This window comes from Pseudomonas sp. H2_D02 (assembly GCF_054677635.1).
This window is the reverse complement of the sequence record NZ_CP162816.1, coordinates 816,843-873,764: the sequence shown is the minus strand read 5'-3', so window position 1 is coordinate 873,764 and position 56,922 is coordinate 816,843. Positions and strand designations below refer to the sequence as shown.

Below are 56,922 nucleotides of genomic sequence, written 5' to 3'. Positions count from 1 at the left end.
TGAGCCATTACGTCGACTACGATTACCTGATCATCAACGACGATTTCGCCCATGCACTGGATGACTTGAAGGCGATTTTCCGCGCCAGCCAGCTCCAGCAAAAACGCCAACAGCAACGTTTCGGTAAATTATTGGCCGAACTGCTGGGCTGAACAGCCCTTCCCAAAACCGCTGCGACGGCTTTACATTGGTACTCGCAGCGCGCCGAGGGGTTTGATCAAAAAATCAGCGCTTCCCTAAACGCTGGTGTTTTTTTAAACTGTCGAGTCCGCTCGCCCAACCGGGCAGCGCGCATATTGCATTCGCTCCGAGGAATACCATGGCCCGCGTAACCGTTGAAGACTGCCTAGAACACGTGGAAAACCGCTTTGAGCTGGTCATGCTCTCTACCAAGCGTGCCCGTCAACTGGCCACCGGCGGCAAAGAGCCATTGGTCCAGTGGGAAAACGACAAGCCTACCGTGGTAGCGCTGCGTGAAATCGCCGAAGGCCTGATGAGCTACGAGTTCATCGCCAACGCTGAAATCGTTGAAGACGAACCGCTGTTCGCGGCGTTCGAGGACGAGTCCAACGAGGCGGTCTAAGCCTATGCCTGGTCGACGTAGCACGGCGCGGGGTCACAGCAGACGGCAGGAGTCATCATCATGCCGAGCATAGACGCCCTCGCCGATCGCTTATCGGCCTACCTCGGCACGGACCAGGTCAACCTGGTCCGCCGAGCCTATTTCTACGCCGAACAAGCCCACGACGGCCAGCGCCGCCGCAGCGGCGAGGCGTACGTCACGCACCCGCTCGCGGTGGCGAATATTCTTGCCGACATGCACATGGACCATCAGAGCCTGATGGCGGCCATGCTGCACGACGTGATCGAAGACACCGGCATTGCCAAGGAAGCGCTGCAAGCGCAGTTCGGCGAAACCGTGGCCGAACTGGTCGACGGGGTCAGCAAGCTGACCCAGATGAACTTCGAGACCAAGGCCGAGGCCCAGGCCGAGAACTTCCAGAAGATGGCCATGGCCATGGCCCGCGATATCCGCGTGATCCTGGTCAAGCTCGCCGACCGGTTGCACAACATGCGCACCCTGGAAGTGCTCTCCGGCGAAAAGCGCCGGCGCATCGCCAAGGAAACCCTGGAAATCTACGCGCCCATCGCCAATCGCCTGGGCATGCATGCGATCCGCATCGAGTTCGAGGACCTGGGCTTCAAGGCGATGCACCCGATGCGTTCGGCGCGGATCAACCAGGCCGTCAAGCGCGCCCGGGGCAACCGCAAGGAAATCGTCAACAAGATCGAAGAGTCCCTGAGCCACTGCCTGGCAATCGACGGCATCGAAGGCGAAGTCAGCGGACGGCAGAAACACCTCTACGGCATCTACAAGAAAATGCGCGGCAAGCGTCGGGCCTTCAACGAGATCATGGACGTCTATGCGTTCCGGATCATCGTCGACAAGGTCGATACCTGCTACCGCGTGCTGGGTGCCGTACATAATTTGTACAAACCGTTGCCGGGGCGCTTCAAGGATTACATCGCGATTCCCAAGGCCAACGGCTACCAGTCGCTGCACACCACGCTGTTCGGCATGCACGGCGTACCGATCGAGATCCAGATCCGCACCCGCGAAATGGAAGAGATGGCCAACAATGGCATCGCGGCCCATTGGCTGTACAAATCCAGCGGCGACGAGCAACCCAAGAGCACTCACGCCCGCGCGCGGCAGTGGGTCAAGGGTGTGCTGGAAATGCAGCAGCGCGCCGGTAACTCCCTGGAATTCATTGAAAGCGTAAAGATCGACCTGTTCCCGGACGAGGTCTACGTCTTCACGCCCAAAGGCAGGATCATGGAGCTGCCCAAGGGCTCCACGGCCGTGGACTTTGCCTACGCCGTGCACACCGATGTGGGCAATAGCTGCATCGCCTGCCGCATCAACCGCCGCCTGGCACCGTTGTCCGAACCGCTGCAAAGCGGCTCCACGGTGGAAATCGTCAGCGCCCCCGGCGCGCGCCCCAACCCGGCGTGGCTCAACTTCGTGGTCACCGGCAAGGCCCGCACGCACATCCGCCACGCGCTGAAGCTGCAACGTCGCTCCGAGTCCATCAGCCTCGGCGAACGCCTGCTGAACAAGGTCCTGAACGGTTTCGACAGCTCGCTGGACAAGATCCCGGCCGAGCGCGTGCAGGTCATGCTCCATGAATACCGTCTCGAATTGATCGAAGACCTGCTCGAGGACATCGGCCTGGGCAATCGCATGGCCTACGTCGTCGCCCGCCGCCTGCTTGGCGAAGGCGAACAGCTGCCAAGCCCTGAGGGCCCGCTGGCGATTCGTGGCACCGAAGGCCTGGTGCTCAGCTATGCCAAGTGCTGCACACCGATCCCGGGCGACCCGATTGTCGGCCACCTGTCCGCCGGCAAAGGGATGGTGGTGCACCTGGACAACTGCCGCAACATCAGTGAAATCCGCCACAACCCGGAAAAATGCATCCAGCTCTCCTGGGCCAAGGATGTCACCGGCGAATTCAATGTCGAGCTGCGGGTCGAGCTGGAGCACCAGCGCGGCCTGATTGCCCTGCTGGCCAGTAGCGTCAACGCCGCCGACGGCAACATCGAGAAAATCAGCATGGACGAACGCGATGGCCGCATCAGCGTCGTCCAACTGGTGGTCAGCGTGCACGACCGCGTGCACCTGGCCCGTGTGATCAAGAAACTGCGCGCCCTGACAGGGGTTATCCGCATCACGCGGATGCGTGCATAGCTCCGCAAACAGCGCCCTCATTACAAGGAGTCATGAATGACCAAGACCGTTATCTCCAGCGACAAGGCCCCGGCCGCCATCGGTACTTATTCCCAGGCGATCAAGGCGGGTAACACCGTGTACATGTCCGGCCAGATCCCACTGGACCCGAAAACCATGGAGCTGGTCGAGGGCTTCGAAGCCCAGACCGTGCAGGTCTTCGAGAACCTGAAAGCCGTGGCCGAGGCCGCTGGTGGTTCGTTCAAGGACATCGTCAAGCTCAACATCTTCCTCACCGACCTGAGCCACTTCGCCAAGGTCAACGAGATCATGGGCAAGTATTTCGACCAGCCTTACCCGGCCCGCGCAGCCATTGGCGTGGCTGCCTTGCCAAAGGGCGCCCAAGTCGAGATGGACGCCATCCTGGTCATCGAGTAAAAAACCCGGCGCAGCGTTTCCCCGCTGCGCCGTTTTCGTTTTGAAAGGATTCCTCCATGCGCAAAGCGCTTGCCTTCTCGCTGCTTGCCCTCCTTCTGAGCGGCTGCGCCAGCGACCCTGCCGACCGAGACATCAGCGGCACCTGGATCAACCAGGCCGCCATCGACGCTGCCGCCAAGGGCGGCCCGCTTCGCGAAGCACTGCAGGCCTATGGCCCTAACCTGGAATGGGACGTCAACACCCGAGCCGGCCAGGCGCGCTACACCAACGGTTTTGAAAATGTCGAAGGCAAGCTGCTCGGCGAACAGGACGGCGCGTGGAAGGTCGACTTCTACGGCAGCTCCGCCAGCGAACTCAAGCGCGACGGCGACCAGTTGAGCCAGGCCGCCACCGAAAACGAGCCGCAGCAGCTATTCGACCGCGCCCAGGTGCAGATACCTGAAGGCGCACCGATTGGCGCCAGCTTCGAGCGAGCGTTGTACACCGCCTACCTGGGTGGCAACTGGAACATCGTCGAGGGACCAGGCCAGGGCGCCACGGTGCAATTCCAACCCGACGGCCAGGTCAGCGGCCTGCCGGGTGCCGATCGCTACGCCTTGTGCCTGGCCGGCGACTGCGCCTCGATGAGCGGTGGCAACGACAACATCTGGCTGCAGCAGAACGGCCAGGGCAACACCTGGATCTTCGCCCGCGATGGCAAGAAACTGGAAATCTTCCAGACCGTGAATGCGGCGCTGGCGGATGAAATGCCGTCGTTCACGCCGGGTGCCCGCAAGTGGGTGCTTGAAAAACAATAGTAGCCCCGACGGGGTTCCCCTGTGGGAGCGAGCTTGCTCGCGATGAGGCCATAACGCCCAACATCGAGTTGACTGTTATACCGCTATCGCGAGCAAGCTCGCTCCCACAGTCGTTTTTTCGGCTGGCAGAAAAAATCAGCAGCGCCCTTCCAGAATCGCCGCATACCCCTCGCGATAACTCGGATAACGGGGCACCCAACCCAACGCTTTCGCCCGCGCATTGCTGCAACGCTTGCTACCCGTGCGGCGCACGCTGGCGTCATCAGCCCACTCGGTCACGCCCAGATATTCGCGCAGCCAACCCACCACTTCGGCCAACGGCGCGGGTGCATCGTCGACACCGATGTAGAAATCCTCCAGCTGTACGCCCTGCCGATCCTTTTCCAACAGAAACGCCAGCAACCCAGCAGCATCGTCCGCATGAATCCGGTTGCCATAGAGCGGCGGCTCCGTCGCCACGCGATAACCCCGACGCACTTGCGTCAGCAGCCATTCGCGGCCCGGGCCATAAATGCCCGTCAGGCGAAGGATACTTGCGCGAATACCGCTATTGAGTGCTACCTGCTCGGCTTCAAGCATCAAGCGTCCGGAATAGCCGGCAGCGACAGTCTCGGAGGTCTCATCGACCCATGCACCGTCCTGCTGGCCATACACGCTGCTGCTGGATACAAAAATCAGTCGATCGGGCACCTGCCCGTAGTCACCCAACCAACTCAGCACGTTCTGCAGTCCCTGGACGTATGCCTTCCGATAGCCATTCTCATCGTGGTCGGTGGCGGCGGCGCAATAAACCACACAATCAATAGCGCCTACCGGCCAAGTCATGGGGCAGTCCTCATTGAACAGGTCGCCGGCAACGCCAGTCACACCGTCCGGCAACCGCGAGACATCACGGCGCAGGCCATAAACATGCCAGCCAGCCGCCAGCAGTTTCGTGGCCAGACGACCGCCGACATCACCACAACCGGCAATCAAAACAGAAGGCGCGGGCATCAGGATCTCCTTTTGGAAAAGCCGCAGACTAGCTGCCAGAGGGATGAGCGGCTAGCCATGCGACAAAAAAAGTAACTGTATTACTTTTGTTAACAAGAATTACTTGCAATAATGCTTGCCACTTTTGTTCTCGGCCTCACGAGGCCTGGAAGAACATCAACCTTCTTTTTCCTCTCAGGTCCGGCCAGCATGACACGCTCTCTCTCTTCCGCTTCGCCAACCAACCGACCTCGCGCCTGGAGCGCGGTGGCAGCCCTGCTGCTCAGCCTGATGCTGGCGCCAAGCGCCGCCTTCGCTGATGCCCAGGCACCCGCCACGACTCCGGCCACCGCGCCTGCCGCCGCCCAGGCACCCGCCGACCCGGCCGCACCCGTTGCGACGCCCGTGGCCACCGATCCGACTCAGGCCGTCGAAGCCGACGCGCCTCAAGTGCTCGAAGCCGACAACACCCTGGGCATGGCCCACGACCTGTCGCCCTGGGGCATGTACAAGAACGCCGACGTGGTCGTCAAAGCCGTGATGATCGGCCTGGCCATCGCCTCGATCATCACCTGGACCATCTGGATCGCCAAGGGCTTCGAACTGCTGGGCGCCAAGCGTCGCCTGCGGGGTGAAATCGCCGCGCTGAAGAAGGCCGCCACCCTCAAGGAAGCCAGCGCCAGCGCCGCGAAGGAAGGCACCCTCGCCAATTTGCTGGTGCACGATGCGCTCGAAGAAATGCAGCTGTCGGCCAACAGCCGCGAGAAGGAAGGCATCAAGGAACGCGTCAGCTTCCGCCTCGAGCGCCTGGTGGCTGCCTGCGGTCGCAACATGAGCAGCGGCACCGGCGTGCTCGCCACCATCGGCTCCACCGCGCCATTCGTCGGCCTGTTCGGTACCGTGTGGGGGATCATGAACAGCTTCATCGGCATCGCCAAGACCCAGACCACCAACCTCGCCGTCGTCGCCCCCGGCATTGCCGAAGCCTTGCTGGCGACCGCATTGGGCCTGGTCGCGGCCATCCCGGCGGTGGTGATCTACAACGTCTTCGCTCGCTCCATCGCTGGCTACAAGGCCCAGGTTTCCGATGCTTCGGCCGAAGTCCTGCTGCTAGTCAGCCGCGACCTCGATCACCTGCCGCCCGAGCGTGGCTCGCAACCGCACATGGTGAAAGTGGGGTAATCGGCCATGGGCCTGCATTTGAAAGAAGGCGCAGACGACGATCTGGCCGAGAACCACGAAATCAACGTCACGCCGTTCATCGACGTGATGCTGGTGCTGTTGATCATCTTCATGGTGGCCGCCCCGCTCGCCACCGTGGACATCAAGGTTGATCTCCCCGCGTCCACGGCCAAGCCGTCGCCACGGCCGGAAAAACCGGTGTTCCTGAGCGTCAAGGCTGACCAGCGCCTGTTCCTGGGCGAAGAGGAAATCAAGGTCGAGAGCCTCGGCCCGACCCTGGACGCCAAGACCCAGGGCAAGAAAGACACGACGATCTTCTTCCAGGCCGACAAAGGCGTGGATTACGGCGACCTGATGAGCGTGATGGACGCCCTGCGCGGCGCCGGTTACCTGAAGGTCGGCCTGGTCGGACTCGAGACGGCGCCGAAAAAATGATCACGACGCGCCAAAAGCTGACGCGTTACAGCGGTAGCCTGGCCGTGGTGCTGGGCGTGCATGCGCTTGCCATCGCGCTGACGCTGAACTGGACGACACGTGCGCCCATCGAATTGCCGCCCCAGGCAATGATGGTCGAACTGGCCCCGGTTCCAGCGCCGCCACCGCCTGCCCCGCCAAAAGTCGTCACACCGCCGCAACCGCCCGAGCCGGTGGAAGAGCTGCCGCTGCCGAAACTGGCCGAAGCGCCGAAGGCGGAAATCGCCGTGCCCAAGCCGGTCAAGCCCAAGCCGAAGCCTCAACCGCCCAAGCCCAAGCCGGTGGAGAAAAAGCCGGAGCCGCCGAAGGAAACGCCGTCGGAGCAGAAGCCCGCCGACACTCAGCCCACCCAGGCGCCGACCGAGAAGTCCGCGCAGCCGGCCCCAGGCCCTTCGCCCGCGCAAATGGCAGCCAAGGCGAGCTGGCAAGGCACGCTGCTGGCGCACCTGGGCAAATACAAGAAGTACCCGGCCAGCGCCCAGGCACGCGGCAAGGAAGGCATGAACCGCTTGCGGTTCGTGGTGGATGCCGAAGGCAACGTGTTGTCCTTCGAACTGGTGGGCAAGTCAGGCAACGCCGATCTGGACCGGGCCACCCTGGAAATGATCCGCCGCGCCCAACCGCTGCCCAAGCCACCGGCCGACCTGCTGACCAACGGCACGGTCGAACTGACGGCGCCGTTCCTGTATTCCATCGACAAGCGTCGGCGCTGACTCAATCCGGCAACCCGATGGCAGGTTGAATCCTGTGGCGAGGGAGCTTGCTCCCGCTGGGCCGCGAAGCGGCCCCAAAACCAGCGAATGTGCTGCATCAGGCAGACCGCGTTCGCCGCACCAGAGGCCTGCTGCGCAGGCCAGCGGGAGCAAGCTCCCTCGCCACAATGAGCACATCCGACCTAAAGGCATCGAAAGATGCTTTTTTCATATCCGGCAACGACCACACAGACATTCGCCAGTGTCGCACCGCGCCTCCAGTCTGATAACGTGCGTCTATCGATTGCAGCCGGTATGCTTGGCTCGCAACTTCACGGACGTTTCGCCATGACCCTCACAGAATTACGCTACATCGTGACCCTCGCCCAAGAGCAGCATTTCGGCCACGCGGCCGAGCGTTGCCATGTCAGCCAGCCGACGCTGTCGGTGGGTGTGAAAAAGCTTGAAGACGAACTCGGTGTGCTGATTTTCGAGCGCAGCAAAAGCGCCGTGCGCCTGACCCCGGTGGGCGAAGGCATCGTCGCCCAGGCGCAAAAGGTCCTGGAACAGGCCCAGGGCATTCGCGAACTGGCCCAGGCCGGCAAGAACCAGCTGACCGCCCCGCTGAAAGTCGGCGCGATCTACACCGTCGGGCCGTATCTGTTCCCGCACCTGATTCCACAACTGCACCGGGTGGCCCCGCAGATGCCGTTGTACATCGAAGAAAACTTCACCCACGTGCTGCGCGACAAGCTGCGCAACGGCGAACTGGACGCGATCATCATCGCCTTGCCGTTCAACGAAGCCGACGTCCTGACCCTGCCGCTCTATGACGAACCGTTCTACGTCCTGATGCCGGCCCAGCACCCCTGGACCCAGAAAAAAACCATCGACGCGGCCCTGCTCAACGACAAGAGCCTGTTGTTGCTCGGCGAAGGCCACTGCTTCCGCGACCAGGTGCTCGAAGCCTGCCCGACCCTGACCAAGGGCAGCGAAGGCGCCAAGCACACCACGGTGGAATCCAGCTCCCTGGAAACCATTCGCCACATGGTCGCCTCCGGCCTGGGCATTTCGATCCTGCCGTTGTCGGCGGTGGACAGCCATCATTACTCCCCCGGCGTGATCGAAGTCCGCCCGCTGACGGCCCCCGTGCCGTTCCGCACCGTTGCCATCGCCTGGCGCGCCAGCTTCCCGCGACCCAAGGCCATCGAGATCCTCGCCGACTCGATCCGCTTGTGCTCCGTGGCCAAGCCGCCTGCCGCCAAGTAAGTCGTAGCCATGACTGAGCTGTCGAAAGTGCCGGTGACGACACTCAAGGGTGTCGGTGAAGCCATGGCCGAGAAACTGGCCAAGGTCGGCCTGGAAAACCTCCAGGACGTGCTGTTTCACCTGCCGTTGCGCTATCAGGATCGCACCCGCGTGGTGCCCATCGGTCATTTGCGGCCCGGGCAGGATGCGGTGGTGGAAGGCACCGTCAGCGGCGCCGACGTGGTCATGGGCCGGCGTCGCAGCCTGGTGGTGCGCCTGCAGGACGGCACCGGCGGGTTGAGCCTGCGTTTCTATCACTTCAGCAATGCACAAAAGGAAGGCCTCAAGCGTGGCACCCGCGTGCGCTGCTACGGCGAGGCGCGGCCCGGTGCCTCGGGGCTGGAGATCTATCATCCGGAATACCGCGCCATCACCGGCGACGAGCCGCCGCCCGTCGCGGAAACCCTGACGCCGGTCTACCCGCTCACCGAAGGCCTGACCCAACAGCGCCTGCGCCAACTCTGCCAGCAAACCCTGACAATGCTCGGCCCCACCAGCCTGCCGGACTGGCTGCCCAAGGAATTGGCCCGGGATTATCAGCTTGCGCCGCTGGCCGACGCGATTCGCTACCTGCATCACCCGCCTGCCGACGCGGATGTGGAAGAGCTCGCCCTCGGACACCACTGGGCCCAGCATCGCCTCGCCTTCGAAGAGCTGCTGACTCATCAACTGTCCCAGCAACGCCTGCGCGAAAGCCTGCGCTCGCTGCGCGCCCCCGCCATGCCCAAGGCGACGAAGCTGCCGGCTCGCTACCTGGCCAATCTCGGTTTTACCCCCACCGGCGCGCAGCAGCGGGTCGGCAACGAAATCGCCTACGACCTGAGCCAGCCCGAGCCAATGCTGCGGCTGATCCAGGGCGACGTGGGCGCGGGCAAGACCGTGGTCGCTGCCCTCGCCGCCCTGCAAGCGCTGGAAGCCGGGTATCAGGTGGCGTTGATGGCGCCCACCGAGATCCTCGCCGAGCAACACTTCATCACCTTCCAGCGCTGGCTCGAACCCCTGGGCATCGAAGTCGCCTGGCTGGCCGGCAAGCTCAAGGGCAAGAACCGCGCCGCCGCCCTCGCGCAGATCGCCGAGGGCGCGCCGATGGTGGTCGGCACCCACGCCTTGTTCCAGGACGAAGTGCAGTTCAAGAACCTGGCCCTGGTGATCATCGACGAACAGCACCGCTTCGGCGTCCAACAGCGCCTGGCCCTGCGGCAGAAAGGCGTCGGCGGGCGGATGTGCCCGCACCAGCTGATCATGACCGCGACACCGATCCCGCGGACCCTGGCGATGAGTGCCTACGCCGACCTCGACACCTCGATCCTCGACGAACTGCCGCCCGGTCGAACGCCGGTCAACACCGTGCTGGTCACCGATACCCGACGAGTGGAAGTGATCGAGCGCGTGCGCGGCGCCTGCGCCGAAGGACGGCAGGCCTATTGGGTCTGCACGCTGATCGAAGAATCGGAAGAACTAACCTGCCAGGCGGCCGAAACCACCTATGAAGACCTCACCGCCGCCCTCGGCGAATTGAAGGTCGGGTTGATCCACGGCCGCATGAAGCCCGCCGAAAAAGCCGCAGTGATGGCCGAATTCAAGGCCGGCGCCCTGCAACTGCTGGTCGCCACCACCGTGATCGAGGTCGGCGTCGACGTACCCAACGCCAGCCTGATGATCATCGAGAACCCCGAGCGCCTGGGTCTGGCGCAGCTGCACCAGTTGCGTGGCCGCGTCGGTCGGGGCAGCGCCGCGAGCCATTGCGTCTTGCTCTATCATCCGCCATTGTCGCAGATCGGGCGCCAGCGCCTGGGGATCATGCGCGAAACCAACGACGGTTTCGTCATCGCCGAAAAAGACCTCGAACTGCGCGGCCCGGGCGAAATGCTCGGCACGCGCCAGACGGGTCTGCTTCAATTCAAGGTGGCCGACCTGATGCGCGACGCCGACCTGCTCCCGGCAGTACGCGACGCTGCCCAGGCGCTGCTGGAGCGCTGGCCCGACCATGTCAGCCCGCTGCTGGACCGCTGGCTGCGCCATGGGCAGCAATACGGCCAAGTGTGAGCACGCGCTCAGTTTTCTGGACGCGCCTTCTAGACAAGCTGGTTATACTGACCCACTTGTAGGAAAACGGATACAGACCATGACTGAAGCTGCCCTCGTCCCCGAAACCCCGCACGCTCCGTCTGTGATTCGGCAGTTGCTCGAGAAATTGGGCATCGCCTTTGACGAAGTCATCGAACGACCGGGCCTCAACCCCGCTCGCAAAGTGCAGGCCGTGTTGCTGCACGATGCCGTTGGCGCGCTCATGGTGCTGTTTCCGCAAAGCCAATTGCTGGACCTCAACCGCCTCGCCGAACTGACTGGCCGAAAGCTCACGGCGGTGCCGACCGAGCGCCTGGAGCGCATGCTCGGCAAACACAGCCTGAGCCTGTTGCCAGGCCTGCCCGCGCTGACCAGTTCGCCGTGCCTGTACGAAGAAGGCCTGCTGCGCGAACCCAAGCTGCTGATCAACTCGGGCGAGCCGGGGTTGCTGCTGGAGGTCTCCAGCGAAGCCTTCAAGACCATGCTCACCAAGGCCAGCGCCGCGACGTTCGGCGAACCTGTGAGCAACATCACCCCGAACCTGGACCGCCCGGACGACGACCGCAAGGAAATCACCCAAGCGGTACAGGCATTCACCGCCCGGCGCATCCAGCAACGGCTGGAAGAGACCATCGAGATCCCGCCGCTGGCTGAAACCGCGCAGAAAATCATCAAGCTGCGGGTCGACCCCGACGCCACCATCGACGACATCACCGGCGTGGTCGAAACCGACCCGGCCTTGGCCGCACAAGTGGTGAGCTGGGCCGCATCGCCGTACTACGCGTCGCCGGGCAAGATTCGCTCGGTGGAAGACGCCATCGTCCGCGTGCTGGGCTTCGACCTGGTGATAAACCTGGCGCTGGGGCTGGCCCTGGGCAAGACCCTGAGCCTGCCCAAGGACCATCCGCAACACACCACGCCGTACTGGCAGCAATCGATCTACACCGCCGCCGTCATCGAAGGCCTGACCCGCGCCATGCCCCGCGCCCAGCGCCCGGAAGGCGGCCTGACTTACCTGTCGGGCCTGTTGCACAACTTCGGCTACCTGCTGCTGGCCCACGTCTTCCCGCCGCATTTTTCATTGATCTGCCGGCACCTGGAGGTCAACCCGCACCTGTGCCACAGCTACGTGGAGCAACATCTGCTGGGCATCAGCCGCGAGCAGATCGGCGCCTGGCTGATGCGCTACTGGGACATGCCCGACGAACTGGCCACCGCCCTGCGCTTCCAGCACGACCCCCACTACGACGGCGAATACGCCGCCTACCCGAACCTGGTGTGCCTGGCCGTGCGCCTGCTGCGCTCGCGCAGCATCGGCTCCGGTCCGGACGAAGAGATCCCGGATGCACTGCTCGATCGCGTAGGGCTGACTCGGGAAAAGGCCGATGATGTGGTGAGCAAGGTGCTTGAGGCTGAAGTGCTGCTGCGGGAGCTGGCTTCGCAGTTCAGCCACTAATGAATGCGGCAGATGGGCTGTTGTGGCGAGGGGATTTATCCCCGCTGGGCTGCGAAGCAGCCCTAAAACCTAGCCCCCCGGTTAAGCAGGCTCACCGCACTTAGCTTTTTGGGGCCTGCTGCGCAGTCCAGCGGGGATAAATCCCCTCGCCACAGAAGCCTCTCTCAGAACAGTGACTCACTGGGCTCAAGCCTTCTTCGCCTTCCTCGGCTTCAAATACTTCATCAACCCCTGAAACCAGATCACCAGCGCCGGGTTGCCCTTGATCTGGATCGATTTGTCCTGGATCCCCGTCATGAATGCCAACTGCTTGTTCTTCGCCTGCATCGTGGCGAAGCCATAGCCTGCATCCTTGAACGCGATGGCGAAGGCCGGCGTCGGATAAACACCCGACTGGCTGGTGATGCGCTGGTTCTTCACGGTGAAGTGCCGGGCAACCTTGCCGTCCAGGGTTTGCAGCTGGAACACCAGCTCCTTGTCGCCCAACTGCTGCTGGAACGCCGGATTGGTGCGGCTGGCCTTGCCCATCAACCACCCCAGCAGCCACAACAGGAAACGAAATTTCATCGGCACAGCCTCGTGAGAAAAATGAACGGCTGGCGCAGTTTAGCGATTCTTCAGAAGAACGCCATCATCGAATCCAGTTTGCGGAAGATCGGCCATCTTTTGCGCATGATGACCGCCAAGTCACGTTTAGAAGCGTCATTCGTTGGCCTTCAGACTCGTCGGACATTTCCTTCAAAACGGCGAGCTGTTCATGAACTAGGCAGCGGTACCGAGGGCCGCTAACCTCTGTTCGTCATCGCAAAAAACGGTGACACGGACGTGCAAGTCCGGATTGGTACGCAATTGGTTATGGCTATTGATCGAGCATTTTTTTATGCTCGCGTCCGTTATGGCAATTGTGCGTGGGAGGCCTTCGGGTCTGCCGGGAGTACCAGCCGGTCTTGCACACCTACGTACAGTTGCCACCTCTTCGAATGCAAGCGAAAGGATGTCGACCCCAACTCTGGTACTATGGTCAAGCATTCACCGAATCCACCGAAAAACGAACACAAGTCCCGCGCCGAAAAACTCGAAGAAAAACGCCTCGAAGACGCCACCAACCGCGCCCTCGACTACTACCTCAAGCCCCACCCCGCCTCACCGCCGGAACCCGATAAAGACCAGCTCTTCATCGTCTCCCCGCACATCGACACCGAAACCCTGCTCGCCAACGCCTCCGAAGACCTGCTCTCCATCAGCACCATCGCCGCCGACCTGGCCGACGACATCGACGAATCACGCCGTTGCGTCGCCCTGGCGATCAGTCGCATGGCCGATGGGGTGCAGTTGTTGGTCGAGCGGGCGTTGGATCATTTGGAGACGAAGGGGGTGGCGGCGTCTGCAGCCAAGGGATAGGACGGACATAGAGGCAAGCTGAACCGACGCCTTCGTCGGATCGCCGCCCGGAGCAAGCTCGCTCCCACAGGGAAACGCGGTCCCACCTAGAACCAGGTCGGCTATCAGGCCGCCTCGGCTTGGCTTTTGATCTGGAGGCCCCGTTAACCACGATGGCCGAACGCAGGTATTGCGCAGTGGGCAACCCGGCATGGATGCCGGGTTAGCCGCGCTGGGTCATGGATGACCCTTCGCGGCGGCCCACGGAGCAATGCCTGCGTTCGGGCACACCGAGCCTAGGCGAGGTGCCGAGTGGTGGGGCAAGACCTTTTGGTTACTTTTGGGGCGTTTGCCAAAAGTGACACGCCGTAAGGGCGTAACCGCCAGCCGCCATCATCGCAGCAACGGATATGCACCCGATCAAACATTCGGGCAAGGCACCGGAGCCCAGTCACCCAAGTCCGGATTCTTGCACATGCTGTTCACCTGAGTAGTACCCGCGCTAGCAACCTGTTTGCTTTCATCCTGCTTGGCCTTGGCGGTCTGCAAAGTCTTCTCGGTAGCGACCGCTTCTTTCGGCACCACTGGAAGTTCTTTCTTCTTCGCCGGCGTCACTTTCTTCTTGGTCTTGGTGCTGGTCTGCGCCGCCACAACCTGCGTGGTGTCAGCAGTGGCCACGGTCACCACGTCAGTGCGCTGCACGCCCACTTGTTGCAGGTCTTTCTCGTAAGCCTGGGTGTAGTTGTTCAGGTCTTCGGACGCCTTGCCGTTCACCGCGACGATCAGGTCGTTGGACTCTTTCAGGCCGGCAACGATTTCCGCCAGGCGCTTGCGGCCCTCGGTGTCGTTGACCGTCTTGGCCTTGCGGTCGGCAACCAGTTTGCTGAACGCGTTCTGGTAGCACTGTTGCGAAGCCTTGGCGTACGCGGTGCTGCGGTCGATGTCCGAAGCGCTCTTGCTGACGTCGGCAGCGTAGGAAGCGATGCGCATGTTGTCATCGGCGATCTGCTTCTGGCGCTCGGTGTAGTAACCGGCTGCACCACCGGCCAGGGCGCCGCCCGCGGCACCGATGGCGGCGTTGCGACCACGGTCTTCCTTGTCGGCGGTCAGGGCGCCCAGCAGCGCACCACCGACGGCACCGACGGCTGCGCCAGTGACGACCGACTTGGTCATGTTGCCTTCGGTGGAGCGCAGGTGCTGCACCGGCTCGTAGCAATTCGGGTAGTACTCGACCTTGGTGCTCGAAGCGACCTTGGAGGTCGGCGACGAAGCGCAGCCGGTCAGTACGGTGCTGAAGCCAACAGCGACCAGCAGCAAATGACGCTTGGAAACCGAAGCAAAAGGTTTACGGGAGAAAAGCATAGTTGTGTTCTCGTTTAAGTTTTGACCAGCTCAGCGCAGCCCTATCGCCGCCTGAGTCCCTTCCAAGCTCGCTGACAACGAACACTCAAGACCGCTGAGCATTCGATGCGAGCAATTCCTTCAATATCGCCGCCGGGTCGGCTCGTTTCTGCTGACGATAATCCCCGACATGACGAACGAATAACGTTGCACGCGCCACCAGGCTCTTGCCCAGTACCGGTTTGCGCTCAAGCTCTTCCTTGATGCGCTGGAACTGCGCCTGGATCACGGCATCGGTGTAGCGCGTGCCGGTTGCCAGGTTGTCGATGTAGATCGCCACCGCGCCGTCCAGCGCACTGCGGCCGTTGTCGATGGCCGTGGCGAACAGCGTGGCGCTGGCCTCGTCCTTGGCATCCAAGGCCGCCTGCCGACTGTTCTGCAGATTGGTCAGGCGGATGTTGTAGTTGTTGATGGTCTCGGCCACCAGCGCCGAAGACTGGATCAGGTTACCCGCCGCTTCTTCGCGTTGCTGGGCGATGAGCGAGACGTTGCGCTTGAGCTCTTCGTTGACCAGGCCCAACTCGGCTTGCAGGCGCGGATCGGTGCTCGCGGAGATGATGCTGTCCAGGCGCTTGGTCGGGTCGTCGGCGTCGTCGATGGCATCGGTCAAGGACGCGAGTCGGCCCTCCTTCTGCCACTGGGCGAACAATTCCTTGTAGCGCGAACGCGGCGCAGACAACGCGCCGACGGCCACCCGAAAACCGGTGGTTTCGTTGCTTTGCTCAGTGCCGTCGGCAGCAAATAACGGGTACTCGCGGCGCATGCCGGTGAACAGCGTGCCCTCGCCTTCCAGATAATTACCGCCCTTGACCACGAAGCCGCCATAGGCGCCCTGGCGGCGACCGGCGTGCACCAACTGGAACGATTCCTGGACCATCTCGGCGGCGTTGCCGACCACATCGAACAGGCCGATGGGGTTCGGCAATTTGGTGCCGATGGGCATCAGCCGCGCGGCTTGGCCGGTGCCGCCGGCGACCTGGTTGAACACCGCCCAATCGGCCAGCGGCCCGTCGCTTTCGCTGCCTTCCAGGCGTCGTGGAAAGAGTCGGCCTTCCAGGTCCTGGCGGCTGACGGCTTGTCCGCCCCGGGCGGCGAATTCCCACTCCACTTCGGTGGGCAGGCGCACGAAGCCCAGGCCGCCGTCTTCGGCGGAAGTGCCGCGACCGCTCACCGGCAGCAGATCCTTGTGGTATTTCATCAGCCAGGCGCTGTACACCGCCGAGAAGCGCTCGGCCTCGAACTTCGACAGCTTCACCTTGGGCAAGCGCCCGGCCATGCCCTGGGGCAACTCGGCCAACAGCGCCTCGCAGGCCGGCGCCGCTTCGCCACTGGCCAGCGACTGCGCCTGCGCCATGACCTGGGCGTACTGGCGAGCGGTGACTTCGTACTTGCCGATGAAGTACAGCATCGGCTTAAGCGGCGTCTTGGCGTCGGTCTTGGGCATCAACGGCGTGATGGTCTTGTTCCAGTCCTTGGGCAGGTCCTTGAGGGTGAACTGGCCGTTGATGAAGTCGCGCCGGTAGCCGGAAATGAACGACTGTTGATAGCCCGCCTCGCCTTCGCTGAACGGGTAGCCGAGGCTGATCTCGCGGTCGTCCAGGGTGCCTTGGGCGAGGATATAGACGTAGCGGAACACCATCTGCCCTTCACACGGCAGCGGCAGGCTGACGTCGTCGGGCAACGGCTTGGGATTGTCCAGCTTGTCCGTGCCCTCATCCGCCCAGACCAGACTGGCCAGGCTCAGCGCCACGGCGGCGCCCAATAACTTATACATCGCGAATTCCTTCAGACGCTTGGATGCGCGCCACCCGCCAACCACCGCAAGCCGCCGCGACGGCGCTGACGCCGAGCACGGCCACCAGGGCCAAGGTGTAATGACGCACCAGCAGATGGCTGGCGTACTCGCCGGGCATCTGCGCAAATAAAAGATTCAGGCCCGACTGCGCCAGGCCATACAGGCCAGCGCTCAGCAGGGCCGCAAACGTGGCGCTGTAGAGCGCCTGCAACACCACGAACAACAACAGTGCCGCGGTGGAAACCCCCAACAGGCGCAGCACCGACAGCTCGCGGCGCTTGCGTTCGACCGCCGCCAGGGCACCGGCAAAGATCGCCGCGAAGGCGCCGGCCAACGCCAACCCGGCGATGATCCAGAACACGATCGACAGGTTGCGGCTCAACGATTGCACTTGTGCGATGGTCTGGGCCTGGGTCGACACCAACAGGTTCTGCCCGGCGAAGAACTGGCGCAGCGGCTCGACATCGCCCAAGTTGCGCGCGTACAAGCGAAACGCCGGATAGACCCGTTGCCCGGCCTCGCCCACCGCATCGCCCGGCCAACCGAACGCGGGCACGGCGCGACCGTCACGGTAATCTTCCGCGGCTTCGAGCAAGGCCAACGGTGCGAACAAACCGTCCCTCGCAAAGGCTTCCAGCGGCAGCACGTTCAACACCTGAACCCGCGTGCGCTGCGCCTCGCTGCGACCGGCCACCTGCCGACCGAAACTGGCCTGCAACCAATCACCGGCCTTGGCGCCGAGCTTTTCAGCAGCAGTCTGGCTGAGCACCACTTGATCCAAGCCTTGTGGCACCGGCAGGTGATCGAACAAAGGGTCGCCAGCGGCAGTGGGAATCATCTCGACCGTGACGGCGGCAGCCTCGCTGCTCAGGTCCGCCGTGGCCGCGATCTGTCGGGTGCGCGGCAAGGCAAACGCCACATCACTGCGCTGCGCCAACTGTTCAACGAATCCGGCACTGAAGCGGCCGCCGCCCAAGGGAATGATTTCCCGGGTGGCCGGGTCGTTTTGCAGGCGTTCGGTCAGGCTGCTGACCAGGCCGAACTTCAGGCCGAACAGCACCAGCAACGGCGCCACCACAGCCACCAACGCCAGCACCGAACACGCCGACAGCCAGGCGTCGTTGCGGTAATCCTGCCAGGCCAGGGAAGCCACCAGCGCGCCGCGCATCAGCAAGCCTCCCCGAGCGTGGCCGTCACGCCACCGTCGACATCGCGACGGCAACTGATGCGGCGCACCTGCAAGCCGCTGGCGCGGGCCAGCGCTTCGTCATGGGTGGCAACCACGCAGCACACGCCGTGCTCGCGGGCCTGGGTGACCAGCAATTGCATGACGCGTTCGGCGTTCAGCGGGTCGAGGGCGGCGGTCGGCTCATCGGCCAGCAGCAGGCGCGGGCCATGGGCCAACGCCCGGGCGCAACTGACCCGCTGGCGCTGGCCGACGGAAAGGTCCGCCGGTTTCTTGTCCAGTTGATCGGCAATGTCCAATTGTCCGGCCAGGCGCTTCACGCTGCCGTCATCCTTCAAGCCCAGCAATTTGCGCGACAACTCGATGTTGCCGCGTACGTCCAGGAAGCCCAGCAGGCCACCGGTTTGCAGAACATAGCCCAGGTGACGGCTGCGCAGCTCGGCCAAGGTGCCTTGTTGCGACGCACGCCACAGTTTGGCGATGTCCAGCGGCGCGTTGGCGGGCGTGAAGTCGAACTGCCCGGCCTGATCCGGCGCCAGCACCAGCGCCAGCAAGTCCAGCAAGGTGCTCTTGCCGCAGCCGCTGGGGCCGACCACCGCCAGTTGTTCACCGGCGCGCAGTTGCAGCCGGGGTATCACCAGGCTGTAGCGTTGGCCGTCGGCGCCCCGGCTTTTGTGCACCGCGCTCAGGTTCAGCATCACGGCAGCGTCGACAACGGAACGCGGTACAACGCATCGCCCGGCTCGGCATCGCCGAAGCGCACCCAGTTGGCGAGGTCATTGTGGAAGGTTTCGTAGAGGCGGATCTTCGACTCCAGCTCGTCGATGAAATCCTCCTGCTCGGCGACGCTCAACGACAGCCACAAGTCCTGGGTCATGTTCAGCGATTTGCTGCGGTACGGCAGCCCTTCCAGGTACTCGCCGAGAATCCCGCCGGTGGCGAGGTTGCCACCCTTGCGCAGGGCCGACGGGTCGCGGCTCATGTAGGCGCTGGCGCTGGCGATTTCCTGGAAGAAGTCCTTGGGTGAACTCTGGGTCTTGCGCGCCGCGTCGACGATCAGTTTCAGCGACTGTTGCAGATCGTTGAGTTGCAGCTTGGTCAGCATCACGCAGACCTGGAATGCCGGCAGCGCCGGGTTGGTCAGGTCACGGTCGGCGGTCCAGGCGCTGACCAGTTGCGGCGCCTGGCTGGCGGATTTGCGCCCCAGGAAATCCATGTGCATTGCGTAGCCGACCGCTGCCGATTTGTCGGTCAGGCTTGGCGCGGCGCTGAGCAACGGCACGCTCTGCGGCTTATTGCTGCGCACTTGATGGACGAGGTCGGCGAACACCGAACCGATCTCGTCGACGCGCTCGCCGAACTTGCGCACATCGGCGCCCGGCACCGGGATGTACAGGTCGCCGATCTGCGGGTTGGCGTCGGCGGTCAGCGTGCGGTATTGGCTCTGGGCGCCGGCGTGGGTCTTCTTGCCGGCGTCGCTGAGCAGGTGCAGCGCATAGATCTTGATCTGCTTGCCCAGCGCCGCCTGGCGCACTTCGGCCTCGTTCATTTGCGTGGCGGCGAACGGGTCGTTCTTGCGCAGCGCACCGGCATCGGTGACCAGCAGGATCAGGCGTCCGCCGTAGCCGGACCAGTCCATGCCTTCGACGGCTTCCATGACCCCGGCGAACGCATCTTCGTTGAACGAATGGCTCGACACCGTGGAGGCCTTGACCTGCCGCGCCATCTCCAGGAAGCGTTGCGGGTCGCGGCCCTGTTCCAGGGTGATCAAGGTCTTGGCGGTGTACTCCAGGCCCGGGGTTTTCTTGATGCTGCTGCGAAAACCGACCATGCCGAAACTGACGCTGTCGAGTTCGCCGCGTTCGCCGATGCGGGTCTGCAGCTGGTGCACCACGTCACGGACCTGATCGATGTAGGGCTGCATCGACACGGTGGTGTCCACCACCAGCACCACGGCGGTGCGGAACGCGTCGGCGTTGGCGGTGGTGATCGGTGTGTTGCCCGAAGCCTTGGGGATGTTGCCCGGGTCGATAGAGGCCACGTTCAACAACTGCACCGGCTGGCCGTTGTCGTCGAAGCTCTCGCGGGAATCGAAGATCGGCAAGAGGTAGAACTGGTTCTGCGGCACGGCGCTGGCGGCCGGTTCCAGGGCCAGCACTTGCTGGTCGTCCTGGGGACTCTGCTGGGCCTTGAGCAACACGTTCTTGGCCGCCGACGGATTGGCCAGCAGCTTCTCCACCTCGCCGGGCTGGCGCAGGAACATCACCGGCGCACGGCCGGAGCGCTCGGTGAACTTGAGCACCAGGCTCTGTTTCCAGTCGCTGACCTGGGCGGCGGGCAACCAGCCGTCGCTGCGTCCGTCGGTGGCCGCGCCGACGCGCACCCATCCGCTGCCATCCACGTCTTTGCGCTGGTAGACATACAACACGGAAAACGCCGGCAAAGCCTTGTCCGGCGCGGCGCCCGGTTCGGCGGCCAACTTCGCTCCCGGCTTGCTGAGCACGCGCTGGAACAGGGTTTTCTTGCCGGCCATCAGCAGCGGACGCTGGCCGCCGTCGGCCTCGGTCGCCACGGGCGGCTGGGCTGGAGGGGCGACGGGAGGCTTGACCGCAGGTACCTCGGGGGCTTTCGGTGGGGCGACCTCCGGAGGCTTGACCGATGTTGTCTTGGCCACCGGCGTCTTCACTTCCTTGCCATCGCCGCCAGCCAACCACCAATAACCCGCGCCGCCCAACGCCAGCGCCACGGCAACCGCGACAGCCGCCAGGGCGAACACCGGCCCCTTGCGCTGCTCCGACACGGTGGACTGCGGCGTCGGCTTGGCCGGCGGCGGAACAGGCTTGGGTTGTGGCTGCGACTGCGGTTGCGCGGGCCCGCTGGGAATGTCGATGGACATGGGCGTCAATCCCGCCAAGTCATCCACCGGAGGCGGCACGGCAGGCAGTTCAAACGACAACGGCCGGATCAGCGTCGCTTCCGACGATTCCTGGGGCAAATTGTCCAACGCCCGCAGCAACGCCGCCGCGTCCGGGAAGCGCTCCGCCGGATCCTTCGCCAGCAGCTTGCGCAACACGTCCTGGTAACGGCCGTGATGCACCGGCAGTTCCGGCAAGGGTTCGGTCAGGTGTGCCAGCGCCGTCGACAGCGCGTCACTGCCGGTGTATGGCAGCTTGCCGACGAGGATTTCGTAGAGCACCACACCCAGGGCGTACAGGTCGGCGCGGCCATCGATGTCTTGGCCTCGGGCCTGTTCCGGGCTCATGTAGCTCGGTGTGCCGACGGCGAAACCGGCCTGGGTGAATTGGGTGCGGTCGTCCAGGGACTTGGCGATGCCGAAGTCCGAGAGCACCGCCGTGCCGTCGGCACGAAACAGAATGTTGGCCGGCTTCACGTCGCGGTGGACCAGGCCCAAGCCGTGAGCGTAACCCAGGGCCGAGGCGATCTGGCGGATGTAGGTCAGGCCCTGCTCCGGCGTCAGGCCCGCGGCGATGCGCTCCTTGAGCGTGCCGTTGGGCAGGTATTCCATCGCCATGTAATACAACTCACCGACGTTGCCGATGTCATGGATGGTGACGGTGTGCGGGTGCGACAGGCGCGCCAGGGTCTTGCCTTCGCGCAGGAAACGTTCGCAAAACGTCGGGTCGGCGGCCAGGGCGGCGGCCATGACTTTCAGCGCCACCTTGCGTTCCAGCGAGCGCTGGGTCGCCAGGTACACGCTGGCCATCGCGCCTTCGCCGATCTCGCCGTCGATGTCGTATCCGGGGATGACAATGTTCAGGGTCAAGCTCATGACGGCACCTTCACGACGACCACGGTGATGTTGTCCGGCGCGCCGCGCATCAGGCCCAGGGACACCAGGCTGCTGGCGATCTCGCCGGGCTCGTCGTGGCTCAAGACTTCACGGATTTCCTCGTCCTCGACGGTCTTGGTCAGGCCGTCGCTGCACAACAGGTAGCTGTCGCCGGGCACCAGCAACAGCTCAGTCATCGCCAGGTTCAGTTGCGCCTCGACGCCGATGGCGCGGGTGACGATGTTGGCGCGCGGATGCACGCGGGCCTCGGCTTCACTGAGCAGGCCGCTGTCTTGCAAATCCTGGACGTAGCTGTGGTCCCGGGAAATGCTTTCGAGCACGCCGTCGCGCAAGCGATACAAGCGGCTGTCGCCGGCCCACAGGCACATGCCGCGCAGGTCGCGGGCGGCCAGCACCACCACGGTGCTGCCCATCATGGTCACGCCACGGTTGGCGGTTTCTTCGCGCACGGCGGCGTTCACCCGCAGCAGGTCGCTTTGCAGCGCCGCGACGTATTCGTCCAGCGAACGCCCCACGGCAATGCCGCGCAGGCTGTCGACGATCAGGCTGCTGACGTAGTCGCCCGCCGCGTGCCCGCCCATGCCGTCGGCCACGACCCAGAGGCCGTTTTCCGGCAGGTCCAGACAGGCGTCTTCGTTGACCTGGCGGACCATCCCGACATGGCTCTTGCTTGCAGACTTGATTGCTTTTCCGGCACTTGGACGCATCTACACAACACCTTCTTGGCCGAGCAAAAATTGCGCAAAATCAGCCGCCGCTGCGGCAATCCCTGGCAGCGCATCAAACCGGGCGCGATGCGCTCCGAACCCTGGCCCCACCACAGGCTCGCGCCTTCGCAGGCCGACTCGGCCAGGGCGCTCATGCGGCGCTGCGGGTCGGTGGCATCGAAGCGATGCAGGCTGGCGAAACGGCTGCTCGGGGTGCGCGGCAGGTACATCGGGCTACCCAGGTTTTCCAGCTGTTCGTTGAATGCCTCGAAACTGGCCTCGACGCTCAATGTGCTCAGCAAAAGGTTCTCGACCCGCTCGAACCAGTCGTCCGCGCCACCGACCACCGAGGCCGGGTCTGCATCCGGGTCCAGCAATACCGCGATGGTCAACGGGAAATAGCGCCCGACCCGGTCGATGCTCGGCATCACTACGCCAACGGCAGCGTCCGGCCCGCACACGCCGGGCGCGACCATGAAGCGCCACAGCGGGCTGACCAGATAGGCGTCCAGCCAACGCTCGCCGAGGCTGGTCTGGCTGGCGAGCAAACCCGCCGCCAGCCAGGAGTCCCACGGCCCGATAAAGCTCTGGGGCAAGCCGCGACTGACGAAGTCCCCGCGACTGGCCAACTTTCCATAGAAGCCCGGCGTACTCATAGACGCTCCGGCAGGCTGAAACCGCTGAGCACTCGGCTCTTGAACGGGTTGAACGCACTGTTGGCGCGCAACTCGTAAGAGGCGCTGGCGCCATCGACCCGCAGCCGCAGGTTGAAGCGGTCCGGCGAGTTGCCGGCGGTCAGGTCCGATTGCTCCAGCAGGCGGAACCAGGCCCACGGCCCGTCCAGGGTGATGCCGGAACGACCGCTGGACGACGGTGGCATGATCGAGATCCGCACTACGCCAATGCTGCCCGGGTTCGGCCACTGCATGGCGGTCGGGCGGCTCGGGCCGTGGTCGTAGCTCAACTGCTGGCCGTCGAGGTCGAGGAGGAATTGAGTGATGGTCGAATCCATCGCCACCGGCTTGAGCTCGAAGCGCACCATCGGCTGCGTGCCGCCGGAACGGAAGAACGCATCGCGGATGGTCGCCGCACGCTGGAAGGTCTGCAGCACACCCGGGGAAATCCCGAGCTTCTGCGCCGCGCCCGGCTGCCAGCGCCAAGTCTGCGTCGAGGTGTCCACGTACGGTTGCAGGTATTTGCGGAAGTAGTTGTCCATCACCCCGCCGACGCCGAAGAACTGGCCGAAGTCATCCAGGGTCGCGTCCCGCGCACTGCCCGGCGACATCGGATAACGCCCGGCCAGGGACTGGCGATAGATGTTCACCACTTCGCTGGTCCAGGCGGCGTTCAGTTGATTGCGCACCCCGCCCATCATGGTGTTGGTGGTGGAGTTGACCACCGACTTGACCAGGCCCTGCACCAGCGGCGGCTGGCGTTCGGCATTGAGACTGACGCGGGTCGCGGCGGCCGACGCCTGGTTCTTGGCCTCGCCGAGCAAGGCATCGCCGCTGGCACCGACCATGGCGCTGACTTGCACGTACAGCGCGTTCATGTCGGATAGCAGGCCGTCGATGGCCGCAGGTTCGCCTTCGTTCTTGTTGACGATGCTGTTGAGCTCGGCGAAATGCGCGGTGATCGGGTCATCGCTCGCCGCCGGCGCGTTCGACGTCGCCTGTTCCTGGCCGAGCAGGCTGCCCAGGCGTTCCTTGAGCTTGTCCACGCCACCTTCCACCGGCGCGCCTTGTGCGGCCAGCAGGCGTTCATCCTGTTGCAGGTCGGTTTCCTTCGCCACCGCCACCAGCAGCTTTTTCAACGGCGAGGTCGGGCCGGAAATCACCCGCAGCACGTCGGCGGCCTGGGCCACGCTAGTGATCGGCACAAAGTCGATGTCGGCCAGCAAGGCGTCCCATTGGCGCATGTAGTCCTGGAAGTACAAGCGACGCACATCGGCGGCCAGGCTGGCGACGTTCTGCTGGTCGGCCGCTTCGTGGCCCAGTACCCATTGCTCTTCAGCCAGGGTGCCGGTCTGGCTCAGGCTGCTGAGCAGGAAGCCCTGGCGGTAGCCCTTGACGGTGAAGAACCCGCTCAACGGTTCGCCCAATGGCTTGCCACTCTTGCGGCTGAACACCAACGCGGCGTCACGCCCGGCGGCTTCGTTGATGCGAAAGTCCGGGATGCCTTCGGGCAGCTTCTGGCGCTTGATGCGGTCGTAGACGCGTTGGGCCACCGGCAGTTGTTGCAGCTGGCGACGCAGGTCTTCGATCAGGCGCGGGTCGAGGCGCGCGGTCGGCGGACGCCGCTCGAACAGCGCCTGCAAATGCCCGGTCAAGGCCAGGCGCTGCTCGGCCGGCAAATCCCGTGGCAGGCTGCGGTCCCAATCCAGGGCGATCCAGGCCTTGATGAAGTCGGCGTCGTAATGCTCGTTATCAGCGAGCATCAGGTAAGCCTTCAAGCCTTCGTAGAGGAAGTCCGAATTGCCGCCGCTGTGCAGTTGCTCTTCGATGCGCGTCAGCAGGCGTGGCGCGAACACCGCGATCAACAGCTTGCGGTAGACGCTGCCGGACTCGGCTTCGAGCATGTCGCCCTGATACAGGCCCAGGCCTTCAGCCCAGTCGGGCGCGTCGCCGGCCAAATGCTTGACGGCATTGAGCAGTGGCAACACCGCAAGGACGTCGCGCTGGGCCGGGCTGAGGTTCTGCACGGTCTGGCCCAGCGGCGCGACTTTCTGATCGACCTGGGCGATGTAGGCCTGGTTGGCGCGGTAGCTGACCCACCACAACGTGCTGACCACCAACACCAGCACGACGGTGGACGCGAGCACACCACGGGCGATCCATTTGCGTCGACGCTCGACCTTCGGATCGACACCCACCAGTCCGCGCTCGGCAAACGCCACGGCGCTGAAGAGTTTTTCGATGAAGTAACTGCGCCCGGTGCCGGTCTGGCGCGCCAGGTGCTGGCGGTCCAGGTTCATGCTCTGGGCCATGGAGCCGATCAGGCGATCGATCGGGCTGCCTTCCTGGGTGCCGCTGGTGAAATACACACCGCGCAGCAACACCCGCTCTTCAAAGGCGTTGGGTTTGAACACGCCGTCGAGGAAGCTTTGCAGGCAGTCCTTCAACGCCCCGAACTGCTGCGGGAAGCCGTAGATCAGGTCGCGCCGCGCCGGGTCGCGTTCTTGTTGCAGGCGTTCCACCAGGCGGTCGTTGAGACGCTGCTCCAGCAAGGTGAATTCGCTTTGCAGGTGCGCCAACGGGCTGTCGTTGCTCTTGCCATCGTCCAGGGCGAAGGTCATGCCCCAGACCTGGGCGCGCTCTTCCTTGCTCAGGCTGTCGAAGTACTCCATGAAGCCCGGCACCAAGTCGAGCTTGGTCAGCATCAGGTAGACCGGGAAACGCACGCCTAGCTGGGTGTACAACTCCTGGATCCGCAGGCGAATCGCTGCGGCGTGGGCGGCGCGTTCGGCGTCGCTGCCCAACAGCAGGTCCGAAAGGCTGATGGCGATGAACGCGCCATCGATCGGCCGACGCGCCCGTTGCTTCTTCAACAGGCCAAGGAAACCCAGCCACGCCGCCTTGTCGACGGTCGCGTCGCTGTCTTGAGTGGTGTAGCGGCCAGCGGTGTCGAGCAGCACCGCCTGGTCGGTGAACCACCAATCGCAATTGCGCGTGCCGCCGACACCGCGCACGGCACCGGCACCGAGTTGCGCGGCCAACGGGAAATGCAGGCCGGAGTTGACCAGCGCTGTGGTCTTGCCCGAGCCCGGCGGGCCGATGATCACGTACCACGGCAGTTCGTAGAGGTTGCGACGCTCGTCGCCGCCGAGCTTGGCTTTCTTGAGCAAGGCCAAGGCTTCGTCCATGCGCTGGCGCAGGGTCTCGAGTTCTTCGGCGGTGGCGATGCTGGTCGGGTCGGGCGGGGTCTGCGCGGCCAGGCTGCGCATCACTTCTGCGGCCTGGCGGCGGGCCTGGATAATGCGGAACACCCGGTAGGCGATCCACACCGCGAACACCAGGATGATCAACGTCCAGCGCCGCCCTTCTGGCACCAGCCAATCGAGCAGCGGGCCAACGAACCAGATGATCAGGCTCAGGGCAATCAGCCCCAGCAATGGAATGACCCAGCGGATCATGAAACTGAAAAACGCCTTCACTCGACCCCCTCCGCCAACACTGTGATTTCAACCCGACGATTGCGCGCACGTCCCTCGGTCGTGGCGTTGGACGCCAACGGTTCGGTGTCGCTGCGGCCCTCGGCGCTGAAGCGCTCGGGTTGGCCGGTCTTGGCCGAAAGAATGTCCAGCACCGACCGCGCCCGTGCCTCGGACAAGGCCCAATTGGACGGGAACCTCAACGTGGCAATCGGACGATTGTCGCTGTGGCCGGTCACCAGCACCTGGCCCTTGACCTTGCGCACGGCATCGGCGATGCGCAGCATCAGCGGTTGGAAATCATCCTTGATGCTCGCGCTGCCGGAGGCGAACAGTTCATCGCCACGGATGGTCACCACCGAGCGATCGACGGCGTCTTCCACGGCGACCTTGCCGGAGCGGATTTCATCGGCAAGGAAACCGGCCAGGCGTGGGCGCTCGATCACTTTCGGCTGCACCACCGGACGGTCAATGGTCTGCACCGGGATTTCACCGAGGAAATGGATGTTCTTGAACACCGGCTCGGCATCGGCGGCCAGTTTCATGCGCAGGCCGAACAGCAGCGCCAGCAGCAAAGCCACACCGATGGCCACGGCAATCCACGGCGGCATGAATTGCGCCAGTCGATCGCGGGCCACGGTGACGCCGCGCCAGTGCGGCGACAACTCGCGCTCGTAGTCGCCACGGGCGCTACGGATGACGCCGGCGGTACGCTCGCGCAAGGCTTCCAGTTGACTGCGGCCATCATTCATTACCCGGTAACGGCCTTCGAAACCGAGGCACATGCACAGGTACAGCAGCTCCAGCAGATACAGGCGCTCGCGCGGGCTTTGCAGGCAATGTTCCAGCAGCTGGAACACCTTCTCGCCGCCCCAGGCCTCGTTGTGCACGGTGATCAACAGGCTTTGCTTGCCCCAGTCGCTGGTGCCGCCCCAGGGGGTGCTCAACACCGCCTCATCGAGCGCGGTGCACAAGGCGTAGCGGGCCAGCAACACGTCGTTGCGCACCACGCCGGCGGCCTCGGCGCGCTCTTCGAACTGGCGCAGGTACGCCAGCAGTTGCGCGCGCAAACTGGCCGGCGCCGGGTGGGCGATGGTGTTGCGCAGGCGCGTCAGCAGGGCCAGCAACGGGCCAGCGGCGCTTTCCAGCGGATTGAGGCCTTGGGCCTTGCCGGTCAGGACTGGCGCGGCCGGCATCGACAACGGCGCCGGCGCGGGTGCCGGCTGCTGGCGTGCCGGGTCCGGACGGAACGGATCCGCGCCACGGCCACCGGGCGTCGGCATGAACTGGGTACGATCGTCGTTGCTCATCGCGGTTTATCCTCGGATCGCCCAGAACGCCAGGTTCAACCCTGGGAACTGGCCGGCGATATGGAACGCAAAGCCACCGGAGTTGCTGAGTTGCTGCCAGTGGTCGCTGCCCCGGTCCAATTCGTAATAGGTGGAACCGGCGTGGTACGGCAGTTGCCGTGGCGCCACCGGCAACGGCAGCAGGCCGATGCCCGGCAGTTGCAGGTTGACCAGGTCGCGGATGTGCTCCACCGAACCGACCTTGCTCTGCTGGCCAAAGCGGCCGCGCAGGGTTTCGGCGGGCACATCGGCGCGCACCACGAGAATGAAGCTGGCGCTGTCGAGCAGGGTCTTGTCGGCCAGCATCGCCACGTGGATGCCGTAGGCTTTCTCGACAATCGGGATCGGCGTGGCCTTGCTGTCGATCAGCATCGACAAGGCTTCGCGCAGGGCCTGCATCACCGGCGCGTAGCTGAGCGCCAGGTCATCGTGCTGGTAAGGCGGATATTGCTGCGGTCGTCGGCCGGAGGCGGTGAAGGTGGAGAACTCGCCAGCCAGGCTGACCAGTTCGCTGTAGAAACGCTCGGGGTGCAGCGGGCTCAACTGGCTCAGGTGCTGGATCAGCGGCTGGGCGCGGTTGACCAGTTGCAGCAGCATGAAATCGGCGATCTCCGAGGCGCCACCGGCACCGGACGCCACCACCCGCCCGGCCAGGGCTTCGCCACGTTGATGCAGCAGGCCCAGCAGTTCACTGCGGAACGCCGCCAATGGCTTGGAGGCGATGACATCCAGCAGCGGCGGGATGTAGACATCGTCGAGCACCAACGCACGGTCGGCACGTTTTTCCTTGATGCGCACCACGCCGATGGCGGCGTAGTCGCCGATGCCATCCTGCTCGGTCAACAACCGCAGGGCCCGCGAGCCGAGGGCCACCGGCGCGCGGTTTTCGAACGGCGCGTTGTCGTCGCGCACTTCGCACACCTGGCTTACATAACGTGCAGCGCCGAGGTCCTCGCCTTCGTCCACGGTGTCGCGGGCACCGGCGCGCTTGAGCGGCAAGGCCAGGTAGACCAGGCCATCGCGCAGGTTGTCATCGACGTTCAGCGGCGTTGGCGCCAGGTCATCCTGGGGAATGTTGAACGGCGTGCCGTCCGGCAACAGGCCCCGCGCCGAAATGATCGCCAGCTTGCCCTGGGCCAGCAGGCCCTGGTCGATCAGCAATTCGGAAAAACCCCAGGCGCCGGCCGACAAGGGGCGGCTGCGTGCGTCGATGAGGTTTTCCAGGTAACGGTCATGCTGTTGGAAGTGCTGCGTTCCAATGAACATGCCTTCCGACCAGACCACGCGATTGTTCCAGGACATGGGGGCTCCGATTGCTTATTGGGCAGGGCTGGATGGGGTAACGACGACGGCGCTGCGCACGGCGCGCACGTCGAGGCTGATCTGGTATTCGGTGTATTCGCGCGGCGGGACATTCATCACCGTGCGCCACAGCGACTGGTCCAGCTCGCGATAGCCCACCAGGATTCCGATGTGCCGCGTTGAAGGGTCGAGGTCGCGTTGCAGGCTCAATTGCTGGCCGGGCTGGATCAGCACTTCGTCCTGGTCGATCAGGTCGGCGCCGAGGGTGGCCTGGGCTCGCTCGGCCAAGGCGAAATAATCCGAACGGCCAAAGGTCGCGGCATTCTTCAGTTCGAAAATGCGCACCCGGACCGGGGCCGGCTGGCCGGTGGCGCCGGGGTTGAGGCCGGCAATGGCATGGAAATGCAACTCGATGGCGGCGGTTTCGGCCTCAGCTTCTTCGGGCTGGGGTGGGGCCGCATCCTTGGCACACGCCGTCAGCAGAAGCGCTGCGGCGACTGCGAGTAAAAACCTGGGAATCATCCTGCGTCCTCAATGACGTTTGAGCTATCCGTTGTTGACTTGATCAGTATTGTTATAAGACGGCGGCGCTCAACGGCGTCGCTGTCGTGTGCTGTGTTCTTCGTAGGCGCGGCTGAATTCGCGACCGAACAGGTCCTGGAAATCCTCTTGGGCTTCCCGGGAAATGTTGCTGTAGAGCTCGGTGAATTGCTGCCAGTACTGGGCCTGTCGCGAGCCGCTGAAAATGCCCGACAGCCCGCCGGGCTTGCCCATGCGCTCTTCCAGTTGCGCCGGCTCGAAACGCGCCAGCAAATGCTTGATCGCCGCTTCCACACCGGCCATCACCGCCAGCTGGTGGGCGCGCAGATCATCGAAGCTGTCGCGCACCGCCGCATCCGGCGCCATGAACGCCTGGTTGCCATGGCGCAGCAGTAACAGCAGCGCTTCGTCGACATTGGGGGCGAACTTCAGCGGGTTGTTTTCCACCGGCTGGATCATCGTCTGCTGGATGCGGAATTCACCCTTGAGGCTGCTGCGGGCGCGCAGTACATCGATCAGGCCTTCGACCATCAACCGATAGCTGCGACCGATACTTTCCATCTGGGCTTCGGCGTTGGCCTTGTCCAGGCGCAGCTGATCCAGCCCGGCGCCACGCAGGAAGGCTTGCAGCAGGTCCGGTTGAGAGGTTTGCGCCGGGGTGGCTGTCGGCTCGACGCGGCTGACCGGCGCTTCTTGCTGTGGCGCGGATTCAATCGGCGCAACAACTTCAACCACAGGAATCGGCGGCGGGGGTACTGGTTCAAGCACCGGCAGCGCCGGCATGGAAACCGGCTCAGGCAGCGGCGCGACGGGCATCGGCGCCACCGCCACAGGCTTGTCGCTGAACGGGTCCCAGTCATCCGGGATGACCGGGGCGGACGTCACGGCCACCGGCTCGAACACTGGCTCAGCCACCGGTGGTGGGCTCGGGCGTGGAATCGGCGTAGGCGGACGGAAATCATGCTGCTCGGCCGGCACGTGGTCCGGCTGGGTGGCCGGCGGGACGCTGGTCGGCGCGAGAAAATCGAACAGGTCCGGCAGCGTGTCCATCGACGACACACCCTGGAAATGCGCCGGCGTACTCACGGGCATTGGCGAAGGCGTATGCACGGGGGCACTCTGGCGTCCCATCAAGGCTTCGAAACTGCTGGGGGCTTCGGCGAACGGGTTGCTGTCGGTCATCGGCAGGTCGAAGTCCACCCGCGCCTGGATCTCGTAGTCACCGATGCGGATCACTTCGCCGTCCTGCAACGGCTCGCTGTTGCCTTTGCGCAAGCGAATACCGGCCTTGACCAATTCCACACCGTTAGTGCTGTTATCGGTCAAGTAATAGCGCCCGTCCTTATATTGGATAACGCAATGTTTGCCCGAGACCAGGCGCTCCGGATCCGGTAATACCCAGTCATTATCGGAATTGCGGCCAATTGCCATCACTCCCTGGCCCAAGGTCTTTTCAGAGCACTGTCCGGGGGTAATCTTGTGATAACTAGTGATAGTCAAACACAGCGGCATCTCGCCTCCTTGCTGAATACTTCTTGTCGCCGACGATACATTGGGAGCGGCGCCGGCTATGCGCCACACACCTTGCAAACAACCCGAAACGGCTTTTTGCCAGCATGATTGCTGATCTTAACCGGCCCGCATGACAAAAACCCTGCATCGGTGCGCGCTTCGACCCATGGGTCGCGCGGGTTGTTAAGCACCTCACAACTGTCACATCGGCGAAATAGCTTACCTTGACAACGGATAAGTACTACACCAAAAATGCACAACTTCTTGAATATACATGATGGCGCTTTAAGATCATCTCGCACTTATAGCGCCATTATCATCAAGGAACATGTGGAGTTTCATCCGAAACTTGCGTGTGCACTGCCCGACTTCTTCAGCGGGTGATAGGGAGATCGATCCAAGTGGATGTGCCTTTGTTGCTCGCCGCCGTTTCCGCGAATTCGCCTTGCGGTGAAGACCTGGAATATGACGCGGATTTCTTGCGCCTGGAACGCGACTCTCGGGGCCAACCCGAGCGCAGCATGGGCGATTCGATCCTGCCTGCCGAACCTCCCGAGTGGCGCAGCATCCAGCAGCAGAGCCTGGACCTGCTGCAACGCAGCAAAGACCTGCGCATCACCCATTTCCTGCTGCAAAGCTCCCTGGCCCTGGAAGGCATTCCCGGCCTCGCCCGCGTACTGACGCTGATCAGCGAACTGCTCAAGCAGTATTGGGCTGATCTGCATCCGCGCCTGGACGCCGATGACGACAATGACCCCACCGTGCGCATCAACGCCCTCGCCGGCCTGACCTCGGACGTCACCATTCGCTTGCTGCGTGAAAGCATCCTGGCCCGCTCACGGACATTCGGTGCCGTCAGCCTGCGCGCCGCCGCCAATGCCAGCGGCTTGCAGAGTTTTGCCGATGAAAGCCTCGGTGCCGAACAGCTTGCCGGGGCCCTGCTCGACAGCGATCCCGAGCAGTTGGAAACCATCCGTGCCGCCCTGCTGGAAGCCCGCAGCGCCGCCGAAACCATCGAACAGCAAGTCAGCGACCAGGTCGGTTCCGCCCAGGGCGTGGACCTCGGCCCGTTGAAACAACCGCTGAAGATGGCCCTGCAGATTCTCGGTCAGTTCGCCCCACAGAGCGGCGACAGCGACCTCGCCGATCCCGTCGAACCCGACCACACCGCGCCGGCTGAACACCCCAGCGCACCGAGCGCGCCGCGCGGCAGTACCGTCCCGGGGGAAATCAACAACCGTGACGACGTGCTGCGCAGCCTGGACCGGATCCTGGCGTACTACACCCGCCACGAGCCCTCCAGCCCGCTGCCGGTGCTGTTGAACCGGGCGAAGAATCTGGTGCACGCCGACTTTGCGGCGATCGTGCGCAATCTGATTCCCGACGGCATGAGTCAATTTGAAAACCTGCGCGGCCCGGAAAGCGAATAAAAAGCGAGCGGATCACGCAGTCACGTCATAGGTACCCCCGATGACGCCAACACCGTCGCTCAAGCGACCAGGAGCAGCAACGTGGCGAAGCAAAGTTCTCAGAAATTCATCGCGCGCAACCGCGCGCCTCGAGTGCAGATCGAGTACGACGTCGAGCTCTACGGCGCCGAGAAAAAGGTCCAGTTGCCCTTCGTCATGGGCGTCATGGCCGACCTCGCCGGCAAGCCCGCCGAGCCTCTGGCACCGGTGGCCGATCGCAAGTTCCTCGAGATCGATGTCGACAATTTCGACTCGCGCCTCAAGGCCATGCAGCCGCGCGTGGCGTTCCATGTGCCTAACGAACTGACCGGCGAAGGCAACCTGAGCCTGGACCTGACCTTCGAAAGCATGGACGACTTCAGCCCGGCAGCCGTGGCGCGCAAGGTCGATTCGCTGAACAAGCTGCTCGAAGCGCGCACTCAGTTGGCCAACCTGCTGACCTACATGGACGGCAAGACCGGCGCCGAGGAAATCATCATGAAGGCGATCAAGGACCCAGCGCTGTTGCAGGCCCTGGCGAGCGCGCCGAAGCCCGCCGACGCAGAGCCCAAGGCTTAAGGACTAACGATCATGAACGATTTGGTACGCGACAATCAGCCCCAGAACCTGGGCGCCACCGAAGAAACCAGCGAGTTCGCCTCGCTGTTGCTGCAAGAATTCAAACCCAAGACCGAACGCGCCCGCGAAGCCGTCGAGACCGCCGTGCGCACCTTGGCCGAACAGGCCCTGGCGCAGACCGACCTGGTGTCCAACGACGCCATCAAGTCGATCGAGTCGATCATCGCCGCCATCGACGCCAAGCTCACCGCCCAGGTCAACCAGGTCATCCATCACCCGGATTTCCAGCAGTTGGAAAGCGCCTGGCGTGGCCTGCACTACCTGGTCAACAACACCGAGACCGATGAGCAGCTCAAGATCCGCGTGCTCAACATCTCCAAGCCTGACCTGCACAAGACCCTGAAGAAATTCAAGGGCACCGCGTGGGACCAGAGCCCGATCTTCAAGAAGATGTACGAAGAAGAATACGGCCAGTTCGGCGGCGAGCCTTACGGCTGCCTGGTGGGCGACTACTACTTCGACCAGTCGCCACCGGACGTGGAACTGCTGGGCGAGCTGTCGAAAGTCTGCGCCGCGATGCACGCACCGTTCATTGCCGCTGCTTCGCCAACCGTGATGGGCATGGGCTCCTGGCAGGAACTGTCGAACCCGCGCGACCTGACCAAGATCTTCACCACCCCGGAATACGCCGGCTGGCGTTCGCTGCGTGAATCGGAAGACTCGCGCTACATCGGCCTGACCATGCCACGTTTCCTGGCGCGCCTGCCGTATGGCGCCAAGACCGACCCGGTGGAAGCCTTCGCCTTCGAAGAAAACACCGACGGCGCCGACAGCTCCAAGTACACCTGGGCCAACGCTGCCTACGCGATGGCGGTGAACATCAACCGTTCCTTCAAACACTTCGGCTGGTGCTCGCGCATCCGTGGCGTGGAGTCGGGCGGTGAAGTGGAAAACCTGCCGGCCCACACGTTCCCGACCGACGACGGCGGTGTGGACATGAAGTGCCCGACCGAGATCGCCATTTCGGACCGCCGTGAAGCGGAACTGGCGAAGAACGGTTTCATGCCGCTGCTGCACAAGAAAAACACCGACTTCGCCGCGTTCATCGGCGCCCAGTCGCTGCAGAAACCGGCCGAATACGACGACCCGGACGCCACCGCCAACGCCAACCTGGCCGCGCGCCTGCCGTACCTGTTCGCCACCTGCCGTTTCGCCCATTACCTGAAGTGCATCGTGCGCGACAAGATCGGTTCCTTCAAAGAGAAGGACGAGATGCAGCGCTGGTTGCAGGACTGGATCCTCAACTACGTCGACGGTGACCCGGCGCACTCCACCGAGACCACCAAGGCCCAGCATCCACTGGCTGCCGCCGAAGTGATCGTCGAAGAAGTCGAAGGCAACCCGGGGTACTACAACTCCAAGTTCTACCTGCGCCCGCACTACCAGCTCGAAGGGCTGACCGTGTCGCTGCGCCTGGTATCGAAACTGCCTTCGGCCAAGGGCGCGTAAACAGAGGTTCTGTTGGAAAGGGCTCGCTCCTGTGTGGGAGCGGGCTCGCTCGCGAAGGCGGTCGATCAGCCAGCATCGATGTCGACTGACCCACCGCATTCGCGAGCAAGCCCGCTCCCACAGGTTCGGTGTCTTGACTGACATTCAAAGTAATTTCGCAAGGTCAGCGTCAACCAAACAATGTGGTAGAGACCACACAGGGAGAAAACATGGCTGTTGATATTTTCATCAAGATTGGCGACATCAAGGGCGAGTCCATGGACAAGGCCCACAAGGACGAGATCGACGTCCTGAATTGGAGCTGGGGCATGTCCCAGTCCGGCAACATGCACGTCGGCAGCGGCGGTGGCGCGGGCAAGGTCAACATCCAGGACCTGTCGCTGACCAAGTACGTCGACAAGGCTTCGCCGAACCTGATGATGCACTGCGCCAGCGGCAAGCACGTCGACAAGGTCAAGCTGACCGTGCGCAAGGCCGGTGGTGAAAGCCAGGTCGAGTACATGATCATCAACCTGGAAGAAGTGCTGATCACTTCCCTGAGCACCGGTGGCTCGGGCAGCGATGATCGCCTGACTGAAAACATCACCCTGAACTTCGCCAAGGTGCTGGTCGACTACCAGCCGCAGAAAGCCGACGGCACCAAGGAAGGCGGCCCGGTCAAGTTCGGCTGGAACATCCGTCAGAACGTCAAGGTGTAATCGAACACACCCCCGGTGCCTCGCGCCGGGGGTGTTTGGTGCTTGCTCGCATCCCATCCCTTTCTGTCCGGTGTCTGAGTCATGGCCAAGCCTTCGTTTATCAATTTGTGGAAAGCGTATTCCGATTTGCTGGTGACCTATCCCGACGCGAAACCTTGCGACGGCCATTGGGCAAACCAGTGCGCGATTCGCATGAGCATCACGCTCAATACTGAACTGACCATCAAGGTCAACAAGTCCACCTACACCGAACCCAAATGCGCCCATGGGCATGCACGTGGGGCCGAGTCATTGGCAAATTGGCTGTGGAAACATCATCTGGGCCGCCCGTTGATCCTTGGCGGAACGGCCGCGGACCGGCGCAAGCTGCAAGACAAGACTGGCCTGATTTTCTTCAAGGATTGTTTCCAGCAAGTGGGAGAAGCCTCGGAAGGTCGCACCGGAGATCATATCGACCTCTGGAACCGTGGCCTGACCCTAGGTTATGACGATCCGGCCTATCGAGCCCGAGCGATCTGGTTCTGGGAGCTCGTATGATCAAGGCCCATTGCGCGATATGGGTCGGCTGCCTGTTGACCAGCCTGACCGCCTGTGCCCAGGAGCAATCCCCCTCGGCAACGCCCTCCCTAGCGGTGGAGCAGATCGTCTCGATGGGCGGGCAAACGCTGAAGCTGGCGAACGACCAGGCGCGCTGCGCGCTGCGCAAACCCGACCAGACCCTGATGCCACTCGACTTGGCCTGGCCCTGCCAGTTCAGGGTCGATCGACAAGGCAAACCCCACGTCGAGACCTTCGGCGAGGTGCCTATTGTCATCGTTGTCCATGTATCTGCTGGCCCCCATAACAATCAGGAGTGTCGCTCCGAGTATCGCGCCATACGCCAGATCAATGGACAACTCGAACCCTCGATAATCGCTCGTACTGCCAGCTGCATGACTGGCACAGGTGACCAGAAGGATTACACGGGCCTTTTCACGTGGTAACCGAAATCGCCACCCGCGATCGCCTGCAACCGTCCCTGCTGGACCGGTTGACCGACGACGATCCGACCAACCCCAAGGAAAGCGCCGACAAGCGCGTGCTCTCCCTGACCCAGTTGAAAGCCTCGGTGCTGCGTGACCTGGCATGGCTGCTCAACACCACCTCGCTGCTCGACGCCGATGCCACGCTGCATACCCCGGCGGGTACCTCAGTGGTGAATTTCGGGCTGCCGGCGCTGGCGGGCAACAGTGCTTCGAACGTTGACGTCCCCGCGTTGGAAACCCTGATCCACCAGGCCATCGCCACGTTCGAGCCGCGCATCCTGCGCCACACCTTGCGCGTGCGGGCCCGGGCGACGGCCGAGATGAACCACAACGCCCTGAGCTTCGAGATCGAAGGCGACCTCTGGGCGCAGCCGGTGCCGTTGCGCCTGATGCTGCAAACCGACCTGGACCTGGAAACCGGCCACGTGCGCGTGGTCAACGCCGACCAGCGGAGACGCCCATGAACCCGCGCCTGCTGGAGCTGTACAACCAGGAACTGCACCACGTGCGCGAAAGCGCCGCGGAGTTCGCCAAGGAATACCCCAAGATCGCCAGTCGGCTGACCCTGGCCGGCATGGATTGCGCCGACCCGTACGTCGAGCGCCTGCTGGAAGGCTTCGCCTATTTGACGGCGCGGGTGCAACTCAAGCTCGACGCCGAATACCCGACGTTCACTCACAACCTGCTGGAGATCGCCTACCCGCACTACCTGGCGCCGACACCGTCGATGACCGTGGTGCAGATGCAGGCCGACCCGGACGAAGGCTCCCTGAGCAGTGGTTTCCCGCTGCCCCGCGACACCATCATGCGCGCCGCCCTGGGTCGCGAATCCCAGACCTGCTGCGAGTACCGCACTGCCCACGCGGTGACGTTGTGGCCGCTGCAGGTCAGCCAGGCCGAGTATTTCGGCAACCCGTCCGCCGTGCTTGGACGCCTGGCCGCCAGCGAACCGAAAGCCAAGGCTGGCCTGCGCCTGACCCTGCGCACCGGCGCCGAGCTGCCGTTCAACAGCCTGGCCCTGGACAACCTGCCGCTGTACCTCAGCGGTGCAGACGAGCAACCTTTCCGCCTTTACGAGCAACTGCTGGGTAACGCCTGCGCGGTGTTTGCGCGCCAGCCGGGCGGCAATTGGGTCGAGCGGCTGCCGCAGGATGCGTTGCGCTCCCAGGGTTTCGATGACGCCGAAGCCGCCCTGCCAGTGGTGTCGCGGGCGTTCCAGGGCTATCGCCTGTTGCAGGAATACTTCGCCCTGCCCCACCGTTTCCTGTTTGTCGACTTCACCCAGTTGAGTCGCGCAGTCAAGCGCTGCGACGGCCAGGAACTGGAGTTGATCGTGCTGTTCGACCGCCATGATCCGAGCCTGGAAGGCAGCGTCGGCGCCTCGCAGTTCCTGCCGTTCTGCACCCCGGCGATCAACCTGTTTCCCAAGCGCCTGGACCGCATTCACTTGTCGGACCGGGTCAATGAACACCACGTGATTGCCGACCGCACCCGGCCGATGGATTTCGAAGTGCATTCGCTGACCGGGCTGACCGGCCACGGCACCGGGCCGGAGCAACCCTTCCTGCCGTTCTATGCCGTGCGCGATCCGTCCCGCTATGGGCGCGACAAGGCCTATTACACCGTACGGCGCGAACCCCGCGTGCTGTCCAGCGACCAGCGCCGCAACGGGCCGCGCTCGACCTATGTCGGCAGCGAGACCTTTGTCAGCCTGGTGGACAGCCAGCAAGCGCCCTACCGCCACGACCTGCGCCAGCTGGGCGTGACCGCGTTGTGCACCAACCGCGACCTGCCGCTGTTCATGAGCGTGGGCAACGGCAAGACCGACTTCACCCTCGCCGACAGTGCCCCGGTGGGCGCGGTGCGCTGCGTCGCCGGGCCCAGTCGGCCGCGGGCCAGCCACGCCCACGACGCCAAGGCCTGGCGGCTGATCAGCCAGTTGTCGCTGAACTACTTGTCGTTGAGCGAACAAGGCCAAGGCGCCGCCGCCCTGCGCGAACTGCTGCGCCTGTATGGCGACAGCAACGACGCGGCGCTGCAATTGCAGATCGAAGGCTTGCGCGAGGTCAGCAGCAAGCCCTGCACCCGACGCCTGCCGATGCCTGGCCCGATCGTCTTCGGACGAGGCCTGGAGATCACCCTGGAATTCGATGAAAACGCGTTTCGCGGCACCGGGGTGTTCCTGCTCGGCGCGGTGTTGGAACGCTTCCTGGCACGCTACGTGTCGATCAACAGTTTTACCGAGACGGTGATCCGTACCACCGAACGCGGCGAGATCATGCGATGGAAAGCCAAGCCCGGACGTCGTCCGACCCTGTGAGTACCCTGGAAGCGATGCACCAGGAACCCTGGGAATACGACTTCTTCCAGGCGTTGCGGCGCATCGAATGCGAAACCCCCGAGCTGCCGCGCCTGGGCCATTCCCTGCGCCTGGCCGATGACCCGTTGCGCCTCGGGCAACAAGCCGACTGCACCTTCGCCCCGGCCACCCTTGCCTCGGTGCAACCGGGCGGCGACGGTACGCCCGCGCGCCTGGAGCAGTTCTTCTTCGGCCTCGGCGGCCCCAACGGCCCGATGCCGCTGCACATCACCGAGTACGTACGCGAGCGCCAGCGCAACAACGGCGACAGCACCAGCAAGCGCTTCCTCGACGTGTTCCACCATCGCCTGCTCAGCCTGTTCTACCGGGCCTGGGCCGAAGCACGGCCAACGGTCAGCCACGACCGCCCGGACGATGACTATTGGTCGGCGCGCCTGGCGGCACTCAGCGGCCGGGGCATGCCGAGCCTGCTCAACCAGGGGCTGATCCCTGACACGGCGAAGCTGCACTACAGCGGCCACCTGTCGGCACAAACCCGCTACCCGGACGGTTTGAAGGCGATCCTCAGCGAGTACTTCGGCCTGCCGGTGGAGATCGAAGAATACGTCGGTCAATGGCTGGAACTACCGGAACGCAGCCGCGTGGGCGTCAACGCTCAACTGGGCGTGGACTTCTGCCTGGGCCGGTTCGTCTGGGATCGCCAGCACAAATTCCGCATTCGCCTGGGGCCGCTCAAGCTCGTCGACTACATGGGCATGCTGCCCGGCAGCCAACCGTTCAACGAGCTGGTGGCCTGGGTCGCCGAATACCTGGGCCACGAGCTGGACTGGGACCTCAACCTGGTCCTGGAACAGCCCGAAGTGCCCGCACTACAACTCAATGGCCGTTTCCGCCTGGGCTTCAACACCTGGCTGGGACGTCCTGAAAAAGATGCCAACGATCTAATACTGGCCAGGCATTACGCCGAACAGGCCAACACCTCACAGACCTCAAGGAGCCATGAGCATGGGTGAAATCAGTCGCGCCGCGTTGTTCGGCAAACTCAACAGCGTGGCCTACAAAGCCATCGAAGCCGCCACCGTATTCTGCAAGTTGCGCGGTAACCCTTACGTGGAACTGGCCCACTGGTTTCATCAGTTGCTGCAATTGCAGGACTCGGACCTGCACCGCATCATCCGCCAGTTCAACATCGAGCCGGCGCGCCTGGCCCGTGACCTGACCGAGGCCCTGGACCGTTTGCCACGGGGTTCGACGTCGATCACCGACCTGTCCTCCCATGTCGAAGAAGCCGTGGAACGCGGCTGGGTCTACGGTAGCCTGATGTTCGGCGAAAGCCAGGTGCGCACCGGTTACCTGGTGCTCGGCATCCTCAAGACGCCGAGCCTGCGCCATGCGCTGCTGGGCCTGTCGTCGGAGTTCGACAAGGTCAAGGTCGAAGCCCTGAGCGAACGCTTTGACGAATACGTCGGCGACTCGCCGGAAAACGCCTTGACCGCCAGCGACGGTTTCAACGCGGGCAGCGTGCCGGGCGAAGCCAGCGGCGCCATGGCCCCCAGTGCGATGGGCAAACAGGAAGCCCTCAAGCGCTTTACCGTCGACCTCACCGAGCAGGCCCGCAGCGGCAAGCTCGACCCCATAGTTGGCCGTGACGAAGAGATCCGCCAACTGGTGGACATTCTCATGCGCCGCCGGCAGAACAACCCGATCCTCACCGGTGAGGCCGGCGTGGGCAAGACCGCCGTGGTCGAAGGCTTCGCCCTGCGCATCGTCGCCGGCGACGTGCCGCCGTCCCTCAAGGACGTGGAACTGCGCAGCCTCGATGTAGGCCTGTTGCAGGCCGGCGCGAGCATGAAAGGTGAATTCGAACAGCGCCTGCGCCAGGTCATCGAAGACGTCCAGGCCTCGCCGAAGCCGATCATCCTGTTCATCGACGAAGCCCACACCCTGGTGGGTGCCGGTGGCGCCGCCGGCACGGGCGACGCGGCCAACCTGCTCAAGCCGGCGCTGGCCCGCGGCACCTTGCGTACCGTGGCCGCCACGACCTGGGCCGAGTACAAGAAGCACATCGAAAAAGACCCGGCCCTGACCCGTCGTTTCCAAGTGGTGCAAGTGGCCGAGCCGTCGGAAGACAAAGCCCTGCTGATGATGCGCGGCGTGGCCTCGACCATGGAAAAACACCATCAGGTGCAGATCCTCGACGAAGCCCTGGAAGCCTCGGTCAAGCTGTCCCACCGCTACATTCCCGCACGCCAGCTGCCGGACAAATCCGTGAGCCTGCTGGACACCGCCTGCGCCCGCGTCGCCATCAGCCTGCACGCCGTGCCGGCCGAAGTGGACGACAGCCGCTGCGGCGCATCGAAGCACTGGAAACCGAGCTGCAGATCATCGCCCGCGAACACGCGATTGGCGTGGTCATCGGCACTCGCCAGACCCACAGCGAAAGCCTGCTGAGCGCTGAGCGCGAACGCCTGGCCGAACTGGAAAGCCGCTGGGCCGAAGAGAAAACCCTGGTGGACGAATTGCTGGAAACCCGCGCCACCCTGCGCGAACGCGTTGGCGTGGTGGACAGCGAAGACAGCAGCGAAGCTTCCGACAACGAAAGTCACGAACTGCGCGAGAAACTGGTGGACCTGCAACAGCGCCTGACCGCCCTGCAAGGAGAGAACCCGCTTATCCTGCCAACCGTTGATTACCAGGCCGTGGCCTCGGTGGTCGCCGACTGGACCGGTATCCCGGTGGGCCGCATGGCCCGCAACGAACTGGAAACCGTGCTCAACCTCGACCAGCACCTGAAGAAACGCATCATCGGCCAGGACCATGCCTTGCAGATGATCGCCAAGCGCATCCAGACCTCCCGCGCCGGCCTCGATAACCCGAGCAAGCCGATTGGCGTGTTCATGCTCGCCGGCACCTCCGGCGTGGGCAAGACCGAAACCGCCCTGGCCCTGGCCGAAGCCATGTACGGCGGCGAGCAGAACGTCATCACCATCAACATGAGCGAGTTCCAGGAAGCCCACACCGTGTCCACCCTCAAGGGCGCGCCACCGGGCTACATCGGCTACGGCGAAGGCGGCGTGCTGACCGAAGCCGTGCGGCGCAAACCGTACAGCGTGGTGCTGCTGGACGAGGTGGAAAAAGCCCACCCGGACGTGCATGAGATTTTCTTCCAGGTCTTCGACAAAGGCGTGATGGAGGACGGCGAAGGCCGGGTGATCGACTTCAAGAACACCCTGATCCTGCTGACCACCAACGCCGGCACCGAGCTGATCGCCCAGGTCTGCAAGGACCCGCAAAACGTCCCAGAGCCGGAAGAAATTGCCAAGGCCCTGCGCCAGCCGTTGCTGGAGATCTTCCCGCTCGGCGCTGCTCGGTCGCCTGGTGACGATCCCGTACTACCCGCTCAGCGACGAGATGCTCAAGGCCATCACCCGCCTGCAACTCAACCGCATCAAGAAGCGCGTGGAGAGCACACACAAAGTGGCCTTCGACTACGACGACGCGGTGATCGACCTGATTGTCTCGCGTTGCACCGAAACCGAAAGCGGTGGGCGCATGATCGACACCATCCTGACCAACAGCCTGCTGCCGGACATGAGCCGCGAGTTCCTGACTCGCATGCTCGAAGGCAAGGCCCTGGCCGGTGTGCGGATCAGTGCCGTGGACAACGAACTGAAGTACGATTTCAGCGACGCGGCCTGACTGTTAGGAACACCTCTATCCCCTGTGGGAGCGGGCTTGCTCGCGAATGCAATCTGTCAGCGACATTGATGTTGGCTGACACACCGCTTTCGCGAGCAAGCCCGCTCCCACATTGGGGGATTGCGCTCCTTTAGCTATTCAACCTGCACGAGACCCTCGATGTTATTCAACCAAGCCTCCCGCCTGGCCAAGATCACCAGCCCCCTCGGACCTGAGGTACTGCTGCTCAAGGACATGGGCGGCGGCGAAGAGTTGGGGCGGCTGTTCAACTATGAGTTGCAGCTGCACTCGCTGGACAACGCCATCGACCTCAACCAGGTACTCGGCAAGCCGATGTGCGTGAGCGTTCAGCTGGACGGCGGTGGCGAGCGACATTTTCATGGCATCGTTGCGCGCTTCAGCCAGAACGTCGACCAGGGCCAATTCGCCAGTTACCAGGCCACGCTGCGGCCCTGGCTGTGGCTGCTGACGCGCACCTCTGATTGCCGGATTTTCCAGAACCTGACCATCCCGCAGATCATCAAGCAGGTGTTCCGCGACCTGGGTTTTTCCGATTTCGAAGATGCCCTCAGCCGTCCGTATCGCGAGTGGGAATATTGCGTCCAGTATCGCGAGACCAGCTTCGATTTCGTCAGTCGCCTGATGGAACAGGAAGGCATCTACTACTTTTTCCGTCATGAGCAGGGTCGCCATGTGCTGGTGATGGCCGACGCCTATGGCGCCCACACCACCGCGCCCGGCTACGGATCGGTGCCTTATTACCCGAAGAACGAGCAGCAGCGCGAACGCGACCACATCCACGACTGGCACCTGGCCCAGGAAGTCCAGCCGGGTTCGCTGGAGCTCAACGACTATGATTTCCAACGCCCCAGCGCGCGCATCGACGTGCGCTCGGCCATGCCGCGCCCACACACGGCGGGTGACTATCCGCTGTTCGACTACCCGGGCACCTACGTGCAGAGCGAAGACGGCGAACACTATGCGCGCACTCGCATCGAAGCTTTGCAGACGTTGCATGAGCAAGTCGAGCTGGCGGGCAACGCCCGGGGCCTGGGCTCGGGGCATCTGTTCAGCCTCACTGGCTTCAGTCGCAAGGACCAGAACCGCGAATACCTGATCGTCGGCGCGCGTTATTACCTGTCCCAGGAAAGCGGCGAGAGCGGCGTCGGCGCGCCGTCGGCACAGTTCGAAAGCAGCCTGACCTGCATCGACGCCCAGCAGAGCTTTCGCCCGATGGCGATCACCCACCGCCCCATCGTCAAGGGCCCGCAAACCGCATTGGTGGTCGGCCCCAAGGGCGAGGAAATCTGGACCGACCAGTTCGGCCGGGTGAAGGTGCATTTCTACTGGGACCGTCACGACCAATCCAACGAGAACAGCTCTTGCTGGATTCGAGTGTCGCAGGCTTGGGCCGGGAAAAATTGGGGCTCGGTACAGATCCCGCGCATTGGCCAGGAAGTGATCGTCAGCTTTCTCGAAGGCGACCCCGATCGGCCGATCATCACCGGTCGGGTGTACAACGCCGAGCAAACCGTACCTTATGCGCTGCCCGCCAATGCTACGCAGAGCGGCACCAAAAGCCGTTCAAGCAAGGGCGGCACGCCGGCGAACTTCAACGAAATCCGCATGGAAGACAAGAAAGGCGCCGAGCAGCTGTACATCCACGCCGAGCGCAACCAGGACATTGCCGTGGAAGTGGATGAAAGCCACTGGGTGGGCCGCGACCGGCGCAAGAACATCGACCGCAATGAAACCGTGCGGATTGGCGAAGACCGACTGCGGGCCGTGCAGTGCAACGATGCCCTGCTCGTCGGCGGAACCAAGAGCGACAGCATCAGCACCCAATACCTCGTGGAGGCGGGCTCGCAGATTCGACTGGTGTGTGGCAAGAGCGTGCTGGAGTTCAACGCCAGTGGCGAGATCAACATCTCGGGCACCGCGTTCAACATCTACGCCAGTGGCAACGGCAACATCGACACCGGCGGGCGCCTGGACCTCAACTCCGGTGGCGCCAGCGAAGTGGATCCCAAGGGCAAGGGCATCAAGGGCGTTATCGACGCGGCGGTGAAGGCGCTGTTCCCGGCGAAGGCCAAGCCCTGAGGTTCACCGTGGCGAGGGAGCTTGCTCCCGCTGGGCTGCGTAGCAGCCCCTTTTGTGAGCGCTTCGCACTGGAGCGCCAGCCCGGTCAAACGGGAGCAAGCTCCCTCGCCACGGATTCACCGATAGCCCCGAATACAGAATCAATCGCTCAGAGATTGGCCGGCACAAAATCAGGGCCGCCCAGCTTGTCCCGGACGACCAGGGCTGTGCGCATCAGTGGCCCCCACAAACCGTTCTGGCTGTTCCAACTGGCACCGGCCCAACGCGTATCCTGGACCAACTCAGCCTTGTTGAGCTCAAGCTGCCTCTGAAGGGCCAGCGCCACGGCGCCCATGTCGATCTCGAAGAGGTCGGCATAAAGCCCCTCGGGTCGTGCCTGCTTTTTGCTCAGGCAAAACTGGTAGTACCAGACCCACACCGCAGCGACATAAATCGCCCGATTGCGGTCAGGGTAGGTCGCGAGAATCTTGAGCAAAGCCGCCACGAAGCGCCCGGGAAACTGACTGTCGTGAGTTTGTTGCCAATAACGCAGCACAAGTTGATCGAAAGCCGCGACGACGTTCTGCGGTTCAGCATTGTCATTCTTGGCTTCTTGAAAATAGAACGGCTCGCCGACGAGGAATTTATCCAACTCGTCATTGGCCAGGGCCAGCAGTAATACGTTGTCCAAGGACGCAAATTTCACTCGTTCGTAAGCCGGTACTGACCGGGCTGCGTCCATGCGACTCGCAGGTACTTGCCGCTCAGCAATTGCTCATCGCGAAGGTATTCGAACACTTCGGACGGGCACCATTCCTTGCCCGCAGAAAAGGCCACGCCTAATGAACGGAGTTCATCGAACACCTTGGCCTTTTGCTTGTTGTCCGCGACCTGCAGAACGTAGCTATCTTTCTCTGCCGCATTCGAAAAACCAATGGTCCGCAAAGGCGAATCCAAGGCGTTATCGATGACTTGAACACGAATCACGTCACCGTCCGCTTTTTCCACGTACGCCTTCAACACATCATTAATCACTGACAAATACCTCGGTTAAAGTGGTAATACCGTCCGCATCCTTGGTTGGAATCGATTCGACAACCATTTCTGGAGCTCCACCTGGCAAGTGTTTGCCTGGTCCCAGGAAATATTGGTTCCCCTCCATCGGACTTCTGGGCATGCGCCCCACGACATCATCGACCTGCCTGATCTTGAATCCGCCTTTAAGCGCATCTTTTTCCAAACCAAAGGCGCGCTCCAGTTCTGCAGCTTTTTTACCACTGATGGTGATCTTGGAACGACCCGAAAAATTCCCGATAACGTCGGTGATGCCTTTTTTGTCAGAAACAAAAGTACCGGCCCGGCCAATCGTAGGGTATGTATCCCATGCCGTCGGGCTAATGTTGAATCCTCGATTGTCCTTGAGCATCTGCTCCTGTCGCTGACGAGCCAGGATCGTTCGCTCGGCCGCCGTCATGGGCTTACGTGCCAGCTTCGGACCAGCACCGAGCAGGGCCATGCCTGCCACGCCTTGGAACAAGTCCCGATAGCCGGGGCCGAGACGGTCGCCCAAATCACCTAGCAGCTCCATGCCGACATACAACGCACCACCGACGGCGAGGGCGCCGAAGAAAGCGGCAGCGCCGGCAAAAGCCGCGAGCAACAAGGCTCCGCCCGCCGCCGCCAACCCCAACACTTCCAACCCGGAATGCATCCACCCTTCAAGGTCCAGCACAAACGCCACCGACACCGTCGGCCCGCCGATAAAGGTGTTCGGACTACCCGTCTTGATGTGGGCACCGCAGACCATTTTGCTGTGCAGGCGCGCCGCCGGTTTACCGTTGATGAACACCGTGGCGCTGCCTTCGGCGATCAGCACCGGAAAGGGCCAGATCGGATGGTTCATCGGCAGCCCGGTGCAGGACGACGAAACGTCTTCGCCCGCCCGCATGGCATTGCGGTCGTTGATGTAGACGTTGAAGCTGCCCATGATCAACGCCCCCGTGGTGGGTTCGGGCAGGTTGAAGATGGTGGAGAGGCCCTTGACGATCTGGAACATCGACAAGCCGCCGCAGCGGCAATCGAGCCGGCCATGATCGCCAGGGCCACGCCGCCGGTGGCGACCGTCGCGGCAACGACCGCCGCGCCGATCAAGGCGCCGGCCACGGCGCCGGCGACCATCGCGGCCAACCCGAACCCGTGGGCGATTTCATCTCCCAGACGTGCTGCTGCCTGTGCATCCATTGCGCGCAACTACCTTACTGATGTGACTGAGTGCTCAGTGGGTCGTATCGATGCTCAAGCAATCGGAGGCTGTGGCTTGAACGAATGCATCGCAAGCTTCCAGGCCGGCTCGTGATAAGGGAAGTCGTTCGGGGTCGTGGTCAAGGTGGTGATCAGCACCGCCGGCTTACGCTCGATGAACACCTGGCGCAGCATCAGGTCGCGCCCCTCGCGTTGCCAGGTGTAATCGAGCAACGTGGTCGTGAGCCCCTGCAACACCGTGTCCCAGCGCTGGACCAGCTTGAAACCCGGCAATTGCTGCTCCGCGCTCTTGAGTTGGCGATCCACGTACTCGGCAAAGGGCGCGTCGCCCTGGCTGGCGTCGCGGCTGATCACAAAACTGGCTTCTTTGGCAGGACCGATAGCCGGCAGCTTGAAAATATTGATGCTCTGGTCTTGCCAGGCATCGGGGATGTCGAGATCGGCTTCTTGAATGCGGTAGGAAGTCACAGTAATCGCTTTCCATGGACGTGAGGTGACGCGCGAAGGAGCAGATATTCAAGTAATGCCTGGCAACAATCAAGAACCGGGTTCCTCTGCCCCGCGTAACAAACTACATTATGCGATCAGCGTCACTTCTCCGGTGATTACCTGCCTGTGCACGGGCTGTCGAAGGGCGCGATCGCTTGATCTTCAGCCTCGAAAGCCGGCAATCTTGCGCAGCATCCAAAGGACTGCGGCAGCGATAAGGACGACCCATGCTATTGAATCAAGCCTCCCGCCTGGCCAAGATCACCAGCCCCCTGGGTCCCGAGGTGCTGTTGCTCAAGGATATGGGCGGCGGCGAAGAGCTGGGGCGGCTGTTCAACTATGAGTTGCAGCTGCATTCGCTGGACAACGCCATCGACCTCAACCAGGTACTCGGCAAGCCGATGTGCGTGAGCCTGCAACTCGATGGCGGTGGCGAGCGGCATTTCCACGGCATCGTCGCGCGCTTCAGCCAGAACGTCGACCAGGGCCAGTTCGCCAGTTATCAAGCCACCTTGCGCCCGTGGCTGTGGCTGCTGACGCGCACCTCGGACTGCCGGATTTTCCAGAACCTGACCATCCCGCAGATCATCAAGCAAGTGTTCCGCGACCTGGGTTTTTCCGATTTCGAAGACGCCCTCAGCCGGCCCTATCGCGAGTGGGAATACTGCGTCCAGTACCGCGAGACCAGCTTCGACTTCGTCAGCCGTCTGATGGAACAGGAAGGCATCTATTACTTCTTCCGCCATGAGCAGGGCCGCCACGTGCTGGTGCTGGCCGACGCCTACGGCGCCCACACCGCCGCGCCCGGCTACGGATCGGTGCCTTATTACCCGAAGAACGAGCAGCAGCGCGAACGCGACCACATCCACGACTGGCACCTGGCGCAGGAAGTCCAGCCGGGTTCGCTGGAACTTAACGACTATGATTTCCAGCGCCCCAGCGCACGCATCGACGTGCGCTCGGCCATGCCCCGGCCGCACGCCGCTGGCGACTATCCGCTGTTCGACTACCCGGGCACCTACGTGCAGAGCGAAGACGGCGAACACTACGCCCGCACCCGCATCGAAGCCTTGCAGACCCTGCATGAACAAGTCGAGTTGGCAGGCAACGCCCGGGGCCTGGGCTCGGGGCATCTGTTCAGCCTCACTGGCTTCACGCGCCAGGACCAGAACCGCGAATACCTGATTGTCGGCGCGCGTTATTACCTCTCCCAGGAAAGCGGTGAAAGCGGCGTCGGCGCGCCTTCGGCGCAATTCGAAAGCAGCCTGACCTGCATCGACGCCCAGCAGAGCTTTCGCCCGATGGCGATCACCCACCGCCCCATCGTCAAGGGCCCGCAAACCGCAATGGTGGTCGGGCCCAAGGGCGAGGAAATCTGGACCGATCAGTTCGGCCGGGTGAAGGTGCATTTCTATTGGGACCGTCACGACCAATCCAACGAGAACAGCTCTTGCTGGATTCGTGTGTCGCAATCCTGGGCCGGCAAGAACTGGGGCTCGATGCAGATTCCGCGCATCGGCCAGGAAGTGATTGTCAGCTTCCTTGAAGGTGATCCCGATAGGCCGATCATCACCGGTCGCGTGTACAACGCCGAGCAGACCGTGCCCTACGATTTGCCCGAGAACGCCACCCAGAGCGGCATGAAAAGCCGTTCAAGCAAGGGCGGCACGCCGGCGAACTTCAACGAAATCCGCATGGAAGACAAAAAAGGCGCCGAGCAACTGTACATCCATGCCGAGCGCAACCAGGACATCGTGGTCGAGGTGGACGAGAGCCATTCGGTGGGCCACGACCGCAACAAGAGCATCGGCCACAACGAAACCGTGACCATCGGCAACAACCGCCTGCGCATCGTCAAGCAGGAGGACATCCTCTCGGTGGGCCAGCGCAAGACTGACAGCATCAGCCAGAGCTACGTCATCGAAGTGGGCGAGAACCTGCGCCTGGTGTGCGGTGAAAGCATTCTGGAGCTCAACGCCAGCGGCCAGATCAACCTGACCGGCGTGCAGATCAGCTTCTATGCCAGCGGCGACGCCGAGTTCAACACCGGCGGCGTGCTGCACCTGAACAATGGCGGCGGCCCCGGTGCCACGCCGGACGGCCAAGGCGTCAAGGGCAGTATCGACGCCAACATCAGCGCCGCGTTCCCCAAGGGCTAATTTCGAGATTTATGCGCCATGACTTACCGCCTCAACGAATTCCAACTTCAACTGCCGCCCAGCGAGTTGCTCGACGCCTCGATCAACATCCTCAAGTTTCCCGAGCTGGGCACCTCCCTGATCGTCAGCCGCAGCCTGCTGGCCGAGGGCGAAACCCTGCAAAGCAACCTCGACGACCAGCTCAAGCGCCTGGAAAAACAAGTCCAGGACTTGCGCTGCCAACCGGGCGCCACCCTGCGCGTGGGCGCCAACCAGGAAGTCGAAGCCATTGAATTGCGCAGCCAGTTCAACAAGGGCAACGAAAAAGTCTTCCAGTATCAACTGGCGCTGGTATTGCCGGGCACGCGCAAGATGCTTGCCCTGAGTTACGTCAAAGCCGAGAAACTGGGCGATGCCGAAGCGGCGCATTGGGCGACGATCAAGGGCTCGCTGGTATTCGACGTCCCGGCTTGATGAGCACATTGCATGTCTGATGCACTCTGGGCCGCCCGGCTAGGCGACGCGCTGAACCACACCTCGATGATGGCCTATATCCTCGGCGGCGTCCTGGAAGTGGCCGCGAACATAGCGATCACCGCGGTGGCGACGGCTGCCGTGGTGGCGGCCACGGGTATTACTGTTGCAACCGGCGGCTTGGGTTGCTTCCTGCTCGGCGCGGTGGTGGGCGCCGTGGTCGGCCTCGCCATGAGCAAGACCGGGGCTGACAAGGGGTTGAGCAATATATGCGAGGGCATTGGCAATGCTCTTTTCCCGCCCACGGGGGCGTCGACCTGTCCACGCGGGTGCTAGTGAGCAAAAAAGTGCAACTCAATAACGTCCTGGACCTGACCCGGGCCGATGTGCGCAAGCAACTGGGTGTATCCCTCAAAAGCATCACCGGCAACAAATACACCCAGACCCATCAGATCGGCGCCTGGGCCAAGGCCAACGGCTATGATGGGATCCTGGCGCCGTCGGCCCGAAACCCGACCGGCAGCAACTTGATCTCTTTCGAAGGTTTTTAGAATGGGCTTGGAAGACGAATACGTCGGTGATGCCGATTGGCAGAATTTCGTGCAAGTGTACGAAGAGGATTACCTCAACGATGACGCCCGGGAACTGGCCAAGGCCATGGATGACAACCTGGACATGGCCGTCGTGCTCTGCGGGAAAATGGGACGCGAGAGAGCGCTACAGTGGCTGGAACGGTCCGTGCCCGCCCTGGGCGACAAACGCCCGGCCGATTGCCTCAAGTCGCCGAAACTGATCAAGCGCCTGAGAATGGCGCTGATGAGCATGCCCTAGTCGAGGGGTAGAAGAACTCGGCAGTCGCCCTGAAAGGCCCGACGCGGTCCTACAGAAATATCGCGTCAACCGATTGCGGTCGCTGCGCGCTGGAGCGCCAGCCCGGCCGAGCGGGAGCAAGCTCCCTCGCCACGGGTTTTTGGGTGAATTCGGCGGGGGTGTTTATTCGCTGCCCCTTAGCCTTCCACCAAGCCACACATCCTTGCGCCTTTGCCTACAACTACGCCAGAATCCGCCGGCTTGTGCGCCTTGCCCCCGGGCTCTATCGTTTGCCTGCCACTGCCCATCAGTGGTCGGGTTTAGTAGCTCGGTAATAGCAACGGCTGCATGAGTCTCATCAGTCAGGCATTGCCTGCACTCGATGGTGGCTGTGCGCGAGGCGCCCTCGGGCGCGCCGGGTTCCGTTGCCTTTACCGGTCTACTAACTTGCGCACAGCTGCCTCCATTCGTTTAGTAGCGAGATGGTTGCAGCCTAATCAAAGGTAACGCAACGATGTTCAAGATAACGCCAAACCCTCCAGAAGCAGACCCCAACTCTCCTTATCTGGACGGCCTGAACGCCAAGCAACTCGAAGAAGCCGCTACCCGCGCATTGGACTTTTATCTAAAGCCCAAACCAACAAGACCTAAAGAAACCATCAAGCCCGGCCAGCTATTCACCGTCGTGAAAGACCTCGACAACGAATGCCTGCTGGCCAACCTCAGCGAAACCCTGGCCTCAGCCGATGCGATGGTCAATGAACTGGCTTTCGATATGGAGGGCTCCAACCGCCACGTCCTCCTCGGGATCCAGCAATTGATCGAGCTGGGTTCGTTGCTGGCGAATCGGGCGCTGGATAACGTCGATCCCCGCTAGCCGCCACACCGCAACCCACTGTGCTGGATTAACAGATGGTTGCTATCTAACAGCCACAAAAAAAGGCATGCCGATCACCCTCGGTATGCCTTTTTTGTTGCCGCTTCCTTCCCTCGACCGAGGTACTCGCTGCAATTACGGGTTGACGCTGTCCTTCAAGGATTTGCCCGGTTTGAATGCAACGGTGTTGCTGGCCTTGATCTTCACCGGCTCGCCGGTCTGTGGGTTCTTGCCGGTGCGGGCGCCGCGGTGGCGTTGCAGGAAGGTGCCGAAGCCGACCAGGGTGACACTGTCCTTGCGGTGCAGGGCGCCGGTGATTTCTTCGAGGACGGCGTTGAGGACGCGGTTGGCTTGTTCTTTGGTGAGGTCTGCTTTTTCCGCGATGGCGGCGGCGAGTTCTGGTTTACGCATGAATGAAGCCCCTTTGACGGTTTTTTTGTTGTTATGTCCGTGCTGTTCTCTTCGGAACAACCCCTAAGGCGCCGCAGGCTCTACTCTGCGGCAGACGGGAGTGAGGATGGCACGGGGCCGCAACCGGCGCCAGTGGCCGGCGGGTGTTTGTGGGGTCAAAAGCAGGGTATTTACGACAGAACGACCGCCATTTACGCCAGCAGCGCTGGAAGCTGCTTGTTCAGCGCCAGTTTCTCCATCACCGCGGCGCCGGTCAGGGCATAGCCCAGCAGGTTGCCTTGGGCATCGCGGCACAGGGCCTTGATGTCGGCGCCCTGCCCTTCGACGGTCCATACACCTTCGCTGCCTCGCGGCGGTGGCGAAACCACCAGTGGGCACACCGGCGTCTTGACGGTGATCGGCATGGCGCCGTAGCTGACGGCGGTCGGGTTGCCGGCCAGGGTTTGGGCCAGGGCGCGGGCGCAGCTCATCAGCGGCATGACGTAGAGCAGGTTCAAGCCATCGACTTCGGCACAATCGCCCAGCGCATGGATATTGGCGTGGGAAGTCTTCAGGTGGCGGTCGACTACCACGCCGCGATTGACCACCAGGCCAGCCGCGGCGGCCAGGTCAATGCGCGGGCGCAGGCCGATGGCCGAGACCACCAGGTCGCAGGCAATCACTTGGCCGTCCGACAGTTGCGCTTCCAAGCCGTCGGCCACCCGTTGCAGGCGATTGAGCACCGGCCCCAGGTGGAAACGTGCGCCGAGGCTTTCCAGCCCGGCCTGTACCGCGGCGGCGGCAGCCGGGTGCAGCAGCGTCGGCATGACCTGCTCGCACGGGGCCACCAATTGGACTTCGTAGCCGCCGAGGATCAGGTCGTTGGCAAATTCGCAGCCGATCAGGCCGGCGCCGAGCAGCAGCACCCGGCGCTTGCCCGCGGCGGCGGCACGAAAGCGCGCGTAGTCTTCGAGGTCATTGATGGGGAAGATCAGGTCCGCCCCGTCGCCCTGCACCGGCACGCGCACGGTTTCAGCGCCCCAGGCCAGGATCAGGTCGCGATAGCTCACCGCCTCTTCGCCGATCCACAGGCGCTTGTGGCCCGGGTCGATGCCGCTGATGCGCGTGTGGGTGCGCACCTCGGCGTTCAGTTGCTCGGCCATCGCGCCGGGTTCGGCCATGCTCAGGCCATCGGCGTCCTTGTTCTTGCCAAAGCCCGTGGAGAGCATCGGCTTGGAGTAGGAACGGCCATCGTCCGCGGTAATCAGCAGCAACGGGGTTTCGCTGTCGAGCTTGCGAAATTCCCGGGCCAGGTTGTAGCCGGCCAGGCCCGTACCGACGATAACGACAGGTGCGCTCATGTTGCTCTCCGTTTATGAAACGATCAGTTGATTTCGATCATTTCGAAATCCATCTTGCCGACGCCGCAGTCCGGGCACAGCCAGTCTTCGGGTACATCTTCCCAACGGGTGCCGGGCGCGATGCCATCGTCCGGCCAGCCATCAGCTTCGTTGTAGATCAGGCCACAGACGATACATTGCCACTTCTTCATTCCACTACTTCCTCGAGATGTCAGGCTTGGCCGGTATTTTCCGGCTCAGGGCCGTTTTGTACTGATCGGTCGCGACAGATGCAAGCGGCATCGGCGTGACGGCGGGTTGGCTCGGCCAAAATCGCCGACCGGCATGGTAAGCTCGCGACCTCATTTGCTGCCATTCAAGACCCCTGTGCCGCCGACAAATTCGATATTTCCTACACTTCAATGGCTGCCCCAACACCTGCTGTCGCCCCGCCCGGATGCGTGTGTCATGGACTGGCTGTTTGACGAAGGTTCCCTGACCCGGCGCCTGACAGGCCTGTCGAACGATCACTTCAGCGTGACGCCGCTGTTCGAAGGCTGGCAGCCGTTGCGCGCCGATGAGTGTGCCGCGCTGGACCTGGCCGAGGGCAGCGAGGGTTGGGTGCGCGAAGTGTACTTGCGCGGCCACGGCGAGCCTTGGGTATTCGCCCGTAGTGTGGCAGCGCGCAGCGCGTTGCAGGGCGACGGCTTGCACATGGACGAACTGGGCAGCCGCTCCCTGGGCGAGCTGCTGTTTTGTGACCAGGCGTTCCAGCGCCGGGCGATCGAGGTCTGCCACTACCCGAGCGAATGGCTGCCGCCGCAGGTTCGCGCCAGCGCGCTGTGGGGTCGTCGTTCGCGTTTCGATCGAGGCGCATTGAGCGTGCTGGTGGCAGAGGTGTTCCTGCCACGCCTGTGGACGGTCGCCCGCGCCTATTCGGAGAATTGCTGATGTACACGCAACTGCTCAAATCCTTGAACCGCCTCAATCCTCGGGCCTGGGACTTCGTGCAACTGACGCGCATGGACAAGCCCATCGGTATTTATCTACTGCTGTGGCCGACGTTATGGGCGCTGTGGATTGCCGGGGAAGGTTCGCCATCCGTGACCAACATCGTGATCTTCGTGCTCGGCGTGGTGCTGACCCGAGCCGGCGGTTGCGTGATCAACGACTGGGCCGACCGCAAGGTCGACGGTCATGTCAAACGCACCGAGCAACGCCCCTTGGTCAGTGGCAAGATCAGCTCGAAAGAGGCGCTGGTGTTCTTCGCGGTGTTGATGAGCGTAAGTTTCCTGCTGGTGCTGTGCACCAACGCGCCAACGATCCTGCTGTCCCTCGGCGGCCTGGCGCTGGCGTTCAGTTACCCGTTCATGAAGCGCTACACGTATTACCCGCAAGTGGTACTGGGCGCGGCGTTTTCCTGGGGCATGCCGATGGCGTTTACCGCCGAAACCGGTCATTTGCCGGCGGCTGCGTGGCTGCTGTACATCGCCAACCTGCTGTGGACGGTGGGCTATGACACCTACTACGCGATGACCGACCGGGACGATGACCTGAAGATTGGCGTGAAATCCACGGCGATCCTGTTCGGCGATGCCGACCGGGTGATCATCCTGACGTTGCAGGGCCTGGCCTTGGCTTGCCTGCTGTTGGCTGGCGCTCAGTTCAAGCTCGGCGGCTGGTTCCACCTGGGGCTGGTGGCCGCTGCCGGATGCTTCGCCTGGGAGTTCTGGTACACCCGAGGCAAGGACCGGATGCGTTGCTTCAAGGCGTTCCTGCACAACCACTGGGCCGGCTTGGCGATTTTTGTGGGGATTGTGTTGGATTACGGATTGCGCTGAGTCCCCACGCGGCCCCGTGGCGAGGGGATTTATCCCCGCTGGGTTGCGTAGCGACCCCAAAACAGTCAATGAGTTTCGCCTGACACACCAAGGCGACAGATCCGGGGCCGCTTCGCGACCCAGCGGGGATAAATCCCCTCGCCACAGATGATCTGTCGCTACTTTGGCGAAAAACTGTCAGTCGGGCTTGGCAACTTTCCAGGCACCGTCCATCTTGCCGTCGCCGGTCATGTCTCCGGCCTTCTTGTCCATCACGAAGGTGTACAGCGGCATGCCCTCATAGGCCCACTGCATCGAGCCGTCATCGCGCTTGATCACGGTCCAGTCACCCATGGATTTAGCACCTGCCTTGGCCATCAACGGTGGCCAATTAGCCGCACACTTGTCGTTGCACATCGACTTGCCGGCGGAGTCCTTGGCGAAGGTGTAAAGGGTCATGCCCTTGTGGTCGGTGAACATGCCGTCCTTCTCCATCGCAGGATCGGCAGCCATCGCAAATCCAGGCAGGGCCAGGGCAGCAGATATCAGCAGGGTTTTCAAAGAAACAGTCATGCGCGTCATAGGAAACCTTCCTTTGTAGTTGTCAGGATTCGGACTGAAAAGCGTAGTCCAGGATCCCCTTTGCCGCCTTGCGCAGAAATTTCTGTCACACGACTGCAATAATTCCGTTATCTAATGCGGCGCAAGACAGTTAAATGACAAGAGGATTACCCCATGGTTGGCAGGAGCATTCTGATCGTCGACGACGAGGCGCCCATCCGCGAGATGATCGCCGTTGCGTTGGAGATGGCCGGCTATGACTGCATGGAAGCAGAGAACTCCCAACAGGCCCACGCCATCATCGTCGACCGCAAGCCCGACCTGATCCTGCTGGACTGGATGCTGCCCGGCACGTCCGGCATCGAGCTGGCGCGGCGCCTCAAGCGCGATGAGCTGACCGGTGATATCCCGATCATCATGCTCACCGCCAAGGGCGAAGAGGACAACAAGATCCAGGGCCTGGAAGTCGGCGCCGACGACTACATCACCAAGCCGTTTTCCCCACGAGAACTGGTGGCGCGCCTGAAGGCCGTGCTGCGTCGCGCCGGGCCGACCGATGGCGAAGCGCCCATCGAAGTCGGCGGCCTGCTGCTCGACCCGATCAGCCACCGCGTGACCATCGACGGCAAGCCTGCCGAGATGGGCCCGACCGAATACCGCCTGCTGCAGTTTTTCATGACCCACCAGGAGCGCGCCTACACCCGTGGGCAACTGCTGGACCAGGTCTGGGGCGGCAATGTGTATGTCGAGGAGCGCACCGTGGACGTACACATCCGCCGCCTGCGCAAAGCCCTCGGCGATGCCTACGAGAATCTGGTACAAACCGTGCGCGGCACCGGTTATCGTTTTTCGACAAAGGCCTGATCCGAGCCCTTACCGCCCGACAAGCTGACAAGGACGCGCGTCACGTGAATCAAAACTGGCATGGCACCCTGATTCGCCACATGTTGTTGCTGGTTACCGGTTGCCTGTTGATCGGCCTGATCACCGGGTATTACGGCTGGAGCCTGGCCGCGGGCCTGGGGCTCTACCTGGCCTGGACCCTCAAGCAGTTGCTGCGCCTGCACGAGTGGCTGCGCCTGCACCAACCCGACGAAGCCCCGCCCGACGGCTATGGCCTGTGGGGCGAGGTGTTCGACAGCATCTATCACCTGCAA

Annotated in this window: 51 protein-coding genes and 4 pseudogenes (2 of these 55 running past the window's edge); 33 read left to right on the top strand and 22 right to left on the bottom strand. The window is 63.0% G+C overall.

Annotated elements, in window-relative coordinates:
- From gmk to AB4N42_RS03875, 5 genes are all read left to right on the top strand, one after another.
- Positions 1-152 carry the 3' end of a guanylate kinase gene (gene gmk / locus AB4N42_RS03895; protein ID WP_030142175.1) on the top strand. The gene continues 469 nt to the left of window position 1, outside the view, so only the last 152 of its 621 coding nucleotides appear in the window; its start codon lies beyond the left edge, outside the window; its stop codon occupies positions 150-152.
- A 167-nt stretch (positions 153-319) separates the two neighbouring features.
- A complete protein-coding gene (rpoZ, locus tag AB4N42_RS03890) occupies positions 320-583 on the top strand; it encodes a DNA-directed RNA polymerase subunit omega (RefSeq protein WP_003177259.1) in 264 nt (87 codons plus the stop codon).
- A gap of 60 nt (positions 584-643) precedes the next feature.
- Positions 644-2,749, top strand: a complete 2,106-nt coding sequence (gene spoT, locus AB4N42_RS03885; protein WP_030142176.1) for a bifunctional GTP diphosphokinase/guanosine-3',5'-bis pyrophosphate 3'-pyrophosphohydrolase — start codon at positions 644-646, stop codon at positions 2,747-2,749.
- Positions 2,750-2,785: 36 nt separating this feature from the next.
- A complete protein-coding gene (locus AB4N42_RS03880) occupies positions 2,786-3,166 on the top strand; it encodes a RidA family protein (RefSeq protein ID WP_030142177.1) in 381 nt (126 codons plus the stop codon).
- 56 nt (positions 3,167-3,222) lie between these two features.
- Positions 3,223-3,963 (top strand): hypothetical protein, encoded by a 741-nt coding sequence (locus AB4N42_RS03875; RefSeq protein WP_030142178.1) that lies wholly within the window; start codon positions 3,223-3,225, stop codon positions 3,961-3,963.
- A 135-nt stretch (positions 3,964-4,098) separates the two neighbouring features.
- Here AB4N42_RS03875 and AB4N42_RS03870 read toward each other — a convergent pair whose 3' ends face one another.
- Positions 4,099-4,956: an NAD-dependent epimerase/dehydratase family protein gene (locus AB4N42_RS03870; RefSeq protein WP_460115887.1), complete on the bottom strand. Its 858-nt coding sequence runs from the start codon at positions 4,954-4,956 to the stop codon at positions 4,099-4,101.
- 189 nt (positions 4,957-5,145) lie between these two features.
- Between AB4N42_RS03870 and exbB the strand changes: the two genes are divergently transcribed.
- The 6 genes from exbB to AB4N42_RS03840 all read left to right on the top strand — a co-directional run bounded on the left by exbB (position 5,146) and on the right by AB4N42_RS03840 (position 12,114).
- On the top strand, positions 5,146-6,117 hold the full coding sequence (gene exbB, locus AB4N42_RS03865) for a tonB-system energizer ExbB (protein WP_217860630.1): 972 nt from the start codon (positions 5,146-5,148) through the stop codon (positions 6,115-6,117).
- Positions 6,118-6,123: 6 nt separating this feature from the next.
- Complete coding sequence (exbD, locus tag AB4N42_RS03860; protein WP_030142181.1) at positions 6,124-6,552, top strand: TonB system transport protein ExbD; 429 nt, start codon at positions 6,124-6,126, stop codon at positions 6,550-6,552.
- Positions 6,549-7,304 (top strand): energy transducer TonB family protein, encoded by a 756-nt coding sequence (locus AB4N42_RS03855; RefSeq protein WP_030142182.1) that lies wholly within the window; start codon positions 6,549-6,551, stop codon positions 7,302-7,304. The genes exbD and AB4N42_RS03855 overlap by 4 nt, the downstream gene beginning before the upstream one ends.
- Positions 7,305-7,631: 327 nt before the next feature.
- Positions 7,632-8,552 (top strand): hydrogen peroxide-inducible genes activator, encoded by a 921-nt coding sequence (locus AB4N42_RS03850; protein WP_030142183.1) that lies wholly within the window; start codon positions 7,632-7,634, stop codon positions 8,550-8,552.
- Positions 8,553-8,561: 9 nt separating this feature from the next.
- Positions 8,562-10,637, top strand: a complete 2,076-nt coding sequence (recG, locus tag AB4N42_RS03845) for an ATP-dependent DNA helicase RecG (protein ID WP_431146984.1) — start codon at positions 8,562-8,564, stop codon at positions 10,635-10,637.
- Positions 10,638-10,716: 79 nt separating this feature from the next.
- Complete coding sequence (locus tag AB4N42_RS03840) at positions 10,717-12,114, top strand: aminoacyl-tRNA deacylase and HDOD domain-containing protein (protein WP_198796206.1); 1,398 nt, start codon at positions 10,717-10,719, stop codon at positions 12,112-12,114.
- A 186-nt stretch (positions 12,115-12,300) separates the two neighbouring features.
- Here the strand turns inward: AB4N42_RS03840 and AB4N42_RS03835 are convergent, their stop codons facing one another.
- On the bottom strand, positions 12,301-12,681 hold the full coding sequence (locus AB4N42_RS03835; protein WP_217860632.1) for a helicase: 381 nt from the start codon (positions 12,679-12,681) through the stop codon (positions 12,301-12,303).
- A 450-nt stretch (positions 12,682-13,131) separates the two neighbouring features.
- Between AB4N42_RS03835 and AB4N42_RS03830 the strand changes: the two genes are divergently transcribed.
- On the top strand, positions 13,132-13,515 hold the full coding sequence (locus AB4N42_RS03830; protein ID WP_249876896.1) for a DUF6124 family protein: 384 nt from the start codon (positions 13,132-13,134) through the stop codon (positions 13,513-13,515).
- Positions 13,516-13,914: 399 nt separating this feature from the next.
- Here the strand turns inward: AB4N42_RS03830 and tagQ are convergent, their stop codons facing one another.
- From tagQ to tagH, 12 genes and pseudogenes are all read right to left on the bottom strand, one after another.
- Positions 13,915-14,856: a type VI secretion system-associated lipoprotein TagQ gene (gene tagQ, locus AB4N42_RS03825; protein WP_323155988.1), complete on the bottom strand. Its 942-nt coding sequence runs from the start codon at positions 14,854-14,856 to the stop codon at positions 13,915-13,917.
- Between the two features lie 85 nt (positions 14,857-14,941).
- On the bottom strand, positions 14,942-16,669 hold the full coding sequence (locus AB4N42_RS03820; protein ID WP_437127910.1) for a formylglycine-generating enzyme family protein: 1,728 nt from the start codon (positions 16,667-16,669) through the stop codon (positions 14,942-14,944).
- Positions 16,662-17,858 carry an ABC transporter permease gene (locus AB4N42_RS03815; RefSeq protein WP_217860634.1) on the bottom strand — a complete coding sequence of 399 codons (1,197 nt, stop codon included), beginning with the start codon at positions 17,856-17,858 and terminating at the stop codon, positions 16,662-16,664. The genes AB4N42_RS03820 and AB4N42_RS03815 overlap by 8 nt, the downstream gene beginning before the upstream one ends.
- Entirely contained in the window at positions 17,858-18,574 is a 717-nt protein-coding gene (locus AB4N42_RS03810; protein ID WP_460116369.1) for an ABC transporter ATP-binding protein, read from the bottom strand. The genes AB4N42_RS03815 and AB4N42_RS03810 overlap by 1 nt, the downstream gene beginning before the upstream one ends.
- On the bottom strand, positions 18,574-21,666 hold the full coding sequence (locus tag AB4N42_RS03805) for a serine/threonine-protein kinase (protein ID WP_334598527.1): 3,093 nt from the start codon (positions 21,664-21,666) through the stop codon (positions 18,574-18,576). Before AB4N42_RS03805 ends, AB4N42_RS03810 begins: the two co-directional genes overlap by 1 nt.
- Positions 21,663-22,394 carry a PP2C family protein-serine/threonine phosphatase gene (locus AB4N42_RS03800; protein ID WP_460115886.1) on the bottom strand — a complete coding sequence of 244 codons (732 nt, stop codon included), beginning with the start codon at positions 22,392-22,394 and terminating at the stop codon, positions 21,663-21,665. Before AB4N42_RS03800 ends, AB4N42_RS03805 begins: the two co-directional genes overlap by 4 nt.
- Positions 22,395-23,050, bottom strand: a pseudogene (tagF, locus tag AB4N42_RS03795) (type VI secretion system-associated protein TagF).
- Positions 23,047-26,547, bottom strand: coding sequence for a type VI secretion system membrane subunit TssM (gene tssM / locus AB4N42_RS03790; RefSeq protein WP_030138246.1), 3,501 nt, complete (start codon positions 26,545-26,547; stop codon positions 23,047-23,049). Before tssM ends, tagF begins: the two are co-directional and overlap by 4 nt.
- The gene (locus AB4N42_RS03785) at positions 26,544-27,854 is read right to left on the bottom strand and encodes a DotU family type VI secretion system protein (RefSeq protein ID WP_460115885.1); all 1,311 of its coding nucleotides are present in this window, start codon (positions 27,852-27,854) and stop codon (positions 26,544-26,546) included. Before AB4N42_RS03785 ends, tssM begins: the two co-directional genes overlap by 4 nt.
- Before the next feature lie 6 nt (positions 27,855-27,860).
- Positions 27,861-29,195 carry a type VI secretion system baseplate subunit TssK gene (tssK, locus tag AB4N42_RS03780; protein WP_030138244.1) on the bottom strand — a complete coding sequence of 445 codons (1,335 nt, stop codon included), beginning with the start codon at positions 29,193-29,195 and terminating at the stop codon, positions 27,861-27,863.
- 15 nt (positions 29,196-29,210) lie between these two features.
- Positions 29,211-29,717 carry a type VI secretion system lipoprotein TssJ gene (tssJ, locus tag AB4N42_RS03775; RefSeq protein WP_460115884.1) on the bottom strand — a complete coding sequence of 169 codons (507 nt, stop codon included), beginning with the start codon at positions 29,715-29,717 and terminating at the stop codon, positions 29,211-29,213.
- Positions 29,718-29,786: 69 nt separating this feature from the next.
- Positions 29,787-31,247 (bottom strand): type VI secretion system-associated FHA domain protein TagH, encoded by a 1,461-nt coding sequence (gene tagH / locus AB4N42_RS03770; protein ID WP_030138242.1) that lies wholly within the window; start codon positions 31,245-31,247, stop codon positions 29,787-29,789.
- Between the two features lie 401 nt (positions 31,248-31,648).
- Here tagH and tssA point away from each other — a divergent pair, with 401 nt between their 5' ends.
- The 11 genes and pseudogenes from tssA to AB4N42_RS03715 all read left to right on the top strand — a co-directional run bounded on the left by tssA (position 31,649) and on the right by AB4N42_RS03715 (position 44,625).
- On the top strand, positions 31,649-32,677 hold the full coding sequence (gene tssA / locus AB4N42_RS03765) for a type VI secretion system protein TssA (protein WP_407682902.1): 1,029 nt from the start codon (positions 31,649-31,651) through the stop codon (positions 32,675-32,677).
- An 81-nt stretch (positions 32,678-32,758) separates the two neighbouring features.
- The gene (gene tssB, locus AB4N42_RS03760; RefSeq protein WP_025216163.1) at positions 32,759-33,274 is read left to right on the top strand and encodes a type VI secretion system contractile sheath small subunit; all 516 of its coding nucleotides are present in this window, start codon (positions 32,759-32,761) and stop codon (positions 33,272-33,274) included.
- Positions 33,275-33,286: 12 nt separating this feature from the next.
- Positions 33,287-34,783, top strand: a complete 1,497-nt coding sequence (gene tssC / locus AB4N42_RS03755) for a type VI secretion system contractile sheath large subunit (protein ID WP_030138240.1) — start codon at positions 33,287-33,289, stop codon at positions 34,781-34,783.
- A 209-nt stretch (positions 34,784-34,992) separates the two neighbouring features.
- Positions 34,993-35,481: an Hcp family type VI secretion system effector gene (locus AB4N42_RS03750; protein ID WP_030138239.1), complete on the top strand. Its 489-nt coding sequence runs from the start codon at positions 34,993-34,995 to the stop codon at positions 35,479-35,481.
- Between the two features lie 81 nt (positions 35,482-35,562).
- The gene (locus AB4N42_RS03745; RefSeq protein ID WP_030138238.1) at positions 35,563-36,018 is read left to right on the top strand and encodes a T6SS effector amidase Tae4 family protein; all 456 of its coding nucleotides are present in this window, start codon (positions 35,563-35,565) and stop codon (positions 36,016-36,018) included.
- Entirely contained in the window at positions 36,015-36,464 is a 450-nt protein-coding gene (locus AB4N42_RS03740) for a hypothetical protein (protein WP_030138237.1), read from the top strand. The genes AB4N42_RS03745 and AB4N42_RS03740 overlap by 4 nt, the downstream gene beginning before the upstream one ends.
- Positions 36,458-36,970, top strand: coding sequence for a type VI secretion system baseplate subunit TssE (gene tssE, locus AB4N42_RS03735; protein WP_323155761.1), 513 nt, complete (start codon positions 36,458-36,460; stop codon positions 36,968-36,970). The genes AB4N42_RS03740 and tssE overlap by 7 nt, the downstream gene beginning before the upstream one ends.
- A complete protein-coding gene (gene tssF, locus AB4N42_RS03730) occupies positions 36,967-38,826 on the top strand; it encodes a type VI secretion system baseplate subunit TssF (RefSeq protein WP_030138235.1) in 1,860 nt (619 codons plus the stop codon). Before tssE ends, tssF begins: the two co-directional genes overlap by 4 nt.
- Positions 38,790-39,839 (top strand): type VI secretion system baseplate subunit TssG, encoded by a 1,050-nt coding sequence (gene tssG, locus AB4N42_RS03725; protein ID WP_030138234.1) that lies wholly within the window; start codon positions 38,790-38,792, stop codon positions 39,837-39,839. The genes tssF and tssG overlap by 37 nt, the downstream gene beginning before the upstream one ends.
- Positions 39,832-42,525: pseudogene (tssH, locus tag AB4N42_RS03720) on the top strand (type VI secretion system ATPase TssH). The gene tssG and the pseudogene tssH overlap by 8 nt, the downstream one beginning before the upstream one ends.
- Positions 42,526-42,684: 159 nt before the next feature.
- On the top strand, positions 42,685-44,625 hold the full coding sequence (locus tag AB4N42_RS03715) for a type VI secretion system Vgr family protein (RefSeq protein ID WP_460115883.1): 1,941 nt from the start codon (positions 42,685-42,687) through the stop codon (positions 44,623-44,625).
- 148 nt (positions 44,626-44,773) lie between these two features.
- Here AB4N42_RS03715 and AB4N42_RS03710 read toward each other — a convergent pair whose 3' ends face one another.
- The 4 genes and pseudogenes from AB4N42_RS03710 to AB4N42_RS03695 all read right to left on the bottom strand — a co-directional run bounded on the left by AB4N42_RS03710 (position 44,774) and on the right by AB4N42_RS03695 (position 47,334).
- Positions 44,774-45,346 carry a hypothetical protein gene (locus tag AB4N42_RS03710; protein WP_198796196.1) on the bottom strand — a complete coding sequence of 191 codons (573 nt, stop codon included), beginning with the start codon at positions 45,344-45,346 and terminating at the stop codon, positions 44,774-44,776.
- Positions 45,307-45,639: a hypothetical protein gene (locus AB4N42_RS03705; protein WP_051065889.1), complete on the bottom strand. Its 333-nt coding sequence runs from the start codon at positions 45,637-45,639 to the stop codon at positions 45,307-45,309. The genes AB4N42_RS03710 and AB4N42_RS03705 overlap by 40 nt, the downstream gene beginning before the upstream one ends.
- 445 nt (positions 45,640-46,084) lie before the next feature.
- A pseudogene (locus AB4N42_RS03700) lies at positions 46,085-46,845 on the bottom strand (PAAR domain-containing protein); the annotation flags it as partial.
- A gap of 54 nt (positions 46,846-46,899) precedes the next feature.
- The gene (locus AB4N42_RS03695) at positions 46,900-47,334 is read right to left on the bottom strand and encodes a DUF1795 domain-containing protein (RefSeq protein WP_030138228.1); all 435 of its coding nucleotides are present in this window, start codon (positions 47,332-47,334) and stop codon (positions 46,900-46,902) included.
- Between the two features lie 248 nt (positions 47,335-47,582).
- Between AB4N42_RS03695 and AB4N42_RS03690 the strand changes: the two genes are divergently transcribed.
- The 6 genes and pseudogenes from AB4N42_RS03690 to AB4N42_RS03665 all read left to right on the top strand — a co-directional run bounded on the left by AB4N42_RS03690 (position 47,583) and on the right by AB4N42_RS03665 (position 51,654).
- Positions 47,583-49,514, top strand: a complete 1,932-nt coding sequence (locus AB4N42_RS03690) for a type VI secretion system Vgr family protein (RefSeq protein WP_030138227.1) — start codon at positions 47,583-47,585, stop codon at positions 49,512-49,514.
- An 18-nt stretch (positions 49,515-49,532) separates the two neighbouring features.
- Positions 49,533-49,967, top strand: coding sequence for a DcrB-related protein (locus AB4N42_RS03685; protein ID WP_030138226.1), 435 nt, complete (start codon positions 49,533-49,535; stop codon positions 49,965-49,967).
- Positions 49,968-49,979: 12 nt separating this feature from the next.
- Positions 49,980-50,273: pseudogene (locus tag AB4N42_RS03680) on the top strand (hypothetical protein); the annotation flags it as partial.
- Between the two features lie 29 nt (positions 50,274-50,302).
- Positions 50,303-50,518, top strand: coding sequence for an RES family NAD+ phosphorylase (locus tag AB4N42_RS03675; protein WP_460115882.1), 216 nt, complete (start codon positions 50,303-50,305; stop codon positions 50,516-50,518).
- 1 nt (position 50,519) lies between these two features.
- Positions 50,520-50,798: an antitoxin Xre/MbcA/ParS toxin-binding domain-containing protein gene (locus AB4N42_RS03670; protein WP_030138223.1), complete on the top strand. Its 279-nt coding sequence runs from the start codon at positions 50,520-50,522 to the stop codon at positions 50,796-50,798.
- Positions 50,799-51,291: 493 nt separating this feature from the next.
- Entirely contained in the window at positions 51,292-51,654 is a 363-nt protein-coding gene (locus AB4N42_RS03665) for a DUF6124 family protein (protein WP_198796190.1), read from the top strand.
- Between the two features lie 135 nt (positions 51,655-51,789).
- Here AB4N42_RS03665 and AB4N42_RS03660 read toward each other — a convergent pair whose 3' ends face one another.
- From AB4N42_RS03660 to AB4N42_RS03650, 3 genes are all read right to left on the bottom strand, one after another.
- Positions 51,790-52,065 (bottom strand): HU family DNA-binding protein, encoded by a 276-nt coding sequence (locus tag AB4N42_RS03660; protein WP_003213368.1) that lies wholly within the window; start codon positions 52,063-52,065, stop codon positions 51,790-51,792.
- 191 nt (positions 52,066-52,256) lie between these two features.
- Positions 52,257-53,405, bottom strand: coding sequence for an NAD(P)/FAD-dependent oxidoreductase (locus AB4N42_RS03655; protein ID WP_460115881.1), 1,149 nt, complete (start codon positions 53,403-53,405; stop codon positions 52,257-52,259).
- A gap of 23 nt (positions 53,406-53,428) precedes the next feature.
- Positions 53,429-53,596, bottom strand: a complete 168-nt coding sequence (locus tag AB4N42_RS03650; protein WP_030138222.1) for a rubredoxin — start codon at positions 53,594-53,596, stop codon at positions 53,429-53,431.
- Positions 53,597-53,771: 175 nt separating this feature from the next.
- Between AB4N42_RS03650 and AB4N42_RS03645 the strand changes: the two genes are divergently transcribed.
- Positions 53,772-54,335 carry a chorismate--pyruvate lyase family protein gene (locus tag AB4N42_RS03645; RefSeq protein ID WP_217860650.1) on the top strand — a complete coding sequence of 188 codons (564 nt, stop codon included), beginning with the start codon at positions 53,772-53,774 and terminating at the stop codon, positions 54,333-54,335.
- Positions 54,335-55,225, top strand: a complete 891-nt coding sequence (ubiA, locus tag AB4N42_RS03640; protein ID WP_460115880.1) for a 4-hydroxybenzoate octaprenyltransferase — start codon at positions 54,335-54,337, stop codon at positions 55,223-55,225. Before AB4N42_RS03645 ends, ubiA begins: the two co-directional genes overlap by 1 nt.
- A 177-nt stretch (positions 55,226-55,402) precedes the next feature.
- Here ubiA and AB4N42_RS03635 read toward each other — a convergent pair whose 3' ends face one another.
- Positions 55,403-55,786 (bottom strand): COG4315 family predicted lipoprotein, encoded by a 384-nt coding sequence (locus AB4N42_RS03635; protein WP_030138219.1) that lies wholly within the window; start codon positions 55,784-55,786, stop codon positions 55,403-55,405.
- Between the two features lie 153 nt (positions 55,787-55,939).
- On the opposite strand from AB4N42_RS03635, the gene phoB reads away from it, so the two are divergent.
- Together phoB and phoR are read left to right on the top strand one after the other, a co-directional pair.
- Entirely contained in the window at positions 55,940-56,629 is a 690-nt protein-coding gene (gene phoB, locus AB4N42_RS03630; protein WP_003177195.1) for a phosphate regulon transcriptional regulator PhoB, read from the top strand.
- An 80-nt stretch (positions 56,630-56,709) separates the two neighbouring features.
- Positions 56,710-56,922, top strand: partial view of a phosphate regulon sensor histidine kinase PhoR gene (phoR, locus tag AB4N42_RS03625; RefSeq protein WP_407683036.1) — the 5' end (the start) only. Its footprint extends 1,074 nt past the window's final position; 213 of the gene's 1,287 nt are visible here — the first part of the coding sequence; it begins with the start codon at positions 56,710-56,712; the stop codon falls past the right edge of the window.

Excerpts from the sequence above, each read along its gene's own strand:
- tssC (WP_030138240.1), top strand. The coding sequence starts at position 33,287 with ATGAACGATTTGGTACGCGACAATCAGCCCCAGAACCTGGGCGCCACC.
- AB4N42_RS03660 (WP_003213368.1), bottom strand. The coding sequence starts at position 52,065 with ATGCGTAAACCAGAACTCGCCGCCGCCATCGCGGAAAAAGCAGACCTC.
- exbD (WP_030142181.1), top strand. The coding sequence starts at position 6,124 with ATGGGCCTGCATTTGAAAGAAGGCGCAGACGACGATCTGGCCGAGAAC.
- AB4N42_RS03830 (WP_249876896.1), top strand. The coding sequence starts at position 13,132 with ATGGTCAAGCATTCACCGAATCCACCGAAAAACGAACACAAGTCCCGC.
- AB4N42_RS03785 (WP_460115885.1), bottom strand. The coding sequence starts at position 27,854 with ATGAGCAACGACGATCGTACCCAGTTCATGCCGACGCCCGGTGGCCGT.
- AB4N42_RS03805 (WP_334598527.1), bottom strand. The coding sequence starts at position 21,666 with ATGAGCTTGACCCTGAACATTGTCATCCCCGGATACGACATCGACGGC.
- spoT (WP_030142176.1), top strand. The coding sequence starts at position 644 with ATGCCGAGCATAGACGCCCTCGCCGATCGCTTATCGGCCTACCTCGGC.
- AB4N42_RS03635 (WP_030138219.1), bottom strand. The coding sequence starts at position 55,786 with ATGACGCGCATGACTGTTTCTTTGAAAACCCTGCTGATATCTGCTGCC.
- tssK (WP_030138244.1), bottom strand. The coding sequence starts at position 29,195 with ATGTCCTGGAACAATCGCGTGGTCTGGTCGGAAGGCATGTTCATTGGA.
- AB4N42_RS03880 (WP_030142177.1), top strand. The coding sequence starts at position 2,786 with ATGACCAAGACCGTTATCTCCAGCGACAAGGCCCCGGCCGCCATCGGT.
- tagQ (WP_323155988.1), bottom strand. The coding sequence starts at position 14,856 with ATGCTTTTCTCCCGTAAACCTTTTGCTTCGGTTTCCAAGCGTCATTTG.
- recG (WP_431146984.1), top strand. The coding sequence starts at position 8,562 with ATGACTGAGCTGTCGAAAGTGCCGGTGACGACACTCAAGGGTGTCGGT.
- AB4N42_RS03710 (WP_198796196.1), bottom strand. The coding sequence starts at position 45,346 with ATGGACGCAGCCCGGTCAGTACCGGCTTACGAACGAGTGAAATTTGCG.
- AB4N42_RS03715 (WP_460115883.1), top strand. The coding sequence starts at position 42,685 with ATGTTATTCAACCAAGCCTCCCGCCTGGCCAAGATCACCAGCCCCCTC.
- AB4N42_RS03835 (WP_217860632.1), bottom strand. The coding sequence starts at position 12,681 with ATGAAATTTCGTTTCCTGTTGTGGCTGCTGGGGTGGTTGATGGGCAAG.
- AB4N42_RS03840 (WP_198796206.1), top strand. The coding sequence starts at position 10,717 with ATGACTGAAGCTGCCCTCGTCCCCGAAACCCCGCACGCTCCGTCTGTG.
- tssJ (WP_460115884.1), bottom strand. The coding sequence starts at position 29,717 with ATGATTCCCAGGTTTTTACTCGCAGTCGCCGCAGCGCTTCTGCTGACG.
- AB4N42_RS03745 (WP_030138238.1), top strand. The coding sequence starts at position 35,563 with ATGGCCAAGCCTTCGTTTATCAATTTGTGGAAAGCGTATTCCGATTTG.
- AB4N42_RS03690 (WP_030138227.1), top strand. The coding sequence starts at position 47,583 with ATGCTATTGAATCAAGCCTCCCGCCTGGCCAAGATCACCAGCCCCCTG.
- AB4N42_RS03800 (WP_460115886.1), bottom strand. The coding sequence starts at position 22,394 with ATGCGTCCAAGTGCCGGAAAAGCAATCAAGTCTGCAAGCAAGAGCCAT.
- AB4N42_RS03740 (WP_030138237.1), top strand. The coding sequence starts at position 36,015 with ATGATCAAGGCCCATTGCGCGATATGGGTCGGCTGCCTGTTGACCAGC.
- AB4N42_RS03855 (WP_030142182.1), top strand. The coding sequence starts at position 6,549 with ATGATCACGACGCGCCAAAAGCTGACGCGTTACAGCGGTAGCCTGGCC.
- tagH (WP_030138242.1), bottom strand. The coding sequence starts at position 31,247 with ATGCCGCTGTGTTTGACTATCACTAGTTATCACAAGATTACCCCCGGA.
- AB4N42_RS03820 (WP_437127910.1), bottom strand. The coding sequence starts at position 16,669 with ATGTATAAGTTATTGGGCGCCGCCGTGGCGCTGAGCCTGGCCAGTCTG.
- rpoZ (WP_003177259.1), top strand. The coding sequence starts at position 320 with ATGGCCCGCGTAACCGTTGAAGACTGCCTAGAACACGTGGAAAACCGC.
- AB4N42_RS03810 (WP_460116369.1), bottom strand. The coding sequence starts at position 18,574 with ATGCTGAACCTGAGCGCGGTGCACAAAAGCCGGGGCGCCGACGGCCAA.
- AB4N42_RS03665 (WP_198796190.1), top strand. The coding sequence starts at position 51,292 with ATGTTCAAGATAACGCCAAACCCTCCAGAAGCAGACCCCAACTCTCCT.
- AB4N42_RS03685 (WP_030138226.1), top strand. The coding sequence starts at position 49,533 with ATGACTTACCGCCTCAACGAATTCCAACTTCAACTGCCGCCCAGCGAG.
- AB4N42_RS03875 (WP_030142178.1), top strand. The coding sequence starts at position 3,223 with ATGCGCAAAGCGCTTGCCTTCTCGCTGCTTGCCCTCCTTCTGAGCGGC.
- tssG (WP_030138234.1), top strand. The coding sequence starts at position 38,790 with ATGGAAAGCCAAGCCCGGACGTCGTCCGACCCTGTGAGTACCCTGGAA.
- AB4N42_RS03815 (WP_217860634.1), bottom strand. The coding sequence starts at position 17,858 with ATGCGCGGCGCGCTGGTGGCTTCCCTGGCCTGGCAGGATTACCGCAAC.
- AB4N42_RS03670 (WP_030138223.1), top strand. The coding sequence starts at position 50,520 with ATGGGCTTGGAAGACGAATACGTCGGTGATGCCGATTGGCAGAATTTC.
- AB4N42_RS03655 (WP_460115881.1), bottom strand. The coding sequence starts at position 53,405 with ATGAGCGCACCTGTCGTTATCGTCGGTACGGGCCTGGCCGGCTACAAC.
- AB4N42_RS03650 (WP_030138222.1), bottom strand. The coding sequence starts at position 53,596 with ATGAAGAAGTGGCAATGTATCGTCTGTGGCCTGATCTACAACGAAGCT.
- AB4N42_RS03870 (WP_460115887.1), bottom strand. The coding sequence starts at position 4,956 with ATGCCCGCGCCTTCTGTTTTGATTGCCGGTTGTGGTGATGTCGGCGGT.
- exbB (WP_217860630.1), top strand. The coding sequence starts at position 5,146 with ATGACACGCTCTCTCTCTTCCGCTTCGCCAACCAACCGACCTCGCGCC.
- phoB (WP_003177195.1), top strand. The coding sequence starts at position 55,940 with ATGGTTGGCAGGAGCATTCTGATCGTCGACGACGAGGCGCCCATCCGC.
- AB4N42_RS03850 (WP_030142183.1), top strand. The coding sequence starts at position 7,632 with ATGACCCTCACAGAATTACGCTACATCGTGACCCTCGCCCAAGAGCAG.
- ubiA (WP_460115880.1), top strand. The coding sequence starts at position 54,335 with ATGTACACGCAACTGCTCAAATCCTTGAACCGCCTCAATCCTCGGGCC.
- tssF (WP_030138235.1), top strand. The coding sequence starts at position 36,967 with ATGAACCCGCGCCTGCTGGAGCTGTACAACCAGGAACTGCACCACGTG.
- AB4N42_RS03750 (WP_030138239.1), top strand. The coding sequence starts at position 34,993 with ATGGCTGTTGATATTTTCATCAAGATTGGCGACATCAAGGGCGAGTCC.